We start from the raw sequence: 57,671 nt of genomic DNA, 5'->3' as shown, positions 1-57,671 counted from the left end.
ATGAACAGTTTGGGATTGCCGAAAGAGGCCTGGGCAAATGCCGAGGCCTTGATAAAAGCGGATTCAAGTTCTTTTTCGGAATATACTTCGTAGATTCCCCGGCCGCCACCGCCGCCTTCAGCTTTCAGCATGACCGGATAACCGATTTTTTGGGCAAAGAGACGTGCCTCTTCCAGCGTAACGGCACCTTCCGTACCCGGAACGACCGGAACATCCAGTTCAATGGCCAGTTTACGGACGGCAACTTTGTTGCCGAGAAGCCGCATGGCATCATGGGGTGGGCCGATAAAGTGAATACCGGCTTTTTCACATTTCAGAGGAAAAGCTTCATCCTCCGCAGCAAAGCCCCAACCGGGGTGAATGCCAATAACTCCGCGTTTTTTGGCTTTTTCAATAATAAGATCAATATCAAGATAAGAGGTAGGATATTCTCCTAACAGCATCAGTTCCTGAGCACTGCGGGTAGAGGGGGAGGTTTTATCGATATCGGTTGCAGTCATAATTGAGATGGCTTCCATCTCAGAAATTGAACGGCAGAGCCGGCGGGCAGGAATACCCCGGTTTGCGACGAGGATGGGTTTGCCCTTATTTTCAGCCAGAACCTGTTCAAGGGTTTTTGGTTTCATAATTTTTTAACTTTTCCTAACATATGGATGTGTTTTGGTTAAGAGTTGCATATCCCAAAAAATATAATTCATTAAACTCCGTGACAAAAGATCAATTTTGCATAAAGTTATTCAACCGTTAAAATTCTTCCGGAATAAATGACCTCCGTTTGGGTATTTCTTTTTATCAGCAGTCCGCCATTTTCAGCAACACCGATAATGATTGCCGAGCAAATCTCCTCTTCATTTTTCAAAATATGGACGTGCTTGCCGCGCCATGCCAGACCGCTATTAACGAGGTGTATGAATTCGGATGCATGGATCTGGTTGATCAACATCCGGAAACAATGGATGCCCGAGTCCACCAGGTGAGACCAGACCTTCAGAGGAGAGAGATCAAACCCTTCTGCAGACAGACCGGTCGCCGGCATGAATATCTTGGTGCCGGCTGTCTGCAGAGACGGGGCCGAAGCCATATTGATACCGATGCCCGCAATAATCTTCCTGTCGCGCTGTTCAATTAGAATACCACCGATTTTCCGATTTTTATATAGAAGATCGTTCGGCCATTTTATCTGGACATCTATACCCAGCAATTCAAGACCACGGACAACAATATAAGCGGCGACAAGGGGCAATAAATTTTCCTGATACGAATTGGAAATATTACTGCCGGACAATTCGGGCCACACCCAGGATGCATAAAGATTTCCAACGGGGGAAACCCAGTTTCGCCTGAACTGTCCTCTGCCGGCTGTCTGCTCGGTGACGATGACCGAATCCCAGGTATGGATTTCCCGGCGGTTCAAAAGTTCCCAGGCCAGATTCATGCTCGAACTGTACTGATCCCAGATCAGAACCCTCGGCGCACGTCTCGTTGACTCAGCGGACGGATACCAGACTGCAGGGGAAAAGTCCTGCCGGTCTATCTGTTCCCATGGACCCAACACTGCGATCTCTTTCATCCACAATCGATGCCGCTTTGCAATTTGCTCAGGAGGCATCATCAAGACAGGAAGCGTCATATAAGCAGAAACCGCGCTAAAACCTGACAATTCTATTTTTTATGTTTTTGATTTCAGCCATTAAGAGCTCCTGTATTATCACGCCTACTTTATAATAAAGTCTTGAAGATTAACCTTACCAGCATATGAGATCAAGAAAAGAATTAAACAGGAAGAAACATTTTATTTGCCCCTTACTGCGCTTTTCTATGGTGGACATGTAAGAGCACAAACTTTTAGTAACAAATGACCAACTCGACAATATTCCAAGACTTGCCACCTGTTTGGAAATCCATTACATTTAACCCATTTTTAAGAACATGTGCCCCGCCCGACGCACATAAAAAGGGGCAAGGAATGCGTTACGCGCTGCGCCATGCACCCCTGACCCATAACGTTAGGTGGTTTTACTGACATTTAAAAAAAGGATTGATCAGAAATATGAATATTCTTTTTGCCGCATATGAAAATTCGTGGGGAGGTTTTTTCGATATAATCCGCTCAGAGTTACCCCATCACTGCTTTGAGGCAACCGGCAAATTTCAGATTGACAGCCTGAAGGGTATTGATGTCTTAATTCCGACAATGTCCCCTGTGACTGAAAAGATACTGGACAGTGCTGACCGACTGAAACTGATACAGCAATGCGGCTCGGGGCTTGAAGCGGTTGATATAGAAGCTGCCGAAAAAAGAAATATACGGGTCTGCAATGTTCCCACAGATATCTCAGGTAATGCTGACTCGGTTGCGGAATTGGGAATATATATGATGATCGGATTGTCCAGAAACGTTCCTGTGATGGCGAACAATATGGCAAACAGGAAAATGGGTGAACCGCAGGGAATTTCCCTGCAGGGTAAAACAGCCGGAATTATCGGTCTCGGCGGTATCGGAAAGGCTCTGATCCGAAGATTGAAAACATTTGATATGAGAATAATTGGCATAAAGCGGAATAACACTGAACGCGCAAAAAAGGAACTGGATCTGGAATGGGTCGGTGCGCCCGAAGAAATCGGCAGATTGTTAAAAGAATCCGATTATGTGATCCTGACCCTGCCTCTGACAGGAGAAAGCAGGAACATAATTGATAGCGATGCGATCTCATATATGAAAGAAGGGGCTTTTATCATAAACCTTTCCAGAGGCGGGGTAATAAATAAGGAAGCACTTGAGAACTCGCTTGCGACAGGAAAAATTGCCGGGGCGGGTCTGGATGTGTTCTGGGAAGAACCCCCTGATCCTGATGACGGTATATTCAAATATAATGTCATGTCCACCCCTCATATCGGGGGGTCGACGGATGTTTCAATGAACGGCATTGTGAAGGTGGTATCACAAAATATCCGCAGACTGGAAAAAAACCAGATGCCGCTTTATTCAAAATAGTTTAGAATATAATAATAACAATTGGATAGAGCTGGTCTATCAGCACCCAGGCTTAACCCGCAACAAAAAAAGAAATGAATACGATGAAATCCCAAATAGGTAAAACCGAGTTCATTGACCAAATCCAAGATTGGGGTGCGAGCATTGTCCGTATAGCTGACACCTTCACGTTGGCAGGTATTGACACATACCCTGAAGATCTATTAGAAAATTATTCACGAGCAGTGAGTATTGCAATACGTCTTTCCGATTCAGTCATAGATGGGATTGACATGCAACCTACGCCTCTTTATTCATCACATTATAGTCGGATAAATGCACTGCTTGATGACATTGCCATACGTACAACAAATCTATTACAACTAAATGGTGCTCAGGCAGTCCCCATCCCCGCAAGCCAGATACTCGATTCAGAAAAATGGTTCTCATATATATCACACAAAGCTGTAGCAATAGCGGCAGGTATCGGTTGGCAGGGCAAAAGCCTTTTAATTGTCAACCCGGATTTTGGACCAAGAATCAGGTTGACGACCGTTCTTACGAATGCTGATTTTCAGCCTGATTCACCAATTAAAAATAGATGCGGAAAATGTAATCAATGCAAGGAACATTGTCCTGCCGGAGCTATCCTTGGTGTAAATACCGACAGTCACTATTCCACCCGATCAGAGGCGATAAATCTTGAAAAATGCGTCCATCAAGTACGGGATGTTTTTGGTCAACTTCCCAATATCGCGCCTCTTATCTGCGGCATATGCATTAAAGTTTGTCCATGGGGTCATAAAACAAAGAAAACCAATTCGGTCAGCCGGATTTAATTTTTTGTATAAACAGTAAAATGAACCAGCGACAACAATCCAAACCGCGAGCGTCACCGTATCAAGAACAGAGGAGACCGAGGAGAAAAAATCAGCACAGCCAGCAATCACCCAGCAAAAGCTCATCCAAGTGTCTTAACCAAAGGATCATCAATTCTTAAAATAGTGCAGGATTCAGTTTCCTGGTCAAAAACAATAACGGCCTTGCCGGACCGGAATTGGGCCAAAACTTGGGCAATTTTTGTTTCTACCGGGATCTCAACCTCACCATAATCCGTGCCGTCTCGGGTTACAAACTCTTCAAGGACACCATGCAAAGCTCCTGGGCTCAACTGGTCATAGGGGATTTTAACAGCTTTCAATTTTCAGATTTCCAATCTTTCAGCGTTGCTATTTTTTGTGGGTCGGTATTCTTTTGATTTGATATCCCAATGCGTATTTGAATTACGCCCTATTTAGACTTTCATTGGAGTAAATACCAAAAATGCCTGTGGCCTTTTTGGTATTTGTGAACAAGTAACAATTGCTAATGCCGAAATCAATGGGGGTTCAAAAATATTTGCTCTTGTCGTCAGGAGAAGTGTCTACTATAAAGACTTCGACCAAATATTTTTGAACAGAAAAGAGGAGGGTGGATTTTCTTGTACATACTTTGCCTGAATTGCAATGACCGTCCGGGAATTGTTGCGGCGGTTGCCAACGCTTTGTGTGATTCAAACTGTAATATTGAAGAATCTTCACAATTTTACGATCCATATTCCAACCAGTTTTTTATGCGCGTTATGTTTTCTGCCGTAACTGAAGGGGCGCAGGAAAAGTTTAGAGCCATGTTTGAGGCTGTGGCCAAGGAATTCGGCATGAACTGGTATATGAGAGAAATGGATGAGCCCGTCAAGACGCTTGTTCTGGTGTCGAAGGATGACCATTGTCTGAACGATATTATCTATCGCTGGAGGACAAAGCACCTTAACATTGAAATCGTTGGCATAGTCTCAAATCATGAGGTAAACCGTGCGCTTTCCGAGTACTTCGGGCTTAAGTTTTATTATGTCCCCACGCAGGGGGGGGATAAAGACGCCGTTGATGAGCAGCATTTCAGGATTATCGAGAAAACGGATGCAGAGCTCATTGTGCTTGCCCGCTATATGCAGATCCTTTCCGAAAATATGTGCGAGAGATATGCCGGGCGGCTGATCAATATTCACCACTCATTCCTGCCGGGCTTCAAAGGCGCAAAGCCCTACCATCAGGCGTATGAGCGAGGTGTGAAGCTTATCGGAGCGACCGCGCATTTTGTTACAAGAAATCTTGATGAAGGGCCGATTATAGAACAAGACGTCATGCGTATCGATCACCGGGATTGCCCGAAAAAGCTGCAAATCCGGGGGCAGGACACGGAGGCCAGAGTGCTGGCCCGCGCTATTGAAATGTACGCCGAAAGACGGATATTCCTGCACGGGAATAGAACGGTTATTTTGTAATTGGTGTACTATCTAGTAGAGTCTGCCTACGGCATTCTCCACAGCCTTAACAATCCGGCCGCTGTGCAAAAGCTTTCGAACAGCGGCAATATCTGCTGACAAAAATCGGTCCTTTGTCATGCAGGTCACCTTGCTGCGGATGGTTTGATATGCAGCCATGGTGCCTTTGCCGGCTTTAAGATTGGTGAACATATCAATGGCCTGGGCTCCGCATAAAAGCTCAATGGCAATAACCTGCTCAGTATTTTCCACGATATCCCGACATTTGCGCGCCGCAATGGCGCCCATGGAGACATGATCCTCCTTGTTGGCGGAGGTGGGAATGGAGTCCACACAAGCCGGGTGTGCAAGAATCTTATTCTCAGAGACCAGGGAGGCCGCCACATACTGAGCAATCATGAATCCGGAATTGAGCCCCGTGTCCTTAACCAAAAAGGCAGGCAGGCCCGAGAGCTGCGGATTGACCAGGCGCTCAACCCGGCGTTCGGAGATATTGGCAAGCTCTGCAATGGCAATGCCTAAAAAATCACAGGCCAGGGCCAACGGCTGGCCGTGGAAGTTACCCCCGGAAAGGAACTCGCCGGATTCCGGAAAAATCAGCGGATTTTCTGTAGAGGAGTTCATCTCCACCCGGATCACCCGTTCCACATAACCGAACGCATCCCAGGATGCCCCATGGACCTGGGGGGAACACCTCAGGGTATAGGCATCCTGGACCCTTGAACAGTCGCTGTGGGAAGATATGATTTCGGAATTCTGGGTGATTTTCATCATATCGGAGGCAGCTTTCATCTGTCCTAAATGGGGCCGGGCATTATGAATTCTGGGATCAAAGGCGGTTCGTGTGCCCATCAGGGTTTCAAGACTCATGGAAGCGGCAATGTCAGCATGTTTGCAAAGATTTAATGCATCATGAAGGGCAAGGCAGCCCAAAGCAAGCATGAACTGGGTACCGTTGATCAGGGCAAGCCCTTCCCCTGCATCAAGTTCCAGAGGTTCAATATTTTTTGCCGCCAGGGCTTGTGCCCCGGGCATGCGCACCCCGTCCACAAAGGCTTCTCCTTCGCCGATCAGCACCAGGGAGAGATGGGCCATGGGCACAAGATCGCCGCTGGCCCCCACCGACCCTTTTTCAGGCACCACAGGAATAATACCGGCATTGAGGAGATGGGCAAGGGTTTGAATGGTTTCAAGACGCAGCCCGGAATTTCCCCTGCAGAAATCATTGATCCGCAAGGCCATCATGGCCCTGACCACATCATCCGCCATGCAGTTGCCCACACCTGCCGCATGGGATAAAAGAATATTGCGCTGCAAGGTTTTTGTATCCTCAAATGAGATGGTAACATCGGACAACGCCCCGAATCCCGTGGTCACACCATAAATGCGCGTGCCCTTTTTTACCCAATGCTCCACCAGGTTCCGTGCTTTTTTAATCCGGGCTTCGGAATTTACGGACACCGCAACGGCTCTGCCGTTACGGGCAATATCAACCAATTGGCCAAGGGTAAAATTCTGCCCATTGAGCTGAACAGGACCATTCGTCATTTCTTATTCCCTTATATTTATCAACGAGCCCCTTCCTGAATCACAGAATCAGGAGGGGGCGTTGACTAATTGCTTGACGCGACACGACCACATTGTATAGACAAGCAGTATAAAATTGCCGATGCCATGTCAACATTCATAAGAGAAAGAGACCTATGACCAATGCACAGGGATACTGGGATATCCTATTTGCTCATGCAGATATTGCCACCATGGCCCGGGGCCGCTACAACATCATCAAAGACGGCGCCATCGGGGTGACCAAAGGAAAAATCCAGTGGATCGGTTCCTCTGACAGACTTCAGGCCTCATCTTCGGCCATTGCCGATGAGATCATTGACTGTTCAGGCAAGTGGATTCTTCCCGGATTTGTCGACTGTCATACCCATCTGATCTGGGCCGGTTCCAGGTCCAATGAATTTGAGATGCGGCTGTCCGGCGCAAGTTACGAAGATATTGCAAAACAGGGCGGTGGGATTGCCGCCACGGTTGCAGCTGTGCGTGGGGCGTCTGAAGACGAGCTGTTTAACATCGCATCCCGGCGCATCAGCCATTTTCTAAGCCGGGGCACCACCTGTGTGGAGATTAAGTCCGGATATGGACTGGATCTTGAAAATGAACTGAAAATGCTGGCTGTTGCGCAGCGTCTGGACCAATGCTTTCCGTTGCATGTTTCCCCCACTTTTCTCGGGGCACATGCCCTGCCCCCGGAATACAAAGGCCGGGCTGACGACTATGTGGACCTGATCATCAACACCATGCTGCCCAGAATCAAAAGCCAGGGCATTGCCTGTGCAGTGGATGTATTCTGCGAATCAATCGCTTTTTCCCCAGAGCAGACAAAACAGCTGTTTGCCGCAGCCACAGCGTTAGGTCTGCCGGTCAAACTCCATGCAGAACAGCTCTCCGATTCGGGAGGCGCGACCCTTGCCGCGCAGTTCAAGGCGCTGTCCTGTGACCACCTGGAATACCTTTCCCTTGAGGGCGCAAAGGCCATGGCCCATGCAGGTGTCATTGCCGTCCTTTTACCGGGCGCCTTTTACATGCTTAAAGAGACCCGGAAACCGCCGGTGGAAGATCTTATCCGCCTTGAAATACCCATGGCTGTGGCCACGGACCTGAATCCGGGCACAAGCCCGGTGTATGACATGACCGCTGTGATGAATATGGGCTGTATACTGTTCGGACTGACCTGTGAACAGGCTCTTGCCGGAGCCACCATCAACGGGGCAAAAGCCCTGGGCCTTGACAAACGCAAAGGCAGCCTGGAAACAGGAAAAGATGCCGACTTTGTGGTGTGGGATATTGATGCACCGGCAGACCTGAGCTACCAGGTGGGCATAAGCCTTGTAAACAAGGTTGTGATTGCAGGCAAAATCGCATATAACGCCTAAAGCAGGTACTACTTTTACTTACACTGACAGCCCCTTGAGGGAGGATTGATGCGCATATATGCAGTTGCCGACATCCACGGCAAATCCCAACATATGGAAACCATTTACAAAATTTTAGACCTTTACGAGCCGCAGTTAATAGTTGTCCCCGGGGATATGACCCATTTTTTCAACTGGTCCACCGTCCTTTCCCAACTTGACAGTCTGCCGGTTCCTGTACTGGTGGTCCGGGGAAATACGGACTTAAAGCGCATTGAACCCCGGGTAAAACAAGCAGCGAACATCACGCTGTTGACCGAAACGCCTCTTCAGATCGAAGGCTTTTCTTTTGTTGGGACTTCAGGGACTCTGTCTTTGCCCTTTGCCAACAGAGTCGGCCTGAATGAAAAAAAACGGCTTGCCGCCCTGCCCTGCCCCATGGAGCCGGACACGATTTTTGTGGTCCATACACCGCCAAAAGGGACGTGTGACCGTATGTGCAAAAAAATCCATGCCGGCAGCCGGAATCTGGCCCGATTTATCCAAGCTGCATCCCCGAGTCTTGTGCTTTGCGGCCATATCCACGAAGACTTTGGGCTTAGCCTCCTGCATGAAAGTACTGTGGTTAACTGCGCCATAGCAGGCCCAGGATCAGGGGCCATTATTGACCTTGAAAAAAATGAAGCCCCCAGGGTTAATCTCTTACAACCGGAGACGCCATAAGTTAAAAGATAAAAAATTAGCTGTAAATTTATCTATAAAAAGCTGAACATTCACTGTTCAAACCGTTGCAAACCAAAAGAAGAATTGATAAATAACTAATTTTGATCTATAGTCACCGTCAATTTTGTAGGGATATACTCAAAATTTATAACGGAGAGAACAAATGAAAATTTTTAAAATTATATTATTCATAATTTTCCTGGTGCTTCTGGCCCTTTTCGGCATTCAGAACCAAGGTTACTTTCTGACAGGTACACCGCTCTACATTGACTTCAAAGTAGCATCCCTGAACTACAAGGTCATGGAACTTCCCAACTGGGGCTATTGGGTGCTCTGCCTGGTCTTAGGTCTTTTGATCACCGGGATTCGCGGACTTATCGCAGCCTTTCGCCTGCGCCGTCAGGTTAGAACCAGAGACGAACGGATTGAAAGTATGAAAGGAGAAATCAATTCTCTCCAGACACGTCTTGACATATTTATTCATGATCCTTACATCAAAAAACACCTGGAAGAAGAAGCCCGTAAAGATAAAGAACAGGCTGCAACAGAGGAAAAGAAAAAGGACTGAAGCTCCCCCACTTTGAACATCCATGGTCGAAAAGAAACAAACACCCATGATGGCCCAATATCTGGCCATCAAAGAAACCTGTCAGGACGCCATACTTTTTTACCGGATGGGGGACTTTTATGAAATGTTTCTTGAGGATGCGGTCAAGGCGGCCGGTATCCTTGAAATCGCGCTGACATCCCGGAATAAAAACGACCCGGACCCCGTTCCCATGTGCGGCGTACCTTACAAGGCAGCCGATCTTTATATTGCCAAACTCATTGAAAAGGGCTGCAAGGTTGCGGTGTGTGAGCAGGTGGAGGATCCGGCCCAGGCCAAGGGGCTTGTTAAACGGGAGATTATCCGGGTCATCACCCCGGGCATGATCCTCAATGATTCCCTTTTGGACCGGGAAACAAACAACTTTCTGGTGGCGATTTCCAAAACGCCCGAACACGCCGGTCTTGCCTGCATAGACATCTCCACGGGCAGTTTTACCACCTGCCAGGTAAAACGCACCTCGGGCACCATCCCCTACGCCCTTTTAGACGAGGCTTTAAAGCTGTCCCCTAAGGAGGTGCTGCTGCCGGAGAGCTTCAAATCCGATCCGGCCATGGCCGCCATCAGGAAAACCTTTTCCCACGTTGAAATCACATATCTGGACAACTATACGTTCCGGCCTGACAATGCCCGGCAGCTTCTGACGGAACAATTTGCCACCCGCAGCCTTGAAGGATTCGGCATTGAACGCATGCAGGCCTGTATATGCGCCGCAGGCGCCGCCATCTCCTATGTCCGGGACACCCAGTTGTCGGACACCAGTCATATTTATAAAGTCATTCCATATAATCTCAATGACTTCATGGTCATTGACGACAGGTCCTGCAAAAACCTGGAACTTCTGACCAATATCCAGACGCAGAGTCCAAAAGGCTCTTTGATCCAAATTCTGGACAAAACCGTCACGGCCATGGGCGGCAGGCTGATCAAGCAGTGGGTCAGATATCCTCTGGTGGATAAAGACCTGATACAGCAGCGCCTTCATGCCATAGAGGAGCTGATTGACGCACCATCCACCCACCAGACACTTGGCTATCTTCTTAAATCCGTATATGATCTTGAGCGATTAGGCTCCCGTATATCCATGGGCCAGGGTAATGCCCGGGACATGCTTTCTCTTAAGAATTCACTTTCTGTCCTGCCCGTTTTGTTCAAGGAGGTCGAAATATTTGAAAGCCCGATTCTCAATGGTGACGGCCTCAATGGTGCCGGCACAGATGAAAAGCAGGCCCTGGTTGAGGGCCTGGAAGAACTGGCCCAATTGATCGGCAAAGCCATCCGGGAAGATGCCGTACACGTACTCAACGAAGGCAACCTCATCAACGACGGCTACAGCCCGGAGCTGGATGAACTTTTATCTATCACGAGGGACGGAAAGTCCTGGATTGCAAAAACGGAAAAAAAGGAAAAGGAAAGCACAGGGCTTTCTTCGCTTAAAATAAAATACAATAAGGTGTTCGGGTATTTCATTGAAGTCTCAAAGGCCCAGTCTGCCCAGGTACCGGATCACTATATCCGGAAACAGACCCTTGTCAATGCAGAGCGGTTCATCACCCAGGAGATGAAAGCGGTGGAAGATACCATATTCAATGCCCAGGAACGCCGAAACGCGCTGGAATACGAAATTTTCTGTACGGTCCGGGAGAAGGTGGCCCAACGGACAAAGGATATCCTGACCATGGCACAATTTATTGCCGCAATGGACGTGGTACAGGGACTTGCCAGGGCTGCCGTTGAAAATGCCTATGTAAAGCCTGACATCAATGATGACCGGCATATTGACATTCAGGACGGCAGGCATCCGGTGGTGGAAAAGCTTATCCAGGGTGAGCGGTATGTACCCAATTCCATTTTTCTGGACGATACCCAGTGCCAGCAGATCCTGATCACCGGTCCAAACATGGCAGGCAAATCCACGGTGCTTCGCCAGGTGGCCTTAACCGTACTCATGGCCCAGATGGGTTCCTTTGTGCCGGCAGTGAGTGCCTCCATCTGCATCACTGATCGGATATTCACCCGGGTGGGGGCACTGGACAACCTTTCCTCCGGGCAGAGCACCTTCATGGTTGAGATGGAAGAAACCGCCAATATTGTTAATAATGCCACAGAAAAAAGCCTGGTGATTCTTGACGAAATCGGCAGGGGCACATCCACCTACGACGGTATGAGCATTGCCTGGGCCGTGGCCGAGTACCTGCATGACTTGAATGGTAAAGGGGTAAAAACCCTTTTTGCCACCCATTACCATGAGCTGCTCCAGCTTGAGGAGATCAAACCCCGGATCAAAAATTACAATATTGCAGTCAAGGAGTTCAACGACAATATTGTGTTTCTGCGCAGCCTGGTCAAAGGAGGCACCAACCGCAGTTACGGCATCCAGGTGGCCCGCCTGGCAGGGGTTCCCGATGATATTATTGATCTTGCCAAATCAGTTCTGGCGTCTGCGGAACACCACCCCATGACACCGGCGCCTTTGCCCGTGCCCGTCAAAAAGAAAAAAGGATCTAAAAAACAAAGCAACAGTGGACAGATGAACCTGTTCGGTCCATCGGACGATGATCTGCGCCAGATGCTGCACAACGTGGATATTGCACAAATGACCCCCCTGGATGCCCTGAATTTTTTAAATGAACTCAAGCTCAAGGTTGAGGCATGAATATCCGGTTTAATTGCTTATTCACCGTTTTTATTCCAATTCTGGCCTGCCTTTGCCTGCTTGCCTGGAGCAAGGGAACAGCCCTTGCCGGTGATACGGCCAAAGAAAGGTACTTGACAGCAGATACCTGTCTTAAAAAGTTGAAACGGTCTGCAGTGGATATAAATAAGGTAACGGCCTGGCTGGCCTGTATTGAAAAATACAAATCCATTCATCAGGATTTTCCCGGCGATTCCTGGGCACCGGCCGGACTTTATAAGGCCGCAGAACTCTATTTACAACTGGCCAAAAAATCGGGCAATGTCAACTGGAACCAGCAGGCCGATGATCTTATCGCCCGCCTCAACAAATTTTATCCCCAAAGTGCCTACAGTGCCCGCGCCAAAACCCTTGCCGCAGCAAACGCCTCAAGCCCCCGACAAAACAACGGTGAAGTAAAAACAAAACAATCCCAAAAAGCGTTGACACGCAATGACGAGGCCATTACAGAATATCACACGCAAAAGCTGGCCCAGGCTGAAGCTGCAGATACAGGGGAATATCAGCAGCCGTCGGATATTATAAAAAAGGACAGACAGAATCTTTCCGATTCCGGTCTCGAGCCCCTCCAACGGGATGATACGAACCCGTCGCCTCCCAAAGAGGATACAACAGTTACGGACTTAAGGTTCTGGTCCAACCCGGAATACAGCAGGGTCGTGATCAATGCAGACAGAGACCGAAAATTCACCCATAAACTTTTAAACAAAGACCCGGCCCTAAACGTCCCCTTCCAGAGATTGTATGTGGATATTGAACAGGCAAAACTTGGCCGGAACATTCCGGAGCATACCCCCATAAACGATGATCTGCTTAAACAGGCCCGGGCCGCACAGTTTGATTGCCACACCGTCAGGGTGGTGGTGGATATCAAAAATTTTGATAATTATAAGATTTTTTCTTTAAAAGACCCTTTCCGCATTGTCATTGACCTGTGGGGAAAAGACGGCACTGTGCCCATGGACGAGGTTACCCTTAAAAACGCGCCGATGAAAAACCTTGTGCATGAAAAGCCGATGTATAAAACGCCGATGTATAAAAAACCGGTGCATGAAAAGCCGGTGTATAAAACGCCGATGTATGAAAAGCCGGTGTATGAAAGGCCGGTGTATGAAAGGCCGGACCGCATCACCACGGACCATCTGAAATCCTCTGACATTGCCCGTCAGCTGGCTTTAGGTGTCAGAAAAATCGTCATTGATCCCGGCCACGGCGGCAAGGATCCTGGTGCTCCAGGATATATTGGAGGCGTATGGGAAAAGGACATTGTGCTTAAACTGGCAACAAATCTTGCAGAAAAACTGCGCAAACGCTTGAACTGTGAAGTTTTGCTTACCCGGAGCACAGACCAAAAACTGACCCTGGAGGAACGAACTGCCATTGCCAATACCAAGCGGGCTGATCTGTTTATTTCAATGCACTGCAATGCTGCCAACGACAAAAAACTGTCCGGCATTGAAACCTATATTTTAAACCTTGCCACTGATGAACAGTCCATTGCCGTGGCTGCCAGAGAAAATGCCACATCTGAAAAAAACATCTCGGATCTGGCCTATATCCTCAATGATCTGATGAAGCATACCAAGATAGAGGAATCCACGCGACTTGCCGGTAACGTTCACAAATCCATGATATCAGGCATGAAAAAAAGATACAGCAATATCCGTGATCTGGGGGTTAAACAGGCCCCGTTCTATGTACTGCTCGGAGCGCGGATGCCTGCAATTCTCATTGAGACATCTTTTATCTCCAACAAAACCGAATGCAAACGTCTGATGACCGCTTCCTACCGCAATGACATCTGCAACGCCATTGCCAACGGGATAGAAAAATACATCAATGCCACAAATCCCAAGCACAGATAACTATAAAAATCAAATAATAGGTGAAATTTATGTCCTTTGAAAACATCATCCTTGAGATGGACAATGCCATTGGCATGATCTATTTTAATCGTCCCAAAGCCTTGAATGCACTGAACAACGCACTGCTTGATGAACTGGATACTGCTTTGGACCAGGTACTGGCCAACAAAGAAATCCGGGTGCTCATTTTCACAGGCACTGGAGACAAGGCCTTTGTAGCCGGTGCAGATATCTCGGAACTGACCCAAATGGATGCGTTGGCAGCAAAATACTTCTCCCGCAAGGGGCAGAAAATTTTCTCCAAAATCGAAGCCCTGCCCTTCCCAGCCATTGCCGCAGTAAACGGTTTTGCCCTGGGCGGCGGCAGTGAAGTGGCCCTGGCCTGCGATTTTATCTATGCCTCGGAAAAGGCAATTTTTGGACTGCCGGAAATAAACCTGGGCCTTATTCCCGGTTTTGGCGGCACCCAGCGGCTCTCCAGGGTTGTGGGAAGAAACAGGGCCAAGGAGATGATTTTCACTGGGAGCAATATTACTGCTGACAAAGCGCTGGAATATGGTATGGTCAACCAGGTGTGCCCCCATGAGTCCCTTATGGATGAGGTTCAAAAAACAGCCCGGCGCATTGCAGCCAAAGGCAGCGTCTCCTTGAGAGCGGCCAAAGAGGCTATCCAGGCCGGACTGGGCTGTGACCTTGAAACCGCCTGTCTGTTTGAAAACGATGCATTTGCCATAACCTTTGCAAGCCCGGATGCAAAGGAGGGCACATCAGCATTTTTAGAAAAAAGAAAGCCTGAATTCGGCGGTAATATTTAACCAGGGAGATAAACATGCCCATTTACGACATTGACTATGAGACCATGCCCAGGGAGGGCTTGGAGGCGATCCAGCTTCGCCGTCTCCAAACAACTATTGAACGAATTTATGCCACGGTTCCATTCTACAAGGAAACTTATGACAAAGCCGGAATCAAGCCATCTGATATAAAACGCCTGGATGATTTAAGGCGCCTACCCTTTACCACCAAACAGGACCTTCGGGACAACTACCCTTATCGCATGTTTGCCGTTCCCATGGAGCAGGTGATCCGCATCCACGCATCCTCGGGCACCACGGGCAAACCCACGGTGGTGGGCTACACCAAACGGGATATCAACACCTGGGCCGATCTGATGGCCAGAAGCATGGCCGCAGCCGGCGCCACGGCGGGAGATATTATCCACAATGCCTGGGGTTATGGTCTTTTCACCGGCGGTCTTGGGGCCCACTACGGGGCTGAACGTTTAGGCGCATCGGTTATTCCGGTTTCCGGCGGTAATACCAAGCGCCAGATCACCATTATGCAGGATTTCAAGCCCACGATCCTGTGCGGGACCCCCTCCTATATCCTCCACCTGGCCGAAGTGGCCCTGGAAATGGGTGTGGATTTCAAGAATCTGTCTTTTAAATCCGGTATTTTTGGTGCAGAGCCCTGGACGGAAAAAATGCGACATGAACTGGAAACCAAGCTCAATCTCAAGGCCGTGGACATTTACGGTCTGTCCGAAGTCATGGGGCCGGGGGTATCTGTAGAGTGCGTTGAAGAACAAAAAGGCCTTCATATTGCCGAAGATCATTTTATTGTGGAGATCGTGGACCCGGATACCCTGGAACCCGTTCCCCCGGGAGATCCCGGTGAAATCGTGTTCACAACCATTACCAAGGAAGCCTTCCCGGTCATCCGTTACCGCACCAAGGACATCACCTCCTTGAACCCTGTTCCCTGCACCTGCGGCAGGACCCACATACGGATGAACAAACCCACAGGCCGTACGGACGACATGCTTATCATTCGAGGCGTCAATGTATTCCCATCCCAGATCGAAAGCGTTCTTATGGAAAGCCGGAAAGTTGCCCCCCACTACCAGTTGGTGGTTGACCGGGTGGGCAACCTGGATACTCTGACGGTCAAAGTGGAAATCGACGAAGCTTCCTTCAGCGATGACATCAAGGGGCTTCAGGCCATGGAAGGTAAAATTTCCCACGATATCAAGGAGCACTTGGGCGTATCTGCCAAGGTGGCCCTTGTGGAGCCTAAAACCATAGAAAGAAGCCAGGGCAAGGCTGTCAGAGTTATAGATAACCGCCAATTTTAACCAAGGAGATTATTATGGCTGAACAGATATCCATATTCATAGAAAATAAAGAAGGGCGTCTTGCTGAAGTCACGGCCATTTTAAGGGATGCCGGAGTGAATATCCGGGCGCTTTCCCTTGCAGATACCACGGACTTCGGTGTGCTGCGCCTCATTGTCAATGATAATGACAAAGCCACCGCAGCCTTACGGAATCAGGGATTCACCGTCGGCAAAACCCGTGTTTTGGCCGTGGAGGTGAATGATGAACCCGGCGGTCTGAACCAAGTGCTGGATCCGTTAAGTGAACAAGATGTTAATGTGGAGTACATGTATGCATTTGCCAACCCCCAGTGCAAAAACGCCATCATGATTTTCCGCTTTGATGACATTGAAAAGGCAAAAATTATTTTGGCCGAACAGGGTATTAAAGTTATAGAGACGGAGGAAATCTCAAAGCTCTAAGAGCTTGTCCATACATAGCCTTTTTATCCATATTCTTCGTTGCGACTGAAGGGCACATATTTCCAGAATATGCGCCCTAAGCCACTCATAGGATACGAATAAACAACCATCTCCTGACGGACACAACAAACAATGAAAGATGTGAGTATTGAGTATTGAGTAGTGAGAAAAACAGCTTGTTTTAAATCTCAATACTCATAACTTTCATATATAAAAATTGATCGACGCCGTAGCATTTATTTTTCCCCAGCCCTTTAAAAAGGCCAGAAAACAGGAATAAAAACACTTGAGATAACGATTACAATTACATTCAATGGCAGACCCAGCTTGAGAAAATCTGAAAATCTATATCCGCCAGGACCATAGACCAACAGATTCGTCTGGTAACCAATGGGGCTGGCATAACAGGCGCTGGCCCCAAAACAGATGCCGATAATAAATGGCCGGGGATCCACGCCAAGTGAGACTGCGGTAGAGATCGCGATGGGAAGCAGGAGTACCGCAGTTGCATTGTTGCTTAAAATATGGGTGAATATACTGGTTAATACTATGATGGCAAAAAGGATCATATGTGGACTTTTGCCTTCGAATAGACTTAAAAACGCGTTTGAATAGAGTTCGGTTGCACCTGTTTTCTGCATGGCCAGCCCCAAAGCCAGTGTTCCGACAATCAAAAGGAGTACTTCAGACTCAAGTGAACGATAGGCATCTTTTAAACTCAGGCAGTGGGTCAACGTCATTAAAAAAACGCCGGTAAGAGCGCATATCATTATATCGACAAGCCCCAGTGTTGCAGCAAGCACAACAGCGACAAAAATTCCGGTGGCAATGCCGGCCTTTTCCCTGTCAACAATAGCGTGGTGAATATCCTCAATGATCACAAAGTCTTGACTCTTTCTTATTTTATCCAATTTGTTTCTCGGGCATTGTACGAGGAGAATGTCCCCGATTTTCAACCTCCCGTTTTGTAATTCTTTATATGAAAAATAACTTGTTCGGCTTCGTATCGCAATAATACATATATCGGCGTCGTTTTGCAGTTCATCTGACATCAAGGGTTCCCTCAGAAGGGATGAAAGTGGAGGGATAACGAGTTCAACAATGAGATCATCTTCAGGGCTCCCGCCAAATGTGAGATTTTTTTTCCCATGAATCAAAGATAATTCTTTGCTTTTCAGACAGGAGATGATGTCCTGTGCCGCCGCCTTGACCAGAAAAATATCATTCTGCTTTATGCTCAGTCTGGTTCTGGACGGATCAAAAACACCTCCGTTTCTGAAAATTTCAATCACGCTCAGCCCTAAATTTTCTTTGGCATATACAGTGATATCTCTTTTTCCGATCAAGGCACTTTTTTCAGTGACTATCAGTTCTGCAATGTATTTTTTTTCTTTTCCTTCATCCAGTTCACATACAGGTGCAGTCCGGCCGGGCATGAGTTTTGGCGAAGCCAGAAATAAAAAAAGGATTCCGATTGCCGCTATGGGAACACCAAGGCGGCCGAGTTCAAACATAGATAATTGATCAAACCCGTTGAGGTTTGCAAGATCGCTGACAATGATATTGGTCGACGTGCCGATCAGTGTAGACGTGCCCGCCAGAATTGATACATAAGATAACGGGATGAGCAATTTTGACGGGGAAAAATCACATTCACAACTCAACCCCATGACAATAGGGATAAAAAGAGCCACAACAGGTGTGTTATTAATGAATGCCGACAACACAGCTCCCCCAACAAGGATAATGAAAAAAGCAGATTTCCGGCTTCCTTTTGAAAATTTCAATACCAATTCGGTCAAAAAGCCGACAGCGCCGGTCCGTATCAGTCCATGACTTAATAGAAACATGGATCCTACGGTTATCACAGCGGGATTGGCAAACCCTGCCACGGTCTCTGAAGGGGAAAGTATTCCAGTCAGAGCAAGCAGCACCATAATTCCTATGGCTGTCTTATCAACCGAAATTTTCTCTGAAATCAGAAGGACTAATGTCACAATCAGAATCAGTGAGACCAAAACAACGGGTATATTTATCATTGACATAAAAGCTCTCCGTCTCTAATTGATTGATCATCAAATTTTAGACAGCAATACTCAATTTTAGTCTGTATCATGGCGCTTCTATTTACCCAAAACCAATATTGTCAAACAAGATTGGTGGGTAAAAAAATTCTGAAACATGTTCCTTCCCCAAGGGTCGATTCCACGTCAATTGTGCCCTTATGGTTTTCCGTTATGATAAAATTGGCGATCAACAGTCCAAGCCCGGCACCCTCTTTATCAGGCTTGGTGGAAAAAAACGGTTCAAAAATGTGCCTGCGGATATTTTCGGACATGCCTGGGCCATTATCTCTTATCTCAACGCATACCTGATCTTCTTTACAATAAATTCTCATAAAAAAAGTCGGACACGGATTATCTGTGTTGCCGGCCATTGCATATGCCCCGTTTGACAGAATATTGAAAAACACTTGTTTTAATTCGCCGCCCCGGCATTTAACTTTTGGTAAATCAGGGTCATAATCCTTCATAATTTGGATGGCACCAAAATGGAAATCATCCTCCAGAGTAGATTCATTGGATGCCAGTTCAAGTGATTGATCCAGGAGAAGGGCTATATCTTCAACAGCAAAATCCATTTTGTTTCTTCTTCCGGAAAAAGAGAGCATGTTTGAAGCAATTTGAGAGCGAATCACGATTTCTTCAAATCGTTGTTTTTCATCCTGCAGGGTTCGAAGGCTTAATGCCTCAACCAGAGCCATAACCATCATCATGGCAACTTCCTGGTCCTCAAACGTATATTCGCCTTCCATACCTGCAAAAACGACAAGGCCAAGCACATCCTTACCGTGCAGCATGGGGAGCGCCATAATGGTCTCGATGGGCAGATGTTCCCTGGGCAAAAAAGCAAATTCAGGATTCAAACTTACGTTATTCAATATTAAAGGGGTTTTATCAGTAATTGTTTTGAGCAGTTTGCCGGATATCTGTTGTCTAACTCCCTGATTTATAGAGACGTCATTAACCTTTTGATACTGTTTGCCAACCAGATCGGAAAACGCCAGGATATTCAAATACTCCTCCCTCTCACAGACCAGCCCTACAAAACAATAGGGAGCTGGAACCACGCCTTGAGCAATGGAAATAAAAATTTTTGCGATTTCTTTAACGGACTGTGCGGTCATTGATCGTTGAAAAAATGTATTCACAGAGGAGATAACCATGCGCTGGTGAAAAATTTTTTTCTCCTGCAAATTTTTCTGCTGTACCTCACCTTCTAATATTGTATTGGTACGCGCCAGATCTTCTGTTTTTTCTTTAATGGCATCACGCATGCGCGCAAAATTACGTGAAAGTATCCCCACTTCCCCCACACTTGTTTGGTCAATTTCATTATGGATATTTCCTGAAGTTATCTCAGAGGTGATGCGGGCAAGCCTTGCAACCGGCTTGGTAATGATGTTAATCAAAAAAATAAGCACCACAGCCATGACCAGGGTCACGAAGAAAGCAACCCCAAGCATTTTTGTCCGAAATTTAGCCAAATTTTTTTCAATCAGGCTGGTTGAATAAACAACCGTCAAGCTTCCGAGCGTCAATCCATTATAGTCAATAACAAAACTTTTCTTTATATCCGTTCCGCCCAAAGGGAACTCTCTTATAAGATTGATATTAATATTAAGTTCCGAATCATGGATGGCAAAACGTTTCATGTTTTTGTCATCAAAAAAAGTCTCCATGTTCATTTTTAAGGCGTCCATATCCACATTATAAAGGGGAAGGGTATTGATCTTTTTCATGAGATAGGTGGATTTGTCAATTTGAGCCCGGAGGCTTTCTAACTCAAGGGCCTTTACCTGGTGGGTGATGTAGGAACACAAAAACAGATTCATGACACTGAAAGCCACAATGACGACTGCAATGATGCGGGTCTTTAATCCCATATGATTTCTCTGGTTACCACTAAATGATTGCAACGACAAGCGGTTCGGTCAGACCGGATGCGGTCGAATCATATTTCTGGACGGATATTTTATATGAAAGTCTAAATAAGTTATTGAATTAATTTTATGTTTTGTTTTGGGTTGAGCCTGGGTATTAATAGACCGAATTCGCCCATGGCTGTTATTTAAATTTAAGAAGAGCGGATTCGTTTCCGGAGACTCTACGAACCAGACTTCGATAGTCTTCGGAGGCCGTTGATCCTGGTGCAAATTCAAAGATGGTTTTCCCAAAGGAAGGTGCCTCAGCCAGACTTTCATTGTAGCGAATGGGCTTACATAATTGTTCTGGATACAATTTTTTAAGTTGATCGTACAGCATCTTCGGACCCTTGATCCGCAAGTCAAGGAATGTGGGCACAATGTATTTTAGTTGTATTTCACTTCTGTACTTTTGAATGGCACCAAGGCTTTTTATGAATTCGGACATCCCATGCAAAGGCATGACTTCAAGAGCAACCGGCACAAGTACCTCTGTTGAATAAAAAAGGACATTAACAATCAACTGGTCCCACCCAGGAGATGTATCAATCAAAATAAAGTCAAACTGATTATCCAAAGGGCTTAGGGCTTCGGACAAAGTAAACTCCGCACCAAAGCTTTTTTTGTCAATAATTCGTTTAACGCCTGCCAGGGATTTTCCACCCGAAAGCAGCCATAAATTATTCCGGGCCTCGGTCAGGCAGTCAGAAACCGACAGTTCATGGGTTAAAAGCTCGGTTAGGCCGGCACCCGGTTTTTTCCCGAGAATATAGGATGACTGCCCCTGGGTATCGGTATCCACTAAAAGGACTCTATATCCGGCCAAAGCAAGACCTGCACCAAGATTTACACTGGTGGTGGTTTTGCCTACGCCCCCCTTACTCAGGGTGATGCAAACCTTTCTGGCCACAGCCCCTGGTCGGCGTTTGGCATGGACTGGTTTTTCCTCCACTGTCAGAAGAGAGGAAAGGGATACAGGGAATTTAAATTTACATGATTTGCAGCTAGCCAGGATGGTTTTTTTACCAGCATCTGCAAAAGGTTTCAAAGTGTCGGGGTTTACTTTATGGTCTCTGGCACATTTGGGACAGGTAATAATCACTGCTGCTCCTTCTCCTTTTGTAACTCGGCCATAATAGCTTCAACAGCAATATTTGCCAGTTTTCGCATGGATACATGGGCGTTGTCATCACCGCTGACCTTTATTCTGATTTTGGCCTTTCCTTCCCATATTTCCACAGAAACATTTCCCCTGAACTCAGTCCATGAGGGATTTGTAATCGGTTCCGGCAAATCGGATTTGGATTCATTCTTATTGCCCCGGTATATCAGGCAGTCCAATTCCTTTGTTGAACCTTCAAACGCTTTATCATCAGTGCATAGAAGGCTGTCCATGACATTTTTTTTCACCATTCCAGTGTTACCATTATGCTTATCATTGATTACTCAATAGTCGATTACTCAATATTCATTCCCGCCCAATTTTGCTCGTATATAATATTTTAAAGAGATCGCCACCCGGAACAAATGGCGAACCCGTCCTTCCTCGGTATTTTCTCCGGGTATCGGCTGGAAATCTATGGAATTCTCATACATGAAATAATATCAGGTCCCCCGTGTTGATGCAAGAAAAAACAAAACGGGCGTCTCCATAAGGAGACACCCGTTTTTAAACGAATGTATCGTTGAACAGCTGCGTATTAATGTCCGCCAAGTGTAGCAACAGCAGGACCGATTGCAGGATGAACAAACAGAAGGATCATCGCAACAACCAAAGCATAGATACACAGAGATTCGATCAGGGCAAGACCGATCAGCATGTTCACCTGGATTTTACCAGCTGCTTCAGGGTTTCTTGCGATACCAGCCATGGCACCATTCAAACCCAGACCCTGCGCAATGCCGCAACCAAATGCAGCGACACCAATGGCAAAAGCTGCTGCCCAGACACTACCAACGAGAAATTCCATGAGATTTACTCCTTTTAATAAAGTATTATAAATGAACGGGCTTCTTCCAAAATCCCGTAAAAAGGCTTATTTTTTGTATTCATCAAGTTTAGTGGGCTTCTTCAATGGCGCCTGCGATGTACATCGTCGGCAGCAGGAAGAATACTATGGCCTGAATCAAAGATACAAGAATACCCATTGCCATGATGGGAAGGGGTATCAGAAAAGGGCCGGCCAGCATCAGAAGGATGCCTACCACCAGCTCATGACCCATCATATTACCGAAGAGACGCAAAGTCAGGGAGAGTACGCGTGCCAAGTGACCGATGACTTCAATGATAAAGAAAAGCGGCATAAGTACCGGTACGGGTCCCAGGAAATGTTTAATATATTTTACACCATGTTTCTTGATGCCGATGATATGGCTCCAGGACACGGCAATGATGGCCAAGGCAACAGTGGTGTTAATGGATGCTGTGGGCGGATAGAATCCGGGAACCAGGCCGAACAGGTTACCTAACAGGACAAACAGGAAAATAGTGAGCAGCAGAGGAGCGGAATCTCTTCCCTCTTCTCCGGTAATACCAACCATAAACTCTTCAAGCCCGGAGATGATTACCTCAAAAACATTCTGAACGCTCTTGGGCACGAGGGTGACACTTTTGCCGCCAATCCAGCCAAGAATAACGAGAATAATCATTGCAAGCCACATGTAAGTGACATGCGCATGGGCCCCTGCCCAATGTTCCAGACCAAACGAACCAAACAACGAAGTAAGAAATAGATATGGGTGTTCCACCTTAAACCGCCTCCCTGAATATTATCTTGGTTAATTCAATTGCCGCTGCTATAAACGTGCTTGCCACTACTACGGAAAGGCCCGCCAGAAGCCCTACCGGATGTACACTGCGCTTTGCGATCAGCAGAAATATAATCACTGCCGTCAGTGCAAAACGCAGATAATATTTAACCAGAAGCGCACCGATCAGAGATTTTCCCTTTTCAAGCACCCGCTTTTGGTTGAAATTTTTGGTCACTGTATTTTTGAGAACATGGAAGTTGATTGTCACAATCAGACCGCCCAGAAAAACCCCGATATACACTTTGGGGGAGAATATAAGCAATGCCACAAGACTTGACCCCAGAAACAGAAGCCAGTTAGTCCGTGTGATAAAGTTTACTATTTTCTCAAGTTCATCCATTAAATTTTTCTGCTTTTTTTCCAGCTCTGATAATGTTGCTGAACCCGGCTGCTATGCCGAACCCAAGCCCCACCAGCAAAAGAACCGGTTTTGTACCAAAAATTGTATCCAGCCAGTATCCCAGTGCCAGTCCTATGACAATGGCCAGAGCCACGGATATGCCAAGACTTGCAAAATATCCCAGCTCACGAAAGGTCTTTCCTTTATCGTTGTCTGCCATTTTAATCAACCTTTCACCGGCAGCTTGGTTGCCGGTCACCCGGCAGCTCTTGGTTTTCAAATTATCCTGAGAGCAAATATCATATGATCAGGATGAAGTCAACGTGAAAAAACGTTTTATATAATATCAAGGAATCCGTTGGTATACGGCCCTTTAACCCTTCCGATCAATTTTGCCGGAATGCCTTTTTTTTCCATAATATCCACGCATTGCACAGCTTGATCCTGGGCCATAAAAAGCAAAAGCCCACCGGATGTCTGGGGGTCGAACATTAAATCACTTCGCATCCGATCTGTTCCTTGTGCCACGCGGACATGCGGGGCAAAAAAACTTTTATTTTTATGGGTACCGCCCGGAAGCAGGCCCATCGCCGCAAACTCCATTACGCCGTCCAGCACCCCGATCTTTTCCGTATAAATTTCAATACGCACACCCGCACCTTTAGCCGCTTCAATCAAATGCCCGCCAAGCCCAAAGCCTGTAACATCAGTACAGGCATGAACATTAAACTCTTTAGCGATCAGGGCCGCATTTTTATTCAGGGTGGCCATCGTTTTTACAGCCTGCCTGACCTGGTCCTCGGATGCAAGTCCGCCTTTGAGCGCCGTGGAAATAATACCCGTGCCGATGGGTTTGGTCAAAATAACGGCATCCCCCTCCTTTGCGCGGCTGTTTGCCCAGACCCGGTCCGGGTGCACGATGCCGGTTACCGACAGCCCATATTTGATTTCGGGATCATCCACGGAATGGCCGCCCACAAGGATTGCGCCCGATTCTTTAATTTTATCAAGTCCGCCTTCGAGAATCCGGGGAAGGATGCCTGCGTCAAGATCGCATGACGGAAAACAGACAATATTCATAGCCGTAATGGGTGTGCCACCCATGGCATAAACATCGGACAAAGAATTGGCCGCGGCAATCTGACCGAACTCATAGGGGTCATCAGCCACAGGCGTTAAAAAATCAAGGGTCTGGACAATGGCAGTCTCATCGGAGAGGCGGAACACACCCGCGTCATCCGGGCATTCAAGCCCGATGATCAAATCCGGATGGGACGGCAGTTCAAGTTTTGACACGATTTTATCCAGGGCCCCTGGATCCAGTTTGGCAGCTCAACCAGCTGCTTTTACCGTGCGGGTTAAAAAAAAATGTTTGGATTTATCCATTGTCTGGCATCCTTAAATCTTAAGTGCAATCACTGCGGCAAAGCGTCCGGTGGCCTTATTTGCCCTGAAGGAGTAAAACAGATCCGTACGGCACCGGGTGCAAAGCCGCATGTTTTCAATATTTTTATCCAACACACCGTGGGCCCCAAGCTGATCCCGGGAGATCTGCCAGAAATCAAAATAGGGGCGATCCTTCTTTTTATATTGCCACAATGCTTTGGGAATTTCCTGCTTATAATTAATAAATTGTGCACAACAAGGGCCAAGGGAGGGAGAAATGCCCGCCCGGATGCTTACAGGGCTGCACCCGAACTGTGTAACCATGGTATTAATGCAGCAGCCTATAATATCTGCCACACTGCCCCGCCAGCCGGAATGGACATTGGCAATCAGCTCTTTTTGCGGGTCGTACAGAACTACGGCCTGGCAGTCTGCCACCTGGATCGCAAGCCCTACCCCTTTAAGGTTTGTCACAGCCGCATCGGCTTTAAATATTTTAGAAGGTATTGCCCCCTGCCCTTCCCAGAGAGCGCCTGCCGCATCTTCTTCCGATTTGAGTACAGCAACGTCACTGCCGTGCACCTGATTTAAAAACAGAACCCGGGTCAGGCCTATGGATGACAGCATCAACGCCCTGTTTTGGTTTACAATATCAGGGTCATCTCCGGTGCTCAATCCGACATTCAATCCGAGAAAGGGACCCTTGCTGTATCCTTCGGTCCTGGGAAAAACGCCATGGACCAGCCCAGGGAAGAGGTCCAAATGAGCAAATGTCAAAGGCCTAGGCACCGCCATAAAATCGTTTTCCAATGCGTTCAATGATTTTTGACGTGGAGATATCTTCCTCAAATGCCACCCGTGCCACGCGCCCGCCGCATCCTTTGACAAACTCGGCCCCGATAATTTTATCCTCGGGCCAGTCCGCCCCCTTGACCAGGACATGGGGAATAATACCCCGGATCAAATCATTAGGATCCGGCGCATCAAACAGTACCACATGATCCACACAGCTTAAGGCAGCTACCACGCGCGCCCGCTGGGCCTGACAGATCACCGGCCGAAGATCGCCTTTGATCTGTCGGACGGAGGCATCGGAGTTCAGGCCCAGTACAAGCACATCCCCGAATGATTTTGCTTTTTCAAGGTAGGCCACATGGCCCGCATGAAGAATATCAAAGCAACCGTTGGTAAACACAACGGTCCGGCCAAGTTCTGTATATTCATGAGAGAGACGGCACATCTCATCGAGCGTAACAATTTTATTAACCATATTAACCGTAGACATCCCCCCTGCGGTCCTGCCCAACGGGGATGGTTTGCCGCACCAGGTCAATCAGGTCCATGTCAATGTCAGCCATGATGATACCCGGTTTATCATCGCCCATAACAAGAACGGACCCGTTGGGATCAACGATCATGGAAGTGCCTGGAAAAACCAGCCCGTCAGGATCAGTTCCCGCACGGTTACTGCAGACAAACCAGGCCTGATTTTCAATGGCCCTTGCCCGAATCAGTGCCTGCCAGTGTGCCACCCGGGCAAGGGGCCATTGGGCGCTGAGCACAAAAAGCCGCGCCCCGTCGAGAAAAAGGCGGCGGGCAAGCTCGGGAAATCGCAGGTCATAGCAGATCATTATCCCGACGCGACCCAGGCTGGTGTCTGCCGTCACCATCTCATCTCCCCTGGCATAATGCAGATCCTCACCGGTCAAAGGAAACAGGTGCAATTTGCGGTACCGGGCCCGGATCTCACCATCCCGGTCAATGAAATAAAGGGTATTGAATATCTGACCACCCCTTTGCTCAGGCAGAGTGCCTGCAACGGCCATGGACCGCGTCCGGGCAAATTCAGTCAGACTTTGCAGGCTCTCTTTAACAGCCGGCATAAGCCGCCCCATATTTTCATTATCAAACCCGGTTAAAAAAAACTCAGGACAGACCCCAAGGCATGCCCCCTGGTCAGCCAGATGACCTAAATGCCCGAGAGCAACAGAGAGATTACCCCGGACATCCCCGTTTTTTATATCAAACTGCACCGCCCCGGCTTTAAACTTTGTTTTCGTGATCATGTCTCCATTTTTAAGGTATACGATTCTTTTAGCGCTTGATCATATCAGCGATCTGGAACGCCACTTCAAGACTTTGCTCCGCATTGAGTCTCGGATCACAAGTGGTATCATATCGATTGTGAAGTTCCTCACTGACAATATTTCTGGCACCGCCGACACATTCGGTTACGTTTTTACCGGTCATTTCAAGATGAACACCTCCAGGAATCGTTCCTTCGGCCCAGTGAATTTCAAAAAACCGGGTGATCTCCTTTAAAATATCATTAAAATCCCGGGTTTTGTGTCCGGATTCCGATGTATATGTATTGGCATGCATGGGGTCGCAATTCCACACAATATGATACCCCTCTTTTCTGGTCTCACGAAGCAGGGGGGGCAGTTTCTTTTCTATAACGTCACAGCCCATTCTGGTGATCAGGGTCAACCGTCCGGGTTCATTTTCAGGGTTAAGAATTTGAATGAGCTGCTTGATATTTTCAATATCATAATCCGGGCCGATTTTTACCCCGATCGGATTGAGCACCCCTCTTAGAAATTCAACATGAGCCCCGTCTACCTGCCGGGTCCGCTCTCCAATCCAAAGCATATGTGCCGAACAATCATACCAGTCCCCGGTGGTGGAATCAATCCGGGTCAATGCCTCTTCATAAGGCAATAAAAGGGCTTCATGGGAGGTGAAAATCTGGGTTTGATTGATCTGGGGAATATCCGTGGTTATCCCGATAGTATTCATAAATTTGATGGCCTGGTCAATCTGCTTGGCCAGACGGTCATAAGACCGTCCCATGGGAGATTGGGCCACAAACTCCTGATTCCAGGCCTGCACTCTGTGCAGGGCTGCGAATCCGCCCCGGGTAAATGCCCGCAACAGGTTCAGGGTGGAGGCGGCCAGATAATATCCTTTGAGCATGTATTTAGGATTCGGGGTTCGCGCGTTGATGGAGAATTCACTTTTGTTAACCATGTCTCCCCGATAAGACGGGAGTTCAACACCATTTACAGTTTCCGTATCTGACGAACGGGGCTTGGCAAACTGACCGGCGATCCGGCCCACTTTTATGGCTGGTTTCCCACCGGCATAGGCCATAACAACGGCCATCTGCAGCAAAACTTTCATGGTTTCCCTGATGATGGGTGCCGTAATTTGGGAAAAATCTTCAGAACAGTCCCCCCCCTGAAGCAGAAACGCCTCCCCTTTTGAGGCCTTAGCCAACAGGTCCTTCAATGTTCTTATTTCCCCTGCAAAAACCAACGGCGGCAGCAACGCCAAATCTTTAGTCACTTTTTCCAACGCTGTTTGATCCGGCCAGTTAGGTTGTTGAAGGGCCGTATAATTTTTCCAACTTGATTTTGTCCATCCATTTTGATTTGTCATATCTTATACCGCCTTATCCTTATTATCTTTTTATAAGAAAGTCTGCGTAACTTACTCAGATCTTTCAAGCTTTGTTGTTGGCTCTGCCTGGCAGTTGATATGTCAGGCCAGCCCATGGCAATTATTTCATTTTTATAATCCACCAAGGAATCATGCCTTGCAATTTAGAATGTTTATTCTGAAATTGCAAAGAATACGGCGAAAAAATTTAACCCCCATATCCTGACGGACACAACAAACGGTGAATATCGATAAAAAATCTTTATTTTACGATTTTCTTAATATATTCTGCGTCAGTATATCATATGAAAAGGCGTTTTTTCTCAAGTTGCTCAATATAACAGCCATAGGCTGACCCTGACATATCAACTGCCAGACAGAGCCCACAACAAAGCTTGAAAGATCTTGGCAAGTTACCCGGACTTTCTTATAAAGTGTGTTGGAAATGAAACGCTTCTTCTGAATGAAACTATATAAAAATTCATCAAGTTGACAGCATGTGCCGCAGATTTTCCTAAAAAATTCACAAGGACTTTTAAAATTTGGAAAAGCCAATGTCTTATGAAAATATAATCGCAACGACGGAAAGGCTGGCATCAGAATTGATCCTATCCGACCCGGCTCAACCGGACTCGATCAAGACGCTGCTGCCCATTCTCAAGAGCATACATGCGCAATGCAAAGCGCAGAACCTATTGTCGGAGGCTGCGCAAATTCTAAAGGTCAGACACATTGTTGATGCCATAATAAAAGACGGACCCCGGGTGAAAAGCAACTTATTGTCAAATCTTGAGATGGTTGTTACAGACTTCAGCACGAAACTGAAAAATATGGGTGAAAAAGAGAGCAACACTTTATTTGTCCGCAAGCGCTTTCAATCCGATGATCAACCCCAAAACGGCGAATACAACGAGTTAGAGAGAAAATTGAATGAGCTTTCAATGCTTATCGCCGGTTTATGCCCGGGAAAAGATCCTGAGATAAAAGAGATCATTGGTAATGTAGAAGATCTTATCGACATTTCCGCAAATATTAAGCCGTCAACTTTTTATGATATTTCAAAGCGATGTAAACAATATATGGAAAATCTTTTGGACAGCGCCAGAAGCGGAGATTTTATCATTAACCACTCTGCCACGGATGCAATTCTTGAGTCCGTAGATTTATTAAAACACCTGATTGATAGTGTAAAACAGGGGCTTGTCAGCGGTTATCGGCAAGAGGATGACCACATAGATGTAGATATCTTGAGAGATAAACTTAAAAATATCCAGATTTTTTTAACCAAAGGGGAAAAAGAACCTTTAGGAGAAATTCTTGTCAGAAAAAACAATCTTAAAAAACACGATATTGACCAAGCACTGGAAATCCAGAAAAGGCATCCGGAAAAAAAGATTGGTGAAATTCTGATCGAAGATAAAAAGATCGCGTCGGCTCAGGTTGCCTCGGCGTTAATGGAACAATCCGCAGTTAAAAAAAGAGTGGACTCCCAAGTTAAGGTCAGCACGCAGAAATTGGACGATCTTGTAGATTATGCCGGTGAACTTGTCATTGCCCAGTCCATGCTGCGACAGCAAACTATGAAAAATTCCGCCCTAAGCCAGACCGTTGGACAATTGGGACAGATTGTAAACAATATGCAGAATATTGCCATATCCATGCGTATGATACCCATTAAAGCCACCTTTATGAAAATGATTCGCCTGGTAAGAGATTTGTCCCGAAAATCGGGCAAACAGATCAACTTATCAATGACCGGAGAAGAAACCGAAATTGACAGGAATATGGTGGATGCCCTTTATGAGCCCATGGTCCATATGATCAGGAATGCCTGTGATCACGGGATTGAATCCATACAGGAGCGCACGGCAAATAATAAACCCCCACAGGGAAATATTGATCTTCGTGCCTATCATAAAGGCGGGAATATTGTCATTGAAATTGAGGATGACGGCAAGGGGTTGGACAGGGCGAAAATCCTTAAAAAGGCGACTGCCACCGGACTGATTACCGGAGATGAGCAGATGACGGATGCACAGGTTTTTAGCCTGATTCTTTCGCCCGGATTCTCAACAGCGAGGCAAATTACCGATATATCCGGTCGGGGGGTCGGCATGGATGTGGTCAAAGCGGGGATTGAAAAATTTCGAGGCCATTTGAATATTGAATCCGAAAAGGGAGTCGGCTCTCGATTCATTATCACTCTTCCTCTGACACTGGCCATTATCGACGGTATGCTGGTCAGGGTTGATGACGAGAGATATGTTATTCCGACCATCGCTATTCAAAAAGCATTCAGACCGGGGCCGGGGGAATATTTCACCGTAGAAGGAAAAGGTCAGATGATTAAAGATCGTGGCCGTCTGGTTCCTCTAATCCGATTAAATGAAATTTTTAAAACAAGCAATGATGTTAAATCCGTCGAACAAAGCCTGGTTGTTGTTGTTGAGTCAAAAGAAGAAAGACGGGCTTTTTTAATTGATGAGCTTTTAGGCAAAGACGAGTATGTCATTAAAAATCTTGGCGGGAATATGGATGATATCCGGGGTATTGCCGGAGGTGCGATTCTGGCTGACGGAAAAGTCGGACTGATTCTGGATGTCCACGGCATCTTTTCCATTGTCTCGAAAAAATAAGGACTGTGACGGCAAAAATGAGATGAGGAAATGAGATGAGGACGAATAGATGAAACAAATTGTCGGCGTTGCAGACATGAAAGTAAGCAATAATCCCGCAGATGATGTGATCACTTACTCTCTTGGATCATGCATAGGGCTGGTTATTTATGATCCGGTCGTAAGAGTCGGGGGGATTCTTCACTATATGCTTCCGGAATCCGCCATAGACAAAGAGAAAGCCGTCCAAAAACCATTCATGTTCGCAGATACCGGCATCCCTCGCCTGTTTAAAACCGCTTACGCAATGGGCGCAATGAAGCCCAGAATTAAAATATTTGTCGCAGGCGGTGCTGAAATCCTTGATCAAAATGGTTTTTTTAATATCGGAAAACGCAATTATCTGGCGTTAAAAAAAATGTTTTTTAAGAACAGGGTGATGATAGACAAGCAGGAAGTGGGAGGTAACATCAACCGCACGGTTCGAATTGAAATTGCATCGGGGGATATTTTCCTGAAAACATCAGGATCCAAGGAAGTGAAGATATGACATCACTGGAGAACATGATCTGTGAAATAAAGGAATTAACGCCAATGCCGGCGGTTGCTAACCTATTATGGCCGAATTCGGGGTCAACATGCATGAAGTGAAAATTTTATTAAAAATGGCTCAATGAAACTAAAGGGAAGCAAATGTCTTATTCAATATTGATTGTAGATGATTCAATGCCGATGAGGACCGTTTTGAAACGATCTCTTGCAGCTGCGGGATACGGCGGTTCCAGGATACTTGAAGCCTCAAACGGGAAAGAGGCGTTAACGGTACTCAAAGGAGAGTGGGTCGATTTGATTATGACCGACTACAACATGCCCGAAATGAATGGGCTCAGCTTTTTAAAAACAGTAAAGACCGAAGCACTGTTCAAAGAAATTCCGGTTATTGTTATTTCAACCGAGGGAAATGATTCAAAAATTAAAGAATTTATAGATACCGGTGCTGCCGGTTATATTACCAAACCGTTTACCCCTGAGGCGCTCAGAGATTTAATTGTCAGTATAATTGGAGAGGCCGATTATGAAGAAAGTATTGATGACAGCGATAACGAATTCGATTTCTGAAGTTATGGAGACCATGTTTTTTATGCCGGTTGAAACAGGTCCTGAAACGATTTTAAATGAGTCCGGCATCGACCTGAATACAGCATTGGCATGTCGGTTGAATTTTACCGGGGATATCTGTGGAAATATAGATCTTATTTCACCGGCACCACTGGTAGCAGAACTTGCATCCAATTTTTTGGGCGAAAGCAAAGATGAACTGACTTGGGAGAAGCGGTTTGGGACATTGTCTGAAATGCTTAATATGGTGTCCGGGAATGCCTTAAAAAATGTAAAATGCACGTTGCCTTTTAAGATCGGCATCCCCGGAATGATTACCGGTACGGATCTTGATGGCTGTGCAACATGCACGCTGGTTGAAACCATGGATTCGAAAATGGCTATTTTACTGTCTACCAGTATGAGTCAATAACGGCAAAGGGCGTTTCAATGTCCAATGAAATTAAAATAAAAGAAACCATATTGGATGTTCCGACAGTGTTTTCTAAGGATGATATCCTGCGGGTTATTAACAATTTACCGATTGCGGTCGCGGTGATTGACGCGGACCTGAAACTGGTTTTGGCCAACAGAATGGTCTGCATATTTGTAAATAAGAAGGATAATCAACTCGTCGGGCTTGTAGGTGGGACCGCCCTTGGCTGCATTCATCACGAAGATGCCCCTGAGGGCTGCGGATTTGGGAAAGAGTGCAGTAAATGTAAATTGAGGATGACAGTGAATGATACCTTTGAAAATACCAAGGGGCATTTTCAGGTTGAAACATCCATGACCTTTAAATCCATAGGGCGCAGGCATTTAAGAATAACGACCCAACCCTTTCAATTACAAAAAAGAACAGCCGTTTTACTGTCAATTGAGGATATTACAAACGCAAAGAACTATGAGCGCGCAAAAATAGAAAAGGAAAAACTGACAGCGGTGATTCGAACCGCAGGCGCCATATGCCACGAAATTAATCAGCCTTTAATGGTAATTTTAGGTTTTTCAGAATTATTAATTGATGAAATCGCTGATGGACAAATCCAAGAAGAAAATGTTAAGGAAATTAGAGACCAGGCACAACGGCTGGCTGAGATTACAAATAAGCTGATGGCTATCACCCAGTACAAAACAAAAATGTATTTAAGTTCGGAAATCCTGGACCTTGACGCAGCATCTTCTATTAATATCTCAGACCCCAACCCAGACAAGGAGAAAGAATGATGGAAAATAAAAAAATATTAATCGTTGATGACGAACCCCCCATTTTAAGATTGCTTTCCCAGGTATTTACCAAAGCCGGTTATGAGGTTTTCACCGCAGAAAATGCACGGGATGCATTAAAAATCATCGAAGAGAATAACATTATGGTCATGTTTTTTGATTTAAATATGCCGGTGATGAACGGTATGGAATTATGTAAGAGAGTAAAAAGCATTAAGCCCATGTCTATTATCTATGCCATTACCGGCTATGCCTCTTTATTTGAACTGTCGGAATGCCTTGATGTCGGCTTTGAGGATTATTTTAAAAAGCCGGTGAATGTATCAACACTATTGAAAACAGCTGAATCCGCATTCGAAAAAGTGAACCGCTGGAAGAAAATGTAAGAGTTTTAAATATCTATTGAATATATTGTTAAACAGTTTGATTGTCACCCTATATGATCTGACTCGACTCAGGCAGTGCAATTTTTGTAACTGCTGTTGTAGTTTTCGTAACTTTTTTTTCTTATTCATGAAGTATTTATGTCTAAACTCGCTGAAACGGGTATTTCCTTACACTGGCATGATAACTGCTTTCATTTCAAGCGTTATGAATATTTCAAATACATTAACAAAATTGTTGTTGCCTTATGTGCCGGCGTACTTTAGAAAAAGAATCATCCGTGGCCGTCTTCCTGATCTTCAAACCAATCTGGACGACATCACCTTTTGTGAGGCATGCAGTATCGAAGAGTATATGTCCTGTTTCAGGCTGCTGCATGATGTTTATGTAAAAGCCGGGTTTATTGAACCTACCTCTCCCCCATTGAGAATTATCCGGCACCATTCTAATCCCGAAGCAAGGGTCTTTATGGGCTGCTTGACGGATAATCAGGCTGGAAAAACGCCCATATATACTGCAAGCCTATTTCCGGATGATAAACAAGAAGGCCTTCCCATGGATATTGGATTTAAACCTCAGGTGGACGAGTTAAGAAGCCAGGGGCGCCGCCTTGTTGAAGTCGGGTGCCTGGCATCACATCCGTTATACCGAAAAGGGAATAAACATATCCCTATGCTGGGGAACCGTCTCCTAGTGTCATATGCGATTAACACCATTTGCGCGGACGACTTATTAATTACGATTCACCCAAAGTATTTAAAAATTTACGAAGATATCCTTTTATTTGAAAAAATCGGACAAATTTCCTCCTTTTCCTATGTAAACAATAACCCTGCCGTGGCCCTTCGCGTGGATCTAAATACAGTCGCACAAAGATTTAAAGAAATTTATGGTAACATGCCAAAAAAGAAAAACCTGTATCATTTCTTTTTTGAATCAGGATCAACCCCCATTGAGCTGCCCTTTGAAGAAAATGAAGATGAAGAGAAGGTGAAAAGATATTATGGGGCAGATATGATCGAGCGTGTTATCGCATATTCAGCAACCGGGCAGATTCTTCCCCTGACTTCCGGCTGAAGACGGCATGTTCGTCTTTTCAGCCTGCATTTTATTATATGTAGCATCTAAAATTTTATTTCAGCAGTTAAATACACCTGATCGTTGTTTTGAAAACGGCCTGGAATCGTCTCCTCGGTTCCATCAAACCATTCCCCGCCGATTTCAAATATCACCGGCGTCCAGAAAGATAAACGGACCTTGGGAGTCAAAACAGTCGCATCTCCTGACAGGTCATAATAATAGCGGCATTCCACTCTTAAATCTCCATTGAAAAAATCCTTCCACAGGGTGCCGTTGATGGCCCGTGTTGTCTCCTTGGCCCAGACAATCCGGGTTTCGTAGTCCCGGATCCGGCTGATCAAAACCTGGAAATTGGCATACCAGTCGTTTACGCCGCTATAATCAATTCCTGCCATAGCCTGAAACACGGGTTTTCGAATCCGCTCCAGGTCCCGGGTAAAATAACTGGTGTGATCAATATAGGCCAGATCACCTCTCACCCCGAAAGAATCCAATGTAGTTTCAAATTCAAAACCGAAAATATTTTGCCGGTCATGAATGAGAAGCACCGACTTCCCGGTGGCATTTAAAAAATATGCCAATTGAGATGTTGTCAGATTGCCTGCAGAAAGCGGAAACCCCACAGGGAGATGAAGAAGGGTATCCGGTGTTGGCAGATCTTCCCTGGCAGACAACCAGCTAAGTGCCCAGTCCAGGCGTTCAACAATGCCGGACAAACGAATTCCGCCTTCGCTGTTTCCCAGAGAATCAGAAGGGTCTTCTTCCATAAGCGGTATCCCGTCCGCTCGCCCGAATACTGCCCAGTCTGTTCCTATAAGATCGTATTCCGATTTGACAAAAAACGGAACAAAAACCCCGGAAATGGTTAAATTGCCGGCATAAACCTCCATGGAAGCCATGGGAATGGGACGTTTGCGGTCCTCCCGGCGACCGGAAAGATCATCACGAAAATCCTCGGGATTCAAATTATCCAGCGGACTGTAGGCATCAGTTTTACCCCACCGGATGATCTGGTTGCCTATCTTCATATTAAACCCGTCGCCTCTGAAGTTGAGATAGGCCTCACCCAGCCGGATATCCGCATCTTCTTTCCAGTCTCCATCATTGCCATAAGAAAAATAATCTGCATCCACAAAAAGCACTGCACGCCACCGGTCCCCATGCACCAGGCGTGTTCCGATCCTCACCTGGAAATGATTTATCATATCGTCTTCTGAATTATTGTCCTCACTTACATCATGGGCAAACTTGTTGTGCACTTCCCCCGACAGCTTAAACAGGCCTTCATCCTTGTCGCTATCCCGTGAGCTTTCCCCGGCCCATGGGTTACTGGTGTCATCCGTACGTTCATCCCCCTCTTCCAAAGACTTCACCGACTGACTCTGAGTTGAATCGGTAGACTGGCAAATCATTATGGGATTGAAACAAAATGCGGATTGCGGACATAAAAAAAACAGGAAAATAAAGCTTGATAAAATAAAAAAACCGTAGCGATATCTTGATAAAAGGGGCATTAAATGGCATTTTGAAGAATAATAGGTTCTACTGATTATGTCTCATATATCCCTTGGTAAAAATTTCATCAGGAATGCCGCGATTATATCCTATTTCATCGGTCTTCAGCAGTGTACGATGGTTTTTATTTAAATCATTCATTTCTGCATCAAGGATCGTCCAGATCCCCTCGATTTTCTGAATTTCTTTACCGGTGAGTATCTTATGAAGTCTGTTCCGTTTATCATAAAACTCGGTCTTAATGGGCAGATAGATCTCTTTGACAACCCATGTAACCCGTTTTCCATATTGGGAATCATCTGTGGCTTTGGGGATGCTTTCAAGAACCCAGCAGTCATGGTCATCTAACTTTTCTTCTCTTAGGACCGTATGTACGTCCTGGTCCACTTCCCTGGACTGCAGGTCTTCGTAGGTATAATCCGTGTTGACAAAACGATTGGATTTCTGACTGGAGACAATCCGCCGCACCCTTTGAAGTGCCGGCAGGTAGAGGAACTGATCATCGTCACTGGCTTTGTTTTCCCAGGTTAAAAAAGCAGTTCCCTCTATATCGGCAGGAGAGGTAAAGCGTATATAGCTTTTAGATACATTCCCGTATTTTTTAACCACAGTGATCAGGCTTCTGAATCGCTTTTTGCCTCCCTTGTCGATCAGCAGCATACGGATTTTTAAGGTGGCATCCTGCCCTTGATCCCGGTCCACCACCTTCTGTGCGATCTGCGCACCATCCATAGCCACTGCCGGACATACCCAAACCAGCAATACAACTATAATAATAAAGGTATAACCTTTGATATTCATTATTCTTTGTTTGCTTCCCAAATTAAATATCCGGTCGATACGCTTCTTCCAATCCGGTAAGCATAAGGTCATACATGCCTGCATCGGTGTGCTTCAGATTGACCAGCAGTTCATGAATATCTGCAAAATAGGGAACCCTCTCACCATGATATTGTACAGGATCTCCGATTTGGTGGAATAAAAATCCATATTTTTTCAGGGCATAGAATAATTTTTTTTCAGTGATCATGTACCAATGGGTCAGCCCCTGTCGCAAACTTTCATGGAGCATCACCTGGTAAAGCCCCAGGACAATGATAGGGTTTTTCCTGCCCGCCATCTCTTTTGGAATGCTCCCGTCATCGGGCAGTATCCCGCCTTCTTTTTTCTTTAAATAAGACTCCACGCCATACATGCCGTCCTCTTTACGGCGCCTGAGGTCTTTGGTTACCGTAAGTCTGGAAATTTCGCCGATTTTGTCCGGCTCAGGTTTTTCCCCCGGTAAACTTAATTTTGTGGCATGTTCAATGGGAAACCCTTTGTCTGAATGGCGCACCAGGCGTATGGTGCCGACCACGGAATCTGTTTCATTCAGGCAGGCAAAATGGATCGACTCTTTTTCGTATTCATCCGTTTCCAATCCACCCGGATGGTCGGCTCTATCTTCAAACCCGAACTCCTCCACATAGACTTCATACCTCATCCGGAAGGTATCTTTTAAGACATCATCATCTATGACTTGACCGAAACGAAATTTGTCGTAGGTAAGGCTTTTGGTGATCATCTTTATTTTACCCTGGGTTACTCTTTTTTTGTGTGAAAATTCTATCGAAAGTCACTGTACTATCGTGTATTTTTTAAAATTATTTGTCAAGCGCTTTCCCCTGAGAGCACAATGAAACATAATCACCGGGTATAATTTTAACCTTGTCTTTAGCGATATCCGATGGTATTTTGAAAAATTCATTTTGTTTACACGTTTCCAACAAAGATACTTTAATTCCAGACAATTCTGGATTTAGACAAAAAAATACGATGCCAAAATTTTCAAGCCACTTAGAATCCTATGATATCCATTCCGCCTCAGAATATTATGACCAGGCATTTTCACGAAATATAGGATTATTAACCCGGGCTGAACAAAAAAAATTAAAAAGAGCAAAAATTGCAATTCCAGGCATGGGTGGGGTTGGCGGTCTCCATTTGATCACCATGGTTCGCTCAGGCGTTGGCAACTTTCATATTTCTGATTTTGATGTTTTTGAACCCGTTAACATCAACAGGCAATATGGGGCACATACCGGTTGTTTTGGAAAACCTAAACTGGATGTCATGAAAGAACAAGCCCTTCTTATAAACCCTCATATAAATATTAAAACGTTTCCCCATGGAATTAAACCGGATAATATTGACGCATTTTTAGAAGGGGTGGATGTCGTTCTTGATGGGCTTGATTTTTTTTGCTTTGACATCAGGCGGCAGCTTTTCAAGCGGGCCAGGGAAAAAGGGATTTATGTCGTAACTGCCGGCCCTATGGGCTTTAGTTCCGCGCTTTTAGTCTTTGCTCCGAACCAGGGAATGGGATTTGATGAATATTTCAATATTGTTGAGAATATGAGCCCGGAAGAGAAATCTTTGTCATTTGCTCTTGGTCTGGCGCCCAGGGCAACCCACATCAAGTACATGGATTTTTCAACAGTGAATCTGAAACAAGAAGCAGGCCCTTCCCTAAATGTTGCCTGCCAGATTTGTGCGGGAATGGCCGGAACGGAAGCGTTGCGTATTATTTTAAACAGAAAAGGCCTTAAGCCGGTTCCGCACTATTTCCAGTTTGACCCTTTTTTGATGAAATTAAGAAAGGGAAAATTACATTTCGGAAATCGGAATCCTATTCAGCGAATGAAGATCGGTATTGTGAAAAAAATGATTGAATCTCGAAAAAATAAAGCGCCTGTTAATATCCCGGAGATCCCCCAAATATCATCTATGGAAAAAACACCCCTCCCGGAGAAGGCTTTAAGATATCTTGTTATGGCGGGTATCCAGGCGCCGTCGGGGGATAATGCCCAACCATGGAAATTTTCTATCACCGATAACCAGGTTTCCGTTTGGATAGACCCGGATGCCGACCACTCCTTTTTTAATGTCAATCAAATCGCCTCAATTATCTCTTGTGGGGCGGCCATTGAAAACATAAACGTCGCCGCCGGCCTTTTCGGGGTTGAACCTGAAATTGAATTAAAAGATAATCTATCAGGAATCGGTGCCCGAATTCATTTTAAACCCATGGCCCATGTTCAAAAAGATCCTTTGCACGAGTTTATATGGAAAAGACATACAAACCGGACAATGTTTCGCCGGGAATCTTTTTCAAAATCAGCACTAAATCTTATTGATGGTGTTATATCCGGTTTTCCTGGGGCAAAATTACATGTTGTCACCCAAAGAGAAGATATAAAAAAGCTTGCAAAAATTGTATATACCATTGACCGTATCAGAACGGAACACCGTTCACTCCATGAGCATCTTATGAAGATGATTCGTTTTTCTCCCGGCGAGGTTGAAAAAACCGGTGACGGGCTTCCTTTGAAAAATCTCCAGGCCGGTCCGGCAGGCGAAATCTTTTTGAAAATCTCCAAACCGTGGGCCGTTATGAATGCATTTAATAACGCGGGTATAGGTCGGATGGTTGCGTTTCATTCTTATCAGGGAATTATTAATTCTTCTGCCGTCATACTCTTAACAGTTGAGGGGAGTGGCAATAAGGACTTTTTGGTGGGAGGCAGAGCGCTGGAACGGGTCTGGCTTGAATTGACGCGGCAGGGGTATCATATTCAGCCAATGACAGCAATTACACTTTTTTTTATGCGGCTGTTTTTGAATCAGGGGAGAAAGTTTATGCAAAAACACAAGGATTTACTGAATTCAGTCAGAGAAGACTATTTCAAACTTTTCCGGAGTGTTGATGCTAAGAACGGCCAGGTGATGCTTTTCAGGGTGGGGCATGGACGCCCGATCCGGCATTTTACACGTCGAAAGGGCATTGAAAGCTTTTTAATTTAGATCTGAGGCTTGTTGTCTCATTCTTTTTAAAAATTAAGAGGGAAGGATTAAGGGATATGACCGCACAACTGCAGGATAAAAATAAGATGACACCGGGGGAATATCTTGCACTTGAAAAAAGCGCCCTTGATATTAAATATGAATTTTTTGATGGTGAAGCTTTTGCCATGGTTGGGGCCGGAAGAAATCATAACCGTATCAATGTTAATCTTACAGTAGCGTTAGGGGGAAAATTCAAAGCAGATAAATCCACTTGTAATCTGTTTTCCAATGACATGCGGGTTAAAATTGCCGAGAATTATGTTTACCCGGATATTGTAATTTATTGCGGTGATGCAGAGTTTGAGGATGATGAATTTGACACATTGACGAACCCGGTTGTCATCATGGAGATTCTCTCAGATTCAACGGAAGTATTTGATAGAGGGAAAAAGTTTGCTTATTACCAAACGATCCCCACGCTTCAAGAATATATCCTTGTTTCCCAAAAAGAGTGTCGTGTTGAACAATATACACGCAGTGGTGATGGCTGGCTATACCGTTCATACAAAGGTGCAGACCGGATTCTAAAAATGGAATCAGTTAATTGTGAATTGCCGTTGTCTGAAATTTATTGGGATGTTGAGTTTGAATCAAAATAGGAGGGGGGAGTTATCTAATGGCCGGGGTTGTTGTAAAAACCGAAAAGGTCTCACGGGTATTTTATCTGGGCAAGACAAAGGTGCAGGCACTGGATGATATCAATATTGAAATCAACGAGGGAGAATTCCTTGCCATTGCCGGCCCTTCGGGTAGCGGCAAAACAACACTTTTAAACCTGATTGGATGTATTGACAAGCCCAGCAGCGGGAGTATCAAAATAGACGGCGAAGAGGTGTCCACGCTCTCTTCCAATCGGCTGGCTGACATCCGGCTTGCCAAGCTTTCCTTCATCTTTCAAACCTTCAACCTGATACCGGTGCTGTCAGCGTTTGAAAATGTGGAATATCCTCTGTTGAAAACCGTTAGGAACAGGGGCGAGCGTTCAGACCGGGTAAGAGCATCCCTGGAAAGTGTGGATCTGGAAAAGTATATGAAAAACAGGCCGGATGAATTGAGCGGAGGGCAGCGGCAGCGGGTGGCCATTGCCCGGGCTCTGGTAACGGAACCCAGGATCATACTGGCGGATGAACCGACAGCCAACCTAGATCAGAAAACAGGCGAAGATGTGCTGAATATCATGAAAAAAATAAATGAAGATTCAAATACGTTGTTTATCTTCTCAACCCATGATTTAAAGGTCATGCAAATGGCCAGCCGGATTATCCGAATTACTGACGGTAAAATTGTGGAACACGATTATTTTGACCGGAAAGGTAATATAAAAAAAAATGGCAATTGTGATGGTGATTACCGGAACCGGGTTCAAGGTAGAAGATCAACTGAAGAGTAAACAAATGAACATTCCAATCAGTATCAAGCTGGCAATAAGAAACGTATTCAGAAATAAAATCAGGACGCTCATAACCCTTGCCGCCATCGCTTTCGGATCGGTTTCTATCATCATTGCCGGGGGGTTCTTTGAAGATACGTTTTTGCAGATGAGAGAGGCTGTGATTCACAGCCATTTGGGACACGTCCAAATATATGCCAAAGGTTACATCGATCATGGCGCATCAGCACCCTTTGATTATTTGATTGAGGATACTGAAGAAATTATCCGGCAAATTTCTGCTATAGAGCATGTTACATTGGTGACACCAAGGATCGCTTTTTCAGGAATGATCAGTACAGGAGATAATACGGTTTCTGTTTTTTGTGAGGGGGTTAATCCGGAAGGCGAGTTGCTTTTAAATAAAATTGAAAATATTAAAGATGCTGAGACCGGGCTTGCTATCCAGGAGGGGGATAATCTTGCCAAAAAGGATCAATTTGAGGTCATTCTTGGAAGAGGGCTTGCTAAAAATTTAGGGGCAAAGCCAGGGGACTCATTGGTATTGCTGACAAATACAGTGGGCGGGTCTCTAAACGCCTTTGACATGAATGTAAAAGGAATATTTTTTACAGCAGCTAAAGAGTTTGATGACAGGGCGCTAAGGCTTCCCATTGAAATGGCGCAAAATTTAATACGGACTGAGGGGGTCCAGACCCTGGTAGTTCTTCTGGACCGGACTGAAAACACGGAAAAAGCAAGAGATGAAGTGTTGAAAATCATTCAAAAGGGGAAGCTGCCTTTAGAGCTTAAGATATGGAAGCAATTGGCTGACTTTTACAACAAAACGGTTCAATTGTATGGAAAACAGTTTTTTATACTAAAGCTGATTATCATGGTTATTGTCGTCCTGAGTATTTTTAATACCATTAATATGGCTATATGGGAGCGAACCAGGGAAATCGGGACAATAATGGCCATGGGATATAAAAAAAATGATGTTTTACGATTGTTTTTGGCTGAAGGTTTTATTCTTGGGGTACTTGGAGGTGCAGCAGGTATCGCCCTTGGTGTGATTCTGGCCAAGATAATATCATTTTTCGGAATTCCCATGCCACCTCCGCCGGGAGCCACGGTCGGCTGGACAGCTCTTATAAGAATTGTGCCGGATCTTCTGATTTCGTCAATGTTCATATCTGTTGCTGCCTCGTTAATATCTTCTTTTTATCCGGCATATAAAGCGTCAAACCTTAACATTACGGATGCCCTCAGGCACTATTAGGATCCTTTTATGAAGCAAATAACAATAATACTGGCTCTTATTTTTATATGTTCAGTTTTTCCTTTAAAAATATTAACGGCTGAAGAAATTACAGCCCTAAAAATTCTTGAATATGCAGATGAAATAAGAGCCCCTAAAAAAGATTACCGGGTAACCGCCAGGATCATCAGCAAAAAACCGGGTAAAGAAGATAAAATTGCTGTTTATGAAATATGGATGAAGGGCAAGGATAAAACCATCATTAAGACATTGGAACCCGCGATGGACAAAGGAACCTCCCTTTTAATGCTACGCTATGATTTATGGGCTTTCTTACAGAATATCTCCAAACCGTTAAGGATTTCTCTTCAGCAAAGACTTTTCGGTGAGGCTGCAAACGGGGACATTGCCAGAGCCAATTTTTCAGGAGATTATGATCCTGTACTGAAAGATACGGTGATTATCAAAGGGAAAGAATTTTATATCCTTGAACTGACGGCCAAGGATGAAAGGGTAACCTATCACAAAGTTAATTTATGGGTGATGAAGGATACCTATTATCCTTTAAAAGGTGAGTTTTATGCTTTTTCCGGCAAACTTTTAAAAACTTGCTATTACACAAACTATGAAAAGCTTTTAGACCAAATTAGGCCTACCCGGCTGGTTCTTGATAATCCCTTGGTTGAAGGTCAGAAGACCATCATTGATTATTCAAACATGACCCTGGATGATTTTCCTGACAGAGTATTTACGAAAAATTATTTAAAAAAATTAAAATACTAAAAACCATTTTATACGGATTCACATGCGTTCAATGATGGAAAAAGCTTGTTTTTGCTTCATTATTTTTGTCATCCACATGTGGATATGGAGCCTTGATCCATCTGACGCATCAGCGTCCAACAGACACCTTAATATTGCCCATCAGCAAAAGCACCAAATCGAAACTATGGGTATTGCCAAATCAACTACAGTTCAAAAAGATGCTGGGTCGATGGATCATGATGAAACTATAAAAAATAATACCGATACTTCTCAGCCGGATAATACAGGCGAATTGGACCAGGAAAGTCTGGACGCTCTTTTTCCCTCATTTGATACCGGTATGCCATCCCGGCAGTTGCCTGAAAAAAGCCGGACGGCAGCATCCATGACCGTAAATGGTGATTTGAGAAACCAAACCGCTTATCGTTTGAAAAAACCCCATCAATTTTCGAAAATTAAAACAGATTTCAATTTTAATCTATCCGGAAGGGTTTCTGATAATTTGTCCTATGTGTTTGGAGGCAGATTGTCCTATGACGCTGTCTTTGATCTAACCGACAACTATAATGAAGGTGTTGAAAGTGATCAAAAAAAGCAGACAGATTTAAGGGATGCCTACGTGGATTTTAGTTGGGGAAATGCCGAATTGCGAATTGGAAATCAACAGATTGTCTGGGGGGAGGCTGTGGGACTCTTCTTTGCCGATATTGTCAACCCTAATGATTTGAGGGAATATATCCTGCCGGATCTGGATCAGATTAGAATTCCCGTCCCTGCAATTAACCTGGAGTATTACCCTGGCAGCTTGTATCTCCAGTTTGTTTTTATTCCGTATCCTGAATTTAATGAATTTGGCAAACAGGGTTCGGAATTTGATTTCTCCAGATTGATTTATGAACAAAATGCAGATATCGTTATGAATGAAGGCCATGAGCCGGCGAACAGTCTTGATAATAGCGAACTGGGATTCCGGGCGTCAAAGTTGATGGACGGATGGGATCTGTCCGTATTCTATTTATACGATTATTATAACTTTCCAGTGAGCTACCGGTATATTTCATTTAATCCAGTCGGGAGTAGCCAGCCCATAAGCATTACATACCAACCGGAATATGAACGAATGCACAGGTTTGGACACACCTTTTCCAAAGAGTACATGGACGCTGTTTTCAAGGGGGAATTTATTTATAATCATGAGATGTTTATCTCTTCGCAGAATCCTGCTGACAATGACGGAATAGTTAGAAGTGATACCTTCAAGTGGCTGCTTGGTGTGGATTATACATTCTTAAACTCCCTGGAAACAAATTTCCAGCTCCTGCAGGAAATCATTCTGGATTATCAGGCAGACATGACTCAAAAGGAGTATACTACCGCTCTTTCTATTTGGATGAAAAAAGAATTTTTTGAAGATAAGATCGAACTGGAATTGTTCATGGTTTCAAGCTTGAATCAGAGGGATTATTTGCTTCGGCCAAAAATCACCTATAATCATAATGATTATCTAAAAATCATTTGCGGGGTGGATATTTTTTATGGAGAAAGCGACGGAGATTTTGGGCTCTTTAATGAGAACGACCGGGGATACGTTGAAGTGTTATACACCTTTTGATTAAAGGGCTTTTTATGAGAACAATCCGGCTCAATGCCATATTATTATTTCTCTTATTGTTCTCAGTGAGTCTAACCGATTCTTGTTTATTTGCTATGGGCCGGTGTCAACATTGAAAATGATCCGATTGTGGCGGCATACTCAGTAGTACCCCCAATACGGTAATCGGTGAAAAAAATATGGGGCGGGAATCCAGCAAAATTTTTAAAAAGGGTCGATTGATTTTACGACAAATAAGATTGAATTAAATCTGCAGCAATATCTGCCCCTGTATATTTTTTAAGACTTGTTTGCAGTTTGTATAGATTCTTTTTAAAATAATCTTTGTTCGTCAGAATTGTCTGAATTTTATCCATCAGGATGTCCGGTTTTTTTAAAATGGTTTTTATGGGTATCCTAATCCCGACACCCAGTGCTTCTACTCGTCGCATATTAAAATCCTGATCAGGGATTGTGGGTATGCCAATAATTGGCGTTACCTTGCCAATAGCCTGGTATATGGTGCCGTTTCCGCCATGACATATAACTAAATCTGATTTTTTAAGAACGGCTTCTCCATCAATGTAGTCCTCAACATAAATTCTGCCAGGGATGGTTTTAAACTGATCGTTTTGGCTGCCTGTTGTAATGATGGTTATAAAATCGGACTTTTTGAGGTAGTTGTATATTAATGAAAAAAGATTATTTTCACCGGTTGTGCCCATGGTCAGATAAATTTTAGGTTTATCCGTTTCAGGAAGGGGCCACCACCTTGGCTTGGGCGTGTTAACAGATCTCTTCCAAGTAATGGGGCCAATGTAATGGTAGTTATCAGGTTGATTTTTAACTGGGAAGTATTCAGGAATATCAGCCAACAATGTAAGATCTTTGCCGGCAAGGCAGTTGGTTGCTGTAACCGGTAGTTTCAGGTTGTATTTTTTGGAAAGACGTTTAAAATGGTTCATAGCGTTGTCAAAAACGGCCATTTCTATTTTCAGATTCATTTTATCGCAAAATTGACGAAAGTTTTTATGTTCGCGCATCCAGAGAGGAAAGATTTTTTCAAAAAATGGTATGTAAGGAATGCTTCGATATTCTGTGGATGATGCATTTACAACGGCTACATGCGGTATGTCTGCAATTTGAGTTGATATCATAGCTGAAAACCTGCCGTCCGATAAAATCAAGTCAGGAGCAACTTTTTTGAATAAATTGATATCTGCTTTTACTATTTGATCCAACGTTAAGGCAGAAACAAATTTCATTTTCCCGTTTCTGATATTAGTAAAAAGAGTATCTGGGTCGGGTTCAAACAATGCTAAACATTTAAATCCTTCTTTTTCTATGAAAGAAAACTTGGACTTATTTGTATTAAATCCTGCAAATAAAACATTACAGCCATCCGCCCTTAAAAGTTTAGCTATCTCAAGCGGTCTTGAGGTATGTGATAAGGTTGGCATATAGGGTAAAATTAGTATATTTGGTCGGGTCATTAATTGGTTCCAAGGCAATTCGAGCCCTAAATTATTTTTGGCTCATGTTGTGTTTTGGGATTTTATTTTTGATAAAAGCCCTATGTATTTGAAATAATTAGTAATATCAATGTTTTGTATATTACAAGGCTGGATTATTTTGTTATATATTTTAAATAGTTAGACTTATCATCCCCTAAAAAGACCCTGAAACGCAACATGAGCCAAGCTTTATCAAGATTTGACATCAAAAGGGTCTACTGATTTCCATTTCTTGGCTGGTATCCCGCGCCAAATTTCATTTGCAGGGACTATTGTATCCATAGGTACAAGGGATCCAGTTGCAATTATAGAATTATCGCCTATAGCTACTCCGGGCATAATGATGGCATGAGCCCCCACGGACACGTTGTCCCCAATAGTTATTTTTTTTAAAACAACTTTATCTCCCATTATCGCATGAGCCATTAATAGAGACATTTCTCCACAAAGAGAGTAATTGCCTAAAGTCACCATCTGAGGTTCGACTATCTTGCCAGCGATCAAAACGCCTTTGCCAATTCTTGCCCCCAATAATCTGTAGACTGGGGCTCTGAGAAGAACTGGAATAATATAGGCAAATATAGAAACGGTCAACTCATAACTGAACACGGTCTGCTTCCAGAAAAGACACTCAATAGTTGAATCTTCAGAAGAGAAAATTGAATCTTTAGCCGGACAAAATAATCGTAATACTCGTGGATATATACCGCCTAATAGGAGAAAAAAAAACACTAAAAATAAAATCATTTTTATGATAGGTAAATATTCGTCACTACTTCGAAATACAGAAGAGAATATAATAGTAATGATAGTTGAACAAAAAATTATTGAAATGAGACAAACACAAGTTATCAGAACATCTATTGCCGAGAATTTCATTATTTTTTAAATAGTTGGATGTTTTTGCGCAAGAATGATCAGTGTACCACCTTGATTAAAAAGTGATAACACAATCGATAAAAGCAACATGACCAAAAAAAAGACCGGAAATGTTAAATGGCAGAACAAAAGGTCTAAATATATTCTATTACGATGTCTGAATTTTTTAATAGATTTTATAGTAAGTCGTTTAGTGTTAAAATCGTTAAAAAGATTAACTTTTGAGCAGATAAAATTGTAACAACTTTGAATATTACCAAAAATATCATAAAAAAAAGCAAAATTTTTGTGGTCAATTATTTGGAAACCAGAATCTTTTAAAATTTTTTTTATACTAAAATTCTCAAAATGATATAAATGGCGTGGTAAATCAAGGTGGAACCATTTCTCTTTGAAAAGCTTTGAAAAAAGACTATCGAATTTTGGAACTTCAATTAACAAAATTCCGTCGTCTGATAGAACCCTATGAATTTCTTTAAGTATTTTTTTAGGCTCTTTCATATGTTCCAAAGAATGGAACATCGTAACAAGATCGAAATGATTACTCGGGAAATTACATGTATCCAACATCTGAGTTGCAATTTTAATGTTTAGTTTTTTTTTTGCATACAGAGCTGAAGTCTCAGATAGTTCTATTCCGTGAACTTTCCAGTTAATATCTTCCAATGCTTTTAATAATAAACCTTTACCACAACCTATGTCTAAAATAGTGCCAGTAGTATCAGGGAATAGCTCCTTGATTTTTTTAAACCTAATGAAGTTATCTATTTTTTCATACAAAAATTGATCATCTCCGTAATAAGACTCAGGATAGTATTTTTGAAGCTGATCAACTGTAGGTTGAGGATTAACATAGGAAAAATTACAATTATCGCACCTGACAAGAACGTGGGCTTCATTCGTTATATAATCATAGGCCGAAAATTGGACGGTGTATTTTCTACTGTTACATAATTGGCAAGCAACGGTTTCCATGATTTCTCCTAAGATAGATTAATTATCTAATTTCACTATTCAGTCATAAAGTCAATAAAAAAAGACTTGATTAATAAATCAAGTCTTTTTTTATTTTTTTTAATAAACTATTTTGGTTGATTTATAGGTATAAGGACTTTATTTTTTTCTTCTAGCTGTTGCACTTAAACCAAGCAAACCAAGCCCAAATAAAAAGAATGTTCCAGGTTCAGGAACAACACCTGGCTGGAAAATTTTAAAAGCGTCAACTTGAAATAAAAAGTCGTTAGTATTATATTGAGTTGTTCCATCTGCAAGTCCAGTAAAAAAATTAGGATCGGTTCCATCCCACATTACTATTGAATTGGCAGCAGCAGGTGGAGGCAGGTTCAATGTACCATCAAACTGTGAATACAGGAAATTAGTTGGATCAGACAAATCAATTCCACCAAAATCAAAGTATGTGGAATCAAAAAAAGACACCTTCCAAATTATTTTAGTTGAGCCAATGCCTCTATCCTGGTTGTCGGGTACTGCATTAGAATTAAGATCATCAGTTATGGTAAAAAGTCCATCTCCCGATACGGCTTCTGCCCTCAATATGAGTGTTCCATCCGTAAAACCCATACCTGTGTTTAGGTTGGATTGGACTGTTCCTGCATCATATGTATCGGCGTAAATTTCAATAAAGTTTGTCTCGCCGGCTGGAGCATTGGCTAAAGTAAAACTTGCACCTAATCCGCCTAATCCATCATAAGTCTCCCAAATAGAACCAACTAAGGTGTACTCGTATTGATCAAAAGACGGACTTGCCGGTAAGTTGATTCCGGGCGTTGCGGCGCTATTACCATTAATGTCGGTAAAACCAGTGACATTAGACTGAAAAACAAAATTAAAAGGATCGTCGGGCGTTCCTGCTAATGTATTGGCATTTACTGCTACCCCATAACTTGATGCAAAATCAAGTTGCTCAATTGAATCTCCAAGAATGTTGAAGTTTGTACCATAGGGAGTGTACATGTCAAATGGTGTTTGGGTGATAGCATATGCAGACCCGCAGAAGAAGAAAAAAGATAACAAACCTGTTATTACTCGATGATCCAGTTTTTAAAAATTGACATGGAACGTATCTACCAGTTATTATCCCCATGTTAACAGAATGCTTTATATTTTAATGATGGGGAGGATTGATAATTTCCCCAAGGTTTTAGATTCATGTGTTTTTTGGAATCATTTGACTTTACAAAATGCTCTTTTAAAAATACCGAGATCTGCTTGAAATGGGATTCTGGGTCATCACTGTGAATGATTTGTTCGACAAAGGATAAGATGCTGTCAACTTTGACGATATCACATAGGCTGCCAACAGTTTTTGCGGGCAGTTTGTTATTTATCGAGGCCACCTGGTCCGGATGAAGGAGGAGACAATGATCAACCAACAGACTCAGGGTCAAACTTCTGTAAGACCCATCTTTACCAGGTTGTTTGGTCAAATTTCCCCACCCTTCATTACCCTTGTGGTCTTGAATAAAAACCTCTACTAACCATCTGAGTGTAAAAGCATCTATTATATCAGCATATCGCCAGGTCAGGTCCGAAGCGACAAGGTACCGATAGTCCTCTTCTCCAGTGTATTTTATTGCAATGACAAATCGTTTTTTTCTATGGGCACACACATGTATTCTGGCACTTTTAATAAGTACAACAACCCCTTTGCCTCCGCGTATATGTATGGTTTTTTGAATCGGTTGAATATTTTCAAAATATTTTTCCACTGATTTTTTACTGTTTTTGAATGAAATATTTTGATTGTACCTTATTTGACTAATGACTTGAGCGCTTCCTGCAATTTTTGAAGCCTCATCCATGAACTCAGCATTACCATACAAGGCATCTGCAACAATTGCTTCTATTTTTATTTCAGGGTGTTGCTGTACAAAGGTTTTTAAAAGAGCTATAGAAATACTTGAAATAGTTGGATATTCATCTGATCGCATCGGCTTTTTCGGGCGTTCTGATTTTGGAACTCCAGCCTTTTTTAACCTTTTATCCTCCTTGACCCATTCGCTGATTTTTGGATCAGGAACATGAAAGCCATAGCCTATTGGAATGGTTATTTTCGGTGTTATCAATACCAAAAATACCAAGCCTTGACCCATGCAAAAACCGCCTGTTGATTTGTCTTTTATTTTGTGGACGCCAAAAATTTTTGTTGTGCATTTACTGCGTTTTTTATCGGAATCATCAATACTGACAACACCTTTGGTGATATCATATACTTTGAAAATAATTTTGAGGCTGAGGTGGAACAAATGCTCCCAAGCAATTTTAGAATGGCGAAACATCCAGGAAAGTGCTGTTTTTTTATACCGTCCTATGCTGATACGGGAAAAAGCAGTCCAATTGATGCTGTTGGTTAAAATGATTCCAGTGATGCAGAAACCCAGCCAGAATTTTTGTGATTTACTTAAGGTCATCCCAGGGGAAGACTCTGTTAACTCAGTATTCAGTGACTCGGTATAATTTTCAACAAACGGCAACAGCTTCTCTATTAACACATCCGCCTCATTTATTATTTGCAGAAATGAAGCATATATCGCAATGGAACCCTTGTATTCAAGTAAAACTTATTTTATTCTGCTCAGTGGAGGCTGGCCAACCGATGGGTGAGATATCAGCTGGAATAGTTGGTATTATACCATCGACTTGACCAGCCTTTACATTTCCCAATATTGTGACATTGTCTAATCCCAAAAAACTGGATCATCGAGTATTAAGAATTTTTTCATTTAAATTGCTCCTTTAGTTGTTTCGGTTAGCGTAGACTCAAAATATTGAGTCTCGAGTCGTTTCTTCAAAGCTGTTTTAAGTTAACTTTTTAAAGTAATCTTTTAGCCTTTTAGCCAGTACCACCTCCTTTCTGCCAGTACATGTTTTTCAATTGTTTCATCCCTTTCATCCCTTTCCTTTCACATCCATCCCTACTAAAGTCCTAAAGTCGATACTAAAGTCGGAAACAGGACACAATCAAATTTTAGCAATTTTTAGCAATGATCGTGCCAAATTCTTTTTTTGTAAAAAAGCCTTTTTTTTTGATTATATTACAACAACACTACAAAAAAAATATATAATAATTAAAGTAGGTTGATATGATGATAATTTTTTTGAAAAATCAAAAAACAAAGCCTCTGCAGCGCTATTAAAAACATAGTCGCATGCAAATATGACAAAAAATACACTAATTATTATGAAAAAGTTTTCATAGTTGTTGTAAAAAAGTACACAACAGCAAAAAAAAAAGAAAAAAAGGGGTCAAAAAAAAGGGGTCCCTATTTATTTTTAGTATAGGGGTCATATAGGGGTCAGGCTTTAGTATAGGGGTCATATAGGGGTCAGGCTTAACATTTTGATATTTTAGCCAGTTCCTGCAATCGACTGTCTGAAACACCGGTATAATTCCGAAATTGGCAGAGGAATAGGAATAGTCATTGAATAGGGTCAGGCTTGACATTTTGATATTTGAGTCAACTCCTGCAATCAACTATCTGAGACTAATACCATCGGATGTCGGGCCGGAGAATTCGGGGACATCTATGATACCAATTTCTAAAACAAATATTACTGATAACCGGCACAGACTTTGATGTAATTCTCAAAATTGAAGGGAAATAATCCAGCCTGTATGTTAATTCTTGAATTGACAATGGGTATAAAATTTTATACATTGCATCTATGAAACCACTAAAATTTGTCGGTAATAGTCTAAACGACCTGAAATTTTTTCCTAAGCCGGCACAGAAAGAGGCTGGGCATCAGCTCAACAAAGTACAAGAGGGGAAAGACCCCAGCGACTGGAAGCTGATGAAAACCATCGGAACAGGCGTCAGGGAGATCCGGATTCAAATTCGAGATCAATACCGAATAATTTACACAGCATCCTTTACCGATGCTGTCTATGTCCTTCATGCTTTTCTAAAAAAGACCCAGAAAACCACAAAACGGGATCTGGATAGCGCAGCACAACGCTTGAAGGCCGTACAAAAAACAAGAGGAGAAAATGATGGAAATTATTGAATCAAGTGGAAACGTATTCAAGGATCTGGGGTTTCCCCAGGAGGAATCAGATAAACTTATAATTAAGTCCAGGCTGATGATGGAAATTGAATCCTTTATCAAAAATAAAGGCATGACCCAGGCCCATGCTGCAGGACTTATGGGTGTGACCCGACCCCGGATCAGCGATGTAATGCGCGGTAAAATAGACAAGTTCACCATTGACGCACTGGTGGATATGCTCTCCAAGGCCGGGCTTCAGGTGACGATCACCGTCGAACACGTTGCAGCTTAGGGTAAGGACAGTTTCATTGAAAAAGAGCTGGCTGATTATTATTCCGACATGCTGTACCGTCATGATGGGGTCAGGCTTGATATTTTGATATTTTAGCCAGTTCCTGCAATCGACTCTCTGAAACACCGGTATAATTCCGAAATTGGCAGACAAAACGACAATAATTTGCATCAATGCATCAATGCATCAATATGCTTGACAATGCTCTTATATATGCGCATAGTAATACATATATAATTAATAGGAGGATATCATGAATACCGAAAAGGTAAGATTAAATATCACGCTTCCTTTATCAATTGCCAAAGAATTGTATCAACATTCCGAACCTCGGAAAAGAAGTTCATTTATTGCTGAGGCAATAAAATTTAGAATTTTACAGATAAAACAGGAAAAAACGAAAAAGTTTCTGGCTGAAGGGTATAAAGAAACAAAAAATGAAAGCCTTGAAATTACAAAGGAATTTGAATCAATAGACATTGAGAACTGGGATGAATATTAAAAGAGGCGATCTGTTTCTGGCAGTCCTTGACCCAGTAATCGGCCATGAAATTTCAAAAACACGACCCGTTGTAGTTGTTTCGAATGATATTGGGAATCAATATTCAGGAACGGTTACCATTATCCCCGTTACGTCCAGGAACATATCAAAGATATATCCTTTTGAAATTTTTTTATCCCAAAACAATACCGGATTAGTCAAAGACTCCAAAGGGAAAGCCGATCAGATTCGTACATTGGATAAAGCCAGATTAATAAAGCCCATTGGGCATCTCGATCACGACTTGATGCTTCAGGTTGACAATGCCATTAAAGTTCATCTTGATTTGGATGTTTAATGGCTTGGGGTCATGGGGTCATGGCTTGGGGTCATTGTCATGTAAATTCCGCAATACCAATTGACTTGTACACATATTATACATACAATAAGGCATGAATTATCAATGGGACAACAACAAGGCGAAATCAAATCTTATCGCTCACGGGGTTGATTTTGCAGACGCCGTAGGGATTTTTGAAGACCTGAACGCCTTGACTATTGATGATCCACACCCGTATGAACAGCGCTTTATCACCATCGGGTTGGATTTTTTATCCCGGGTGCTGGTGGTTTCATATACATGGAGAAACAATAGCATCCGTATTATTTCAGCACGGAAAGCAACAAAAAACGAACGCCGTCAATATGAGGTAGGATTATGAAAAAAGAATACGATTTCAGCCAGGGCAAACGCGGACCGGTTTCCGCCCCACCGGCCAACAAAACAAGAATCACCATCCGCCTTGACAATGATATATTGGCTTGGTTTAAAATCAAAGTCCATGACTCCGGCGGTGGCAGCTATCAAACCATGATTAATGAAGCCCTGCGGCAGTATATTTCCACAGAAAAGGAGCCCATTGAAAACATCCTGCGCCGGGTAATCCGTGAAGAATTCAGGGCTTAATCTCACGTTTAAAATTCCGGGTAGAGTAGAGCACTGATTCAGCCGGTTTCTTCAGCCCTTTCTATATTCGAGACGCCTTGCCGCACGCGGCTACTACGTGTTCCAAAAGCCTTGCATCCTCAGTGCTCCCTCATCAAACCGTGTGTACGGTTTTCCCGTACACGGCTTTCCGATATTCTTCATTGTAAGACTTGCGCTTGATATTCTCTTCGGACGCAATCCCTGCATCCATAACAATTGTTGCTTTGGGGGCATCAAACATATCATGTGATTTCCGTCCGGCGTCCATGGTACTGATGATGTTGGCCAGGGTGCCGGCTTCACTGATATTGCCCTCAAATACTTTGCTGCATCTTGGGAAACCGCTGCTGTCCAGCACCAGGGCCAAGGTTACCGGAGGACAATCAGAGCGTTTTTCTTTGGAATGCCCCCGTTTTCCCAACCTGTTACGCTTATTTTGACCTTCGAAATATGTATTGGTCAGATCATACAGCGTGATGGTCTCCTGGAACCCAAACAGCTTCTTTTCCTGTAAATATAGATGCCTCTGGCAAAGAGAATCCCGAACCCAAATTGAGCAGGGTGTAGTGGCGTACCCCGTTGGCGGTACGTTCAGACTCAACCAGCCTGTAGGTATAATATTGTGCGCCGTCTTTCCGGCTTTTGATAGTCGTCCTTCGTATATACATGGAACTGATTATGCGCACAGTTACAATGGAAAATAAAAAATTATTTAATTTTATGGCACTACATTCGCCATGATTGAGAAATATGAAATATCTCCGTAACATGCTGAAACTATAGTGAGCTATTTTTCGTAGAGCCATAAAAATTAAAGGGAATAAAGCCTTTTTCTATTATGTCACAGCCAGTTTGCACCCCAGAGCCTTGGTGACTTTGCTGATCGTAATGAACCCCGGGTTCCCATTTTCTGACAGTGATTTATAAAGGCTTGCCCGGGTGACACCGGCTTTTTTGGCCACTTCGCTCATGCCCATGGCCCGGGCCGCCGTACTTAATGCGTGTATAAAATCGGATTCATCTCCTGTATCAAGCACTTCCTGTAAAAAATTTCTGATATCTTCCGGTGTGTTCAAGTGCTCTGCAATGTCAAAGGGTTTTCTTTCAAGGGTCATTTTTTATTCCTCCATTTCTTTAAGCATGTTTTTGGCTGCCCGGATATCTTTCTGCTGGGTGGATTTGTCGCCACCGGCCAGCAGCAGCACAACGGTGGTTCCATGGATTGTGTAGTAAACCCTGTATCCCCGGGGCCGAATAAAAAGCGCAGTTCATAAAGGGTTGTATCAATTTGTTTGTGATCTCCGAAATTTCCGTTTTCAATACGGCTCAGCCAGGCCAATATTTTGATTTTAAGTACATGGACAAATATAAATCCAGGTTAAGAAAACGAAATTGTAAATTCCTTACCGACGCTTGCCAATATATTATTTAACTCAGTTTTCAAAAATTCAAATCCTTTATAAGCAGATGTTGATAGCCAAAAGTACTTGATATGTTTCCATAAAATTTCAATCAGATTCAACTCCGGTGAATATTTGGGAATAAAGTATAGAAAAAGGCCTCTTTCTTCCCATGTCCCAATTTGAGATTTAAAAATGGCGCTGTGATGTATTGGAGCATTATCCAGAACAACAATGGTTCTTTTTGTTATGTAACGTGAAAACGCATCAAAGCAGGCGGTTACAATATCTGAAGTAACTGAGCAGTCAAAAACGCAAGGAAAGAAATCATTTTGCTTATTCAAGAATCCCAACACATTGATTCTTGAGGTTTTTCCACTCGGAAGCAAAAGCTGCTCATCCTCATCTTGCCAGGCATATGGAATCTCAGGAACGCCGGTAAATCCAGATTCATCAAAATAATACAAGTCAATGATATTTGCCTTATCTTCATCTTTCAAGATCTCAATTTCCTTTTGCGCTTCCCTGAACTCGTTCTCATTGCGTTTTGCTTTTGAGAGATTTCCGTCCTCGACACCAACGTCAGTTTTTTTTATAATCCGTTTCAGGGTTTTTACGCTGACTTTTTTACCAAACTTTTCCTGTATTTCAGTAATGGCACTTTTAAGTTGTCTTGGATTTTTCTTCACAATATCAATAACTTCATCATGCATCTCACTATGGATCAGCGGCGTTCTTCCAGAACGTGGTTTATCAATTAAAGAGTCAAATTGATATTTTCCCATCCATCAATCCACTTCGAAACTGTTTCCTGAGTGGTCAAACATATTTGTGAAATCTGACTGATACTATACCCAGAGTTGCTCAATCGGAGTGCTTGAGCCCTGAGTTTAGTACGGTTTGACTCTTCATCCGAAAATTCAATAAGGACCAAGGATTTAATAATTTCCGAATATGATCTCATGTATCTCCTCTACTGTCTTAGTAGTTATGCAAAAAACAGCACTTCAAATTTTTGGAATGTTTAAAAATATACAGATAGTGGTTGTGGACAGACTATAAATTCAGTATTCATATTCGATTATGACGATACAAACTTACTCTCCAGAGATAGAAGCGCAAATGCGTGATTTTTATAATAGCCTATCAGAAAAGATCGGCGTCGTTATGCTGCCATTGAAACCTCAAAATTAGGACATGGCGGTGCGAGCTATATGCGTAGGCTTTTCGGTTGTTGATGATCGCACCATTCGTCGGGGGCAACGAGGAGTTGGGGGCGAGGTATATCCGGTGAAGCCCAACGCATTCGGAAGATAGGTGGAGGACGCAAATCACTCTTGGCAACGACTCAAGGATTGGATGATGCATTTTTAGAAGTTAATACTCGATGATCCAGTTTTTGGGATTTAGACAATGTCACAATATTGGGAAATGTAAAGGCTGGTCAAGTCGATGGTATAATACCAACTATTCCAGCTGATATCTCACCCATCGGTTGGCCAGCCTCCACTGAGCAGAATAAAAGGGGCGCATTCCCATTTTGCCGGTTTCAAAACAGCCTATCATTTTAACAAAAGCAGCTATGCTTTCCTTCAACGATAACTCGATGGGAAAGAAAACAGCATGAAGCTCAAAAAGCCGAAACCTGTGAAACCGTAGAAGAAATATGAAT

At 43.9% G+C, this 57,671-nt stretch carries 59 protein-coding genes (1 of these 59 cut by a window edge); 30 read left to right on the top strand and 29 right to left on the bottom strand.

Features of this window, described 5'->3' with window-relative positions:
* Both DESPODRAFT_RS09640 and DESPODRAFT_RS09635 read right to left on the bottom strand, forming a co-directional pair.
* Window positions 1–626, bottom strand: the 5' end (the start) of a protein-coding gene (locus tag DESPODRAFT_RS09640) for a pyruvate carboxylase (RefSeq protein ID WP_004073205.1). It extends 3,088 nt beyond the left edge of the window; only the first 626 of its 3,714 coding nucleotides appear in the window; it begins with the start codon at window positions 624–626; its stop codon lies off the left edge, out of view.
* A gap of 107 nt (window positions 627–733) precedes the next feature.
* Complete coding sequence (locus DESPODRAFT_RS09635; protein ID WP_004073203.1) at window positions 734–1,630, bottom strand: biotin--[acetyl-CoA-carboxylase] ligase; 897 nt, start codon at window positions 1,628–1,630, stop codon at window positions 734–736.
* A 420-nt stretch (window positions 1,631–2,050) separates the two neighbouring features.
* On the opposite strand from DESPODRAFT_RS09635, the gene DESPODRAFT_RS09630 reads away from it, so the two are divergent.
* Both DESPODRAFT_RS09630 and DESPODRAFT_RS09625 read left to right on the top strand, forming a co-directional pair.
* On the top strand, window positions 2,051–2,995 hold the full coding sequence (locus DESPODRAFT_RS09630; protein ID WP_004073201.1) for a 2-hydroxyacid dehydrogenase: 945 nt from the start codon (window positions 2,051–2,053) through the stop codon (window positions 2,993–2,995).
* 83 nt (window positions 2,996–3,078) lie between these two features.
* Window positions 3,079–3,813, top strand: a complete 735-nt coding sequence (locus DESPODRAFT_RS09625; protein ID WP_004073199.1) for a 4Fe-4S double cluster binding domain-containing protein — start codon at window positions 3,079–3,081, stop codon at window positions 3,811–3,813.
* 122 nt (window positions 3,814–3,935) lie between these two features.
* Here the strand turns inward: DESPODRAFT_RS09625 and DESPODRAFT_RS09620 are convergent, their stop codons facing one another.
* Window positions 3,936–4,175 (bottom strand): YheU family protein, encoded by a 240-nt coding sequence (locus DESPODRAFT_RS09620; RefSeq protein ID WP_004073197.1) that lies wholly within the window; start codon window positions 4,173–4,175, stop codon window positions 3,936–3,938.
* 279 nt (window positions 4,176–4,454) lie between these two features.
* Here DESPODRAFT_RS09620 and purU point away from each other — a divergent pair, with 279 nt between their 5' ends.
* A complete protein-coding gene (purU, locus tag DESPODRAFT_RS09615; protein ID WP_004073195.1) occupies window positions 4,455–5,294 on the top strand; it encodes a formyltetrahydrofolate deformylase in 840 nt (279 codons plus the stop codon).
* Between the two features lie 12 nt (window positions 5,295–5,306).
* Here the strand turns inward: purU and hutH are convergent, their stop codons facing one another.
* On the bottom strand, window positions 5,307–6,842 hold the full coding sequence (gene hutH, locus DESPODRAFT_RS09610) for a histidine ammonia-lyase (RefSeq protein WP_004073194.1): 1,536 nt from the start codon (window positions 6,840–6,842) through the stop codon (window positions 5,307–5,309).
* 155 nt (window positions 6,843–6,997) lie between these two features.
* Here hutH and hutI point away from each other — a divergent pair, with 155 nt between their 5' ends.
* The 8 genes from hutI to DESPODRAFT_RS09570 all read left to right on the top strand — a co-directional run bounded on the left by hutI (window position 6,998) and on the right by DESPODRAFT_RS09570 (window position 16,682).
* Complete coding sequence (hutI, locus tag DESPODRAFT_RS09605) at window positions 6,998–8,236, top strand: imidazolonepropionase (protein ID WP_004073191.1); 1,239 nt, start codon at window positions 6,998–7,000, stop codon at window positions 8,234–8,236.
* Window positions 8,237–8,284: 48 nt separating this feature from the next.
* Window positions 8,285–8,938: a metallophosphoesterase family protein gene (locus DESPODRAFT_RS09600; RefSeq protein WP_004073189.1), complete on the top strand. Its 654-nt coding sequence runs from the start codon at window positions 8,285–8,287 to the stop codon at window positions 8,936–8,938.
* Between the two features lie 163 nt (window positions 8,939–9,101).
* Window positions 9,102–9,506: a LapA family protein gene (locus DESPODRAFT_RS09595; protein WP_004073188.1), complete on the top strand. Its 405-nt coding sequence runs from the start codon at window positions 9,102–9,104 to the stop codon at window positions 9,504–9,506.
* Between the two features lie 22 nt (window positions 9,507–9,528).
* Window positions 9,529–12,201 carry a DNA mismatch repair protein MutS gene (gene mutS / locus DESPODRAFT_RS09590; RefSeq protein ID WP_004073186.1) on the top strand — a complete coding sequence of 891 codons (2,673 nt, stop codon included), beginning with the start codon at window positions 9,529–9,531 and terminating at the stop codon, window positions 12,199–12,201.
* Window positions 12,198–14,105, top strand: a complete 1,908-nt coding sequence (locus DESPODRAFT_RS21045) for an N-acetylmuramoyl-L-alanine amidase (protein ID WP_004073184.1) — start codon at window positions 12,198–12,200, stop codon at window positions 14,103–14,105. Before mutS ends, DESPODRAFT_RS21045 begins: the two co-directional genes overlap by 4 nt.
* A gap of 29 nt (window positions 14,106–14,134) precedes the next feature.
* Window positions 14,135–14,920, top strand: a complete 786-nt coding sequence (locus DESPODRAFT_RS09580) for an enoyl-CoA hydratase-related protein (protein WP_004073182.1) — start codon at window positions 14,135–14,137, stop codon at window positions 14,918–14,920.
* A 14-nt stretch (window positions 14,921–14,934) separates the two neighbouring features.
* Window positions 14,935–16,239, top strand: a complete 1,305-nt coding sequence (locus DESPODRAFT_RS09575) for a phenylacetate--CoA ligase family protein (protein WP_004073180.1) — start codon at window positions 14,935–14,937, stop codon at window positions 16,237–16,239.
* A gap of 14 nt (window positions 16,240–16,253) precedes the next feature.
* Window positions 16,254–16,682, top strand: a complete 429-nt coding sequence (locus tag DESPODRAFT_RS09570; protein ID WP_004073178.1) for an ACT domain-containing protein — start codon at window positions 16,254–16,256, stop codon at window positions 16,680–16,682.
* A 254-nt stretch (window positions 16,683–16,936) separates the two neighbouring features.
* On the opposite strand, the gene DESPODRAFT_RS09565 is transcribed toward DESPODRAFT_RS09570, so the two are convergent.
* The 13 genes from DESPODRAFT_RS09565 to DESPODRAFT_RS09505 all read right to left on the bottom strand — a co-directional run bounded on the left by DESPODRAFT_RS09565 (window position 16,937) and on the right by DESPODRAFT_RS09505 (window position 28,645).
* Window positions 16,937–18,727, bottom strand: coding sequence for an SLC13 family permease (locus DESPODRAFT_RS09565; protein ID WP_004073176.1), 1,791 nt, complete (start codon window positions 18,725–18,727; stop codon window positions 16,937–16,939).
* Window positions 18,728–18,828: 101 nt separating this feature from the next.
* Window positions 18,829–20,628, bottom strand: coding sequence for an ATP-binding protein (locus DESPODRAFT_RS09560; protein ID WP_004073175.1), 1,800 nt, complete (start codon window positions 20,626–20,628; stop codon window positions 18,829–18,831).
* Between the two features lie 181 nt (window positions 20,629–20,809).
* Window positions 20,810–21,769 (bottom strand): AAA family ATPase, encoded by a 960-nt coding sequence (locus tag DESPODRAFT_RS09555; RefSeq protein WP_004073172.1) that lies wholly within the window; start codon window positions 21,767–21,769, stop codon window positions 20,810–20,812.
* Window positions 21,766–22,080 carry a hypothetical protein gene (locus tag DESPODRAFT_RS09550; protein WP_004073168.1) on the bottom strand — a complete coding sequence of 105 codons (315 nt, stop codon included), beginning with the start codon at window positions 22,078–22,080 and terminating at the stop codon, window positions 21,766–21,768. The genes DESPODRAFT_RS09555 and DESPODRAFT_RS09550 overlap by 4 nt, the downstream gene beginning before the upstream one ends.
* A 287-nt stretch (window positions 22,081–22,367) precedes the next feature.
* A complete protein-coding gene (gene atpE, locus DESPODRAFT_RS09545; RefSeq protein WP_004073167.1) occupies window positions 22,368–22,637 on the bottom strand; it encodes an ATP synthase F0 subunit C in 270 nt (89 codons plus the stop codon).
* Between the two features lie 88 nt (window positions 22,638–22,725).
* Window positions 22,726–23,415 carry a F0F1 ATP synthase subunit A gene (atpB, locus tag DESPODRAFT_RS09540; RefSeq protein WP_004073165.1) on the bottom strand — a complete coding sequence of 230 codons (690 nt, stop codon included), beginning with the start codon at window positions 23,413–23,415 and terminating at the stop codon, window positions 22,726–22,728.
* Between the two features lies 1 nt (window position 23,416).
* Entirely contained in the window at window positions 23,417–23,818 is a 402-nt protein-coding gene (locus DESPODRAFT_RS09535; protein WP_004073158.1) for an ATP synthase subunit I, read from the bottom strand.
* On the bottom strand, window positions 23,811–24,098 hold the full coding sequence (locus DESPODRAFT_RS09530; RefSeq protein ID WP_004073156.1) for an AtpZ/AtpI family protein: 288 nt from the start codon (window positions 24,096–24,098) through the stop codon (window positions 23,811–23,813). Before DESPODRAFT_RS09530 ends, DESPODRAFT_RS09535 begins: the two co-directional genes overlap by 8 nt.
* 56 nt (window positions 24,099–24,154) lie before the next feature.
* The gene (gene selD / locus DESPODRAFT_RS09525; RefSeq protein WP_083843564.1) at window positions 24,155–25,204 is read right to left on the bottom strand and encodes a selenide, water dikinase SelD; all 1,050 of its coding nucleotides are present in this window, start codon (window positions 25,202–25,204) and stop codon (window positions 24,155–24,157) included.
* 12 nt (window positions 25,205–25,216) lie between these two features.
* On the bottom strand, window positions 25,217–25,999 hold the full coding sequence (pgeF, locus tag DESPODRAFT_RS09520) for a peptidoglycan editing factor PgeF (RefSeq protein WP_004073152.1): 783 nt from the start codon (window positions 25,997–25,999) through the stop codon (window positions 25,217–25,219).
* Entirely contained in the window at window positions 25,986–26,489 is a 504-nt protein-coding gene (gene rfaE2, locus DESPODRAFT_RS09515) for a D-glycero-beta-D-manno-heptose 1-phosphate adenylyltransferase (RefSeq protein ID WP_004073150.1), read from the bottom strand. Before rfaE2 ends, pgeF begins: the two co-directional genes overlap by 14 nt.
* Entirely contained in the window at window positions 26,476–27,270 is a 795-nt protein-coding gene (locus tag DESPODRAFT_RS09510; protein WP_004073148.1) for a carbon-nitrogen family hydrolase, read from the bottom strand. The genes rfaE2 and DESPODRAFT_RS09510 overlap by 14 nt, the downstream gene beginning before the upstream one ends.
* A 28-nt stretch (window positions 27,271–27,298) precedes the next feature.
* Window positions 27,299–28,645, bottom strand: coding sequence for a class II 3-deoxy-7-phosphoheptulonate synthase (locus DESPODRAFT_RS09505; protein WP_004073146.1), 1,347 nt, complete (start codon window positions 28,643–28,645; stop codon window positions 27,299–27,301).
* A gap of 554 nt (window positions 28,646–29,199) precedes the next feature.
* On the opposite strand from DESPODRAFT_RS09505, the gene DESPODRAFT_RS09500 reads away from it, so the two are divergent.
* The 7 genes from DESPODRAFT_RS09500 (at window position 29,200) to DESPODRAFT_RS09470 (ending at window position 35,046) form a co-directional block, all read left to right on the top strand.
* On the top strand, window positions 29,200–31,281 hold the full coding sequence (locus tag DESPODRAFT_RS09500; RefSeq protein ID WP_004073144.1) for a chemotaxis protein CheA: 2,082 nt from the start codon (window positions 29,200–29,202) through the stop codon (window positions 31,279–31,281).
* A gap of 49 nt (window positions 31,282–31,330) precedes the next feature.
* Entirely contained in the window at window positions 31,331–31,810 is a 480-nt protein-coding gene (locus tag DESPODRAFT_RS09495; RefSeq protein ID WP_004073141.1) for a chemotaxis protein CheD, read from the top strand.
* A 143-nt stretch (window positions 31,811–31,953) separates the two neighbouring features.
* Entirely contained in the window at window positions 31,954–32,379 is a 426-nt protein-coding gene (locus DESPODRAFT_RS09490; protein WP_004073140.1) for a response regulator, read from the top strand.
* Window positions 32,336–32,791, top strand: a complete 456-nt coding sequence (locus tag DESPODRAFT_RS09485; protein WP_004073138.1) for a chemotaxis protein CheX — start codon at window positions 32,336–32,338, stop codon at window positions 32,789–32,791. Before DESPODRAFT_RS09490 ends, DESPODRAFT_RS09485 begins: the two co-directional genes overlap by 44 nt.
* A gap of 305 nt (window positions 32,792–33,096) precedes the next feature.
* Complete coding sequence (locus tag DESPODRAFT_RS21040; RefSeq protein WP_245531882.1) at window positions 33,097–33,585, top strand: histidine kinase dimerization/phospho-acceptor domain-containing protein; 489 nt, start codon at window positions 33,097–33,099, stop codon at window positions 33,583–33,585.
* Window positions 33,582–33,971: a response regulator gene (locus tag DESPODRAFT_RS09475; RefSeq protein ID WP_004073133.1), complete on the top strand. Its 390-nt coding sequence runs from the start codon at window positions 33,582–33,584 to the stop codon at window positions 33,969–33,971. Before DESPODRAFT_RS21040 ends, DESPODRAFT_RS09475 begins: the two co-directional genes overlap by 4 nt.
* Window positions 33,972–34,176: 205 nt before the next feature.
* On the top strand, window positions 34,177–35,046 hold the full coding sequence (locus DESPODRAFT_RS09470) for an N-acyl amino acid synthase FeeM domain-containing protein (RefSeq protein ID WP_040015925.1): 870 nt from the start codon (window positions 34,177–34,179) through the stop codon (window positions 35,044–35,046).
* 47 nt (window positions 35,047–35,093) lie between these two features.
* Here DESPODRAFT_RS09470 and DESPODRAFT_RS09465 read toward each other — a convergent pair whose 3' ends face one another.
* From DESPODRAFT_RS09465 to DESPODRAFT_RS09455, 3 genes are all read right to left on the bottom strand, one after another.
* Entirely contained in the window at window positions 35,094–36,413 is a 1,320-nt protein-coding gene (locus DESPODRAFT_RS09465) for a DUF1302 family protein (protein ID WP_040015924.1), read from the bottom strand.
* 178 nt (window positions 36,414–36,591) lie between these two features.
* Entirely contained in the window at window positions 36,592–37,365 is a 774-nt protein-coding gene (locus DESPODRAFT_RS09460; protein ID WP_040016292.1) for an outer membrane lipoprotein-sorting protein, read from the bottom strand.
* A gap of 22 nt (window positions 37,366–37,387) precedes the next feature.
* On the bottom strand, window positions 37,388–38,128 hold the full coding sequence (locus tag DESPODRAFT_RS09455) for a PEP-CTERM/exosortase system-associated acyltransferase (protein ID WP_004073126.1): 741 nt from the start codon (window positions 38,126–38,128) through the stop codon (window positions 37,388–37,390).
* A 251-nt stretch (window positions 38,129–38,379) separates the two neighbouring features.
* Between DESPODRAFT_RS09455 and DESPODRAFT_RS09450 the strand changes: the two genes are divergently transcribed.
* From DESPODRAFT_RS09450 to DESPODRAFT_RS09425, 6 genes are all read left to right on the top strand, one after another.
* Window positions 38,380–40,407 (top strand): ThiF family adenylyltransferase, encoded by a 2,028-nt coding sequence (locus tag DESPODRAFT_RS09450; protein ID WP_004073125.1) that lies wholly within the window; start codon window positions 38,380–38,382, stop codon window positions 40,405–40,407.
* A 56-nt stretch (window positions 40,408–40,463) separates the two neighbouring features.
* Window positions 40,464–41,048: a Uma2 family endonuclease gene (locus DESPODRAFT_RS09445; protein ID WP_004073123.1), complete on the top strand. Its 585-nt coding sequence runs from the start codon at window positions 40,464–40,466 to the stop codon at window positions 41,046–41,048.
* A gap of 17 nt (window positions 41,049–41,065) precedes the next feature.
* A complete protein-coding gene (locus DESPODRAFT_RS09440) occupies window positions 41,066–41,839 on the top strand; it encodes an ABC transporter ATP-binding protein (RefSeq protein ID WP_004073122.1) in 774 nt (257 codons plus the stop codon).
* 4 nt (window positions 41,840–41,843) lie between these two features.
* On the top strand, window positions 41,844–43,100 hold the full coding sequence (locus tag DESPODRAFT_RS09435; RefSeq protein WP_040016291.1) for an ABC transporter permease: 1,257 nt from the start codon (window positions 41,844–41,846) through the stop codon (window positions 43,098–43,100).
* 9 nt (window positions 43,101–43,109) lie between these two features.
* A complete protein-coding gene (locus DESPODRAFT_RS09430) occupies window positions 43,110–43,862 on the top strand; it encodes an outer membrane lipoprotein-sorting protein (protein ID WP_004073119.1) in 753 nt (250 codons plus the stop codon).
* 211 nt (window positions 43,863–44,073) lie between these two features.
* Complete coding sequence (locus DESPODRAFT_RS09425; protein WP_157488460.1) at window positions 44,074–45,456, top strand: DUF1302 family protein; 1,383 nt, start codon at window positions 44,074–44,076, stop codon at window positions 45,454–45,456.
* Window positions 45,457–45,680: 224 nt separating this feature from the next.
* Here DESPODRAFT_RS09425 and DESPODRAFT_RS09420 read toward each other — a convergent pair whose 3' ends face one another.
* From DESPODRAFT_RS09420 to DESPODRAFT_RS09400, 5 genes are all read right to left on the bottom strand, one after another.
* The gene (locus DESPODRAFT_RS09420) at window positions 45,681–46,928 is read right to left on the bottom strand and encodes a glycosyltransferase (RefSeq protein WP_004073116.1); all 1,248 of its coding nucleotides are present in this window, start codon (window positions 46,926–46,928) and stop codon (window positions 45,681–45,683) included.
* A gap of 213 nt (window positions 46,929–47,141) precedes the next feature.
* Complete coding sequence (locus DESPODRAFT_RS20320) at window positions 47,142–47,558, bottom strand: acyltransferase (RefSeq protein WP_052314685.1); 417 nt, start codon at window positions 47,556–47,558, stop codon at window positions 47,142–47,144.
* A gap of 276 nt (window positions 47,559–47,834) precedes the next feature.
* The gene (locus DESPODRAFT_RS09410; protein WP_004073114.1) at window positions 47,835–48,803 is read right to left on the bottom strand and encodes a class I SAM-dependent methyltransferase; all 969 of its coding nucleotides are present in this window, start codon (window positions 48,801–48,803) and stop codon (window positions 47,835–47,837) included.
* A 138-nt stretch (window positions 48,804–48,941) separates the two neighbouring features.
* Window positions 48,942–49,802: a PEP-CTERM sorting domain-containing protein gene (locus tag DESPODRAFT_RS09405; protein ID WP_004073113.1), complete on the bottom strand. Its 861-nt coding sequence runs from the start codon at window positions 49,800–49,802 to the stop codon at window positions 48,942–48,944.
* A 131-nt stretch (window positions 49,803–49,933) separates the two neighbouring features.
* Window positions 49,934–51,340 (bottom strand): hypothetical protein, encoded by a 1,407-nt coding sequence (locus DESPODRAFT_RS09400; RefSeq protein WP_004073111.1) that lies wholly within the window; start codon window positions 51,338–51,340, stop codon window positions 49,934–49,936.
* A gap of 1,174 nt (window positions 51,341–52,514) precedes the next feature.
* Between DESPODRAFT_RS09400 and DESPODRAFT_RS09390 the strand changes: the two genes are divergently transcribed.
* From DESPODRAFT_RS09390 to DESPODRAFT_RS09365, 6 genes are all read left to right on the top strand, one after another.
* Window positions 52,515–52,856 carry a type II toxin-antitoxin system RelE/ParE family toxin gene (locus DESPODRAFT_RS09390; protein WP_004073108.1) on the top strand — a complete coding sequence of 114 codons (342 nt, stop codon included), beginning with the start codon at window positions 52,515–52,517 and terminating at the stop codon, window positions 52,854–52,856.
* Window positions 52,840–53,130, top strand: a complete 291-nt coding sequence (locus DESPODRAFT_RS09385) for a helix-turn-helix domain-containing protein (RefSeq protein ID WP_157488458.1) — start codon at window positions 52,840–52,842, stop codon at window positions 53,128–53,130. Before DESPODRAFT_RS09390 ends, DESPODRAFT_RS09385 begins: the two co-directional genes overlap by 17 nt.
* Window positions 53,131–53,383: 253 nt before the next feature.
* Window positions 53,384–53,632, top strand: a complete 249-nt coding sequence (locus DESPODRAFT_RS09380; RefSeq protein WP_004073102.1) for a hypothetical protein — start codon at window positions 53,384–53,386, stop codon at window positions 53,630–53,632.
* Window positions 53,622–53,969, top strand: coding sequence for a type II toxin-antitoxin system PemK/MazF family toxin (locus DESPODRAFT_RS09375; RefSeq protein WP_004073100.1), 348 nt, complete (start codon window positions 53,622–53,624; stop codon window positions 53,967–53,969). The genes DESPODRAFT_RS09380 and DESPODRAFT_RS09375 overlap by 11 nt, the downstream gene beginning before the upstream one ends.
* Before the next feature lie 94 nt (window positions 53,970–54,063).
* A complete protein-coding gene (locus DESPODRAFT_RS09370; RefSeq protein WP_004073099.1) occupies window positions 54,064–54,333 on the top strand; it encodes a BrnT family toxin in 270 nt (89 codons plus the stop codon).
* Window positions 54,330–54,578, top strand: a complete 249-nt coding sequence (locus tag DESPODRAFT_RS09365; RefSeq protein WP_004073096.1) for a BrnA antitoxin family protein — start codon at window positions 54,330–54,332, stop codon at window positions 54,576–54,578. Before DESPODRAFT_RS09370 ends, DESPODRAFT_RS09365 begins: the two co-directional genes overlap by 4 nt.
* Before the next feature lie 133 nt (window positions 54,579–54,711).
* Here DESPODRAFT_RS09365 and DESPODRAFT_RS09360 read toward each other — a convergent pair whose 3' ends face one another.
* The 4 genes from DESPODRAFT_RS09360 to DESPODRAFT_RS21035 form a co-directional block, all read right to left on the bottom strand.
* Entirely contained in the window at window positions 54,712–55,200 is a 489-nt protein-coding gene (locus tag DESPODRAFT_RS09360) for an IS1634 family transposase (RefSeq protein ID WP_040015921.1), read from the bottom strand.
* A gap of 235 nt (window positions 55,201–55,435) precedes the next feature.
* Window positions 55,436–55,714, bottom strand: a complete 279-nt coding sequence (locus DESPODRAFT_RS09355) for an addiction module antidote protein (protein WP_004073095.1) — start codon at window positions 55,712–55,714, stop codon at window positions 55,436–55,438.
* A 263-nt stretch (window positions 55,715–55,977) separates the two neighbouring features.
* A complete protein-coding gene (locus DESPODRAFT_RS09345; protein ID WP_052314684.1) occupies window positions 55,978–56,784 on the bottom strand; it encodes an IS630 family transposase in 807 nt (268 codons plus the stop codon).
* Window positions 56,757–56,963, bottom strand: a complete 207-nt coding sequence (locus tag DESPODRAFT_RS21035) for a helix-turn-helix domain-containing protein (protein WP_245531881.1) — start codon at window positions 56,961–56,963, stop codon at window positions 56,757–56,759. The genes DESPODRAFT_RS09345 and DESPODRAFT_RS21035 overlap by 28 nt, the downstream gene beginning before the upstream one ends.
* Window positions 56,964–57,671: the final 708 nt, after the last annotated feature.

The organism is Desulfobacter postgatei 2ac9 (assembly GCF_000233695.2).
GTDB lineage: Bacteria > Desulfobacterota > Desulfobacteria > Desulfobacterales > Desulfobacteraceae > Desulfobacter > Desulfobacter postgatei.
This window is presented reverse-complemented; position numbering and strand designations above follow the sequence as displayed.

Coding starts and splice junctions, on each gene's coding strand:
- DESPODRAFT_RS09635 (WP_004073203.1), bottom strand. CDS start 1,630: ATGACGCTTCCTGTCTTGATGATGCCTCCTGAGCAAATTGCAAAGCGG.
- DESPODRAFT_RS09630 (WP_004073201.1), top strand. CDS start 2,051: ATGAATATTCTTTTTGCCGCATATGAAAATTCGTGGGGAGGTTTTTTC.
- DESPODRAFT_RS09625 (WP_004073199.1), top strand. CDS start 3,079: ATGAAATCCCAAATAGGTAAAACCGAGTTCATTGACCAAATCCAAGAT.
- hutH (WP_004073194.1), bottom strand. CDS start 6,842: ATGACGAATGGTCCTGTTCAGCTCAATGGGCAGAATTTTACCCTTGGC.
- hutI (WP_004073191.1), top strand. CDS start 6,998: ATGACCAATGCACAGGGATACTGGGATATCCTATTTGCTCATGCAGAT.
- DESPODRAFT_RS09600 (WP_004073189.1), top strand. CDS start 8,285: ATGCGCATATATGCAGTTGCCGACATCCACGGCAAATCCCAACATATG.
- DESPODRAFT_RS09595 (WP_004073188.1), top strand. CDS start 9,102: ATGAAAATTTTTAAAATTATATTATTCATAATTTTCCTGGTGCTTCTG.
- mutS (WP_004073186.1), top strand. CDS start 9,529: ATGGTCGAAAAGAAACAAACACCCATGATGGCCCAATATCTGGCCATC.
- DESPODRAFT_RS21045 (WP_004073184.1), top strand. CDS start 12,198: ATGAATATCCGGTTTAATTGCTTATTCACCGTTTTTATTCCAATTCTG.
- DESPODRAFT_RS09580 (WP_004073182.1), top strand. CDS start 14,135: ATGTCCTTTGAAAACATCATCCTTGAGATGGACAATGCCATTGGCATG.
- DESPODRAFT_RS09575 (WP_004073180.1), top strand. CDS start 14,935: ATGCCCATTTACGACATTGACTATGAGACCATGCCCAGGGAGGGCTTG.
- DESPODRAFT_RS09570 (WP_004073178.1), top strand. CDS start 16,254: ATGGCTGAACAGATATCCATATTCATAGAAAATAAAGAAGGGCGTCTT.
- DESPODRAFT_RS09565 (WP_004073176.1), bottom strand. CDS start 18,727: ATGTCAATGATAAATATACCCGTTGTTTTGGTCTCACTGATTCTGATT.
- DESPODRAFT_RS09560 (WP_004073175.1), bottom strand. CDS start 20,628: ATGGGATTAAAGACCCGCATCATTGCAGTCGTCATTGTGGCTTTCAGT.
- DESPODRAFT_RS09550 (WP_004073168.1), bottom strand. CDS start 22,080: ATGGTGAAAAAAAATGTCATGGACAGCCTTCTATGCACTGATGATAAA.
- atpE (WP_004073167.1), bottom strand. CDS start 22,637: ATGGAATTTCTCGTTGGTAGTGTCTGGGCAGCAGCTTTTGCCATTGGT.
- DESPODRAFT_RS09535 (WP_004073158.1), bottom strand. CDS start 23,818: ATGGATGAACTTGAGAAAATAGTAAACTTTATCACACGGACTAACTGG.
- pgeF (WP_004073152.1), bottom strand. CDS start 25,999: ATGGCGGTGCCTAGGCCTTTGACATTTGCTCATTTGGACCTCTTCCCT.
- rfaE2 (WP_004073150.1), bottom strand. CDS start 26,489: ATGTCTACGGTTAATATGGTTAATAAAATTGTTACGCTCGATGAGATG.
- DESPODRAFT_RS09510 (WP_004073148.1), bottom strand. CDS start 27,270: ATGATCACGAAAACAAAGTTTAAAGCCGGGGCGGTGCAGTTTGATATA.
- DESPODRAFT_RS09505 (WP_004073146.1), bottom strand. CDS start 28,645: ATGACAAATCAAAATGGATGGACAAAATCAAGTTGGAAAAATTATACG.
- DESPODRAFT_RS09500 (WP_004073144.1), top strand. CDS start 29,200: ATGTCTTATGAAAATATAATCGCAACGACGGAAAGGCTGGCATCAGAA.
- DESPODRAFT_RS09495 (WP_004073141.1), top strand. CDS start 31,331: ATGAAACAAATTGTCGGCGTTGCAGACATGAAAGTAAGCAATAATCCC.
- DESPODRAFT_RS09490 (WP_004073140.1), top strand. CDS start 31,954: ATGTCTTATTCAATATTGATTGTAGATGATTCAATGCCGATGAGGACC.
- DESPODRAFT_RS09485 (WP_004073138.1), top strand. CDS start 32,336: ATGAAGAAAGTATTGATGACAGCGATAACGAATTCGATTTCTGAAGTT.
- DESPODRAFT_RS09475 (WP_004073133.1), top strand. CDS start 33,582: ATGATGGAAAATAAAAAAATATTAATCGTTGATGACGAACCCCCCATT.
- DESPODRAFT_RS09470 (WP_040015925.1), top strand. CDS start 34,177: ATGAATATTTCAAATACATTAACAAAATTGTTGTTGCCTTATGTGCCG.
- DESPODRAFT_RS09460 (WP_040016292.1), bottom strand. CDS start 37,365: ATGAATATCAAAGGTTATACCTTTATTATTATAGTTGTATTGCTGGTT.
- DESPODRAFT_RS09455 (WP_004073126.1), bottom strand. CDS start 38,128: ATGATCACCAAAAGCCTTACCTACGACAAATTTCGTTTCGGTCAAGTC.
- DESPODRAFT_RS09450 (WP_004073125.1), top strand. CDS start 38,380: ATGCCAAAATTTTCAAGCCACTTAGAATCCTATGATATCCATTCCGCC.
- DESPODRAFT_RS09445 (WP_004073123.1), top strand. CDS start 40,464: ATGACCGCACAACTGCAGGATAAAAATAAGATGACACCGGGGGAATAT.
- DESPODRAFT_RS09440 (WP_004073122.1), top strand. CDS start 41,066: ATGGCCGGGGTTGTTGTAAAAACCGAAAAGGTCTCACGGGTATTTTAT.
- DESPODRAFT_RS09435 (WP_040016291.1), top strand. CDS start 41,844: ATGAACATTCCAATCAGTATCAAGCTGGCAATAAGAAACGTATTCAGA.
- DESPODRAFT_RS09430 (WP_004073119.1), top strand. CDS start 43,110: ATGAAGCAAATAACAATAATACTGGCTCTTATTTTTATATGTTCAGTT.
- DESPODRAFT_RS09425 (WP_157488460.1), top strand. CDS start 44,074: ATGGATCATGATGAAACTATAAAAAATAATACCGATACTTCTCAGCCG.
- DESPODRAFT_RS09420 (WP_004073116.1), bottom strand. CDS start 46,928: ATGACCCGACCAAATATACTAATTTTACCCTATATGCCAACCTTATCA.
- DESPODRAFT_RS09410 (WP_004073114.1), bottom strand. CDS start 48,803: ATGGAAACCGTTGCTTGCCAATTATGTAACAGTAGAAAATACACCGTC.
- DESPODRAFT_RS09405 (WP_004073113.1), bottom strand. CDS start 49,802: ATGTACACTCCCTATGGTACAAACTTCAACATTCTTGGAGATTCAATT.
- DESPODRAFT_RS09390 (WP_004073108.1), top strand. CDS start 52,515: ATGAAACCACTAAAATTTGTCGGTAATAGTCTAAACGACCTGAAATTT.
- DESPODRAFT_RS09385 (WP_157488458.1), top strand. CDS start 52,840: ATGATGGAAATTATTGAATCAAGTGGAAACGTATTCAAGGATCTGGGG.
- DESPODRAFT_RS09380 (WP_004073102.1), top strand. CDS start 53,384: ATGAATACCGAAAAGGTAAGATTAAATATCACGCTTCCTTTATCAATT.
- DESPODRAFT_RS09375 (WP_004073100.1), top strand. CDS start 53,622: ATGAATATTAAAAGAGGCGATCTGTTTCTGGCAGTCCTTGACCCAGTA.
- DESPODRAFT_RS09370 (WP_004073099.1), top strand. CDS start 54,064: ATGAATTATCAATGGGACAACAACAAGGCGAAATCAAATCTTATCGCT.
- DESPODRAFT_RS09365 (WP_004073096.1), top strand. CDS start 54,330: ATGAAAAAAGAATACGATTTCAGCCAGGGCAAACGCGGACCGGTTTCC.
- DESPODRAFT_RS09355 (WP_004073095.1), bottom strand. CDS start 55,714: ATGACCCTTGAAAGAAAACCCTTTGACATTGCAGAGCACTTGAACACA.
- DESPODRAFT_RS09345 (WP_052314684.1), bottom strand. CDS start 56,784: ATGGGAAAATATCAATTTGACTCTTTAATTGATAAACCACGTTCTGGA.
- DESPODRAFT_RS21035 (WP_245531881.1), bottom strand. CDS start 56,963: ATGAGATCATATTCGGAAATTATTAAATCCTTGGTCCTTATTGAATTT.